A 55,892-nucleotide genomic window follows, 5' to 3' on the forward strand; every position below is an offset into this window, starting at 1 on the left:
GCCAACTGGGCGGCGAACAGAAGATCAGCCACGTCGATAAACCGAAGTGGCAGGGCAAAGCGGCGTTTCGTGACACGGTGATCGACACCCTGCGCTACCAGGGTAACGTCGACATGCTGAAAACCGTGGATAACGATATTCGCTATAAAGCCGACAGCTTTGTGTTCAACGTCGCTGGCGCGCCGGAAGAGGTGAAAAGCTTCAGCGGCATTTCCCGTCCGGAATCCTGGGGACGCTGGTCCAACGCGCAGTTGGACAAAGAAGTGAAGATTGAATACCACCAGCCGCTGCCGGAAAAATTCGAGCTGGTGATCACCGCCAAAGCCTTTGGCCCGAATGCGAATCAGCCAATCCCGGTACGGGTGGGTGACAGCGAACAGACGTTAACGCTGGGCAATGACGTCTCAACCACCACGCTGCATTTCGACAACCCGTCGCGCAGCAATACCCTGGTGATTGTGCCCCCTGCCCCGCAGGAAACCAACGAAGGCAATATCCTCGGTCATTCGCCGCGCAAGCTGGGCATCGGGATGGTGGACATTAAAGTGGTGAAATCCGAAGGCTGACGGGTATCATGGGCTCAATCATCAGAAGGAGCCCGCATGCCTGCGCCAACTGTCCCGCAACTGCTCAGCCGCTTTCCGCTGCTGCACGACCTTATCGCCCTGCGCGAAACCCAGTGGTTTAACCCCGCCGTCACATCGCTGGCGGACGGGTTGCCCTGGGTCGGTTTAACGTCTCACGATGTGCAAGACGCCGAAGCGCGCCTGCAACGCTTTGCGCCATGGATTGCCCACCTGTTCCCGGAAACCGCCGCCAGCGGCGGGATTATCGAATCTCCCTGCGTGGCCATCCCCAGGATGCAATCCGCCCTGGAAGCGCACTATGCAGCGCCGCTGCCCGGCAAGCTGTGGCTGAAAAAAGACAGCCATCTGCCGGTCTCCGGTTCGATTAAGGCACGCGGCGGGATTTACGAAGTGCTGTTTCATGCTGAAAAACTGGCGCTTGAGGCGGGTCTTCTTCAGCTCAGCGATGACTACCGTAAACTGGCGGACGCGCCGTTGCGCCAGCTGTTTAGCCAGCATCACATCGCGGTGGGCTCTACCGGCAATCTGGGGCTCTCCATCGGCATCGCCTCCGCCAGGCTGGGCTTTCAGGTGAGCGTCCATATGTCGGCGGACGCGCGGGAGTGGAAGAAAGCGCTGCTACGTAACCATGGCGTCACGGTGGTGGAGTATGCGGATGACTACAGCGTCGCCGTGGAACAGGGCCGCCGCGAGGCGGAACAGGACCCACGCTGTTTCTTTATCGACGATGAAAACTCCCGCAACCTGTTCCTGGGCTATGCGGTGGCGGGCGGCAGGCTTAAGCGCCAGTTCACCGAGATGGGCGTCACGGTGGATGCCGATCATCCGCTGTTTGTCTATCTGCCCTGCGGCGTCGGCGGCGGCCCCGGCGGCGTGGCGTTCGGCCTGAAGCTGGCGTTTGGCGATGCGGTGCACTGTATTTTCGCCGAACCGACCCATTCGCCTTGCATGCTGCTGGGGGTTCACACCGGGCTGCATGACGCGATATCGGTGCAGGAGTTAGGCATTGATAACCAAACCGCCGCCGACGGCCTGGCGGTAGGCCGCGCCTCTGGTTTTGTGGGACGGGCGATGGAGCGGTTAATCGACGGCTATTACACCCTGAGCGACGACACGCTGTTCACCCTGCTGGGTATGCTGGATCAGCAGGAAAGTATCGCCCTGGAGCCCTCTGCGCTGGCGGGTATGCCCGGCCCGTGGCGCTGGGATGACGCGTATCGCCGCCGCTATAGCGAGCAGGCGCTGAGCAACGCGACACATCTGGTATGGGCGACCGGCGGCGGCATGGTGCCTGGCGAAGAGATGGCGAAATACCTCGCCCGCAGCCGTTAATCGTTTAAGCGGCAGGCCCGCCTGCCGTTATTCACCGCGTTCTTTGAATCCCATCACAATCGCTGATTGCGCTTTTTCCATTCCTTCTCAGGCCAGCTAAATTAGACACTCATCCGACCACATAACAATAATTTTACATTGGAAGAGACTATGAGCTATCCGTCGCTGTTCGCCCCGCTGGATTTAGGGTTCACCACGCTAAAAAATCGAGTCCTGATGGGTTCGATGCATACCGGCCTTGAAGAACGCCCGGACGGCCCGGAACGGCTGGCGGCGTTTTATGCCGAGCGCGCGCGCCACGGCGTGGCGCTGATTGTCACCGGCGGGATAGCGCCCGCGCCTTCTGGTGTGGCGATGGCGGGCGGCGCGATGCTTAACGACCGCAGCCATCTCGATCACCATCGGCTGGTAACCGACGCCGTGCATCGCGAAGGCGGCAAAATCGCGCTGCAAATCCTCCATACCGGGCGCTACAGCTATCAACCCCATCCGGTTGCCCCCTCGGCCATTCAGGCGCCGATTAACCGCTTTGCGCCCCATGCCCTGACCCACGATGAGATCCTGGCGCTCATCGACGACTTCGCGACCTGCGCCCAACTGGCGCGGGAAGCGGGTTATGACGGCGTGGAAATCATGGGCTCGGAAGGCTATCTGATTAACCAGTTCCTGGCGGCGCGCACCAATACCCGCGAGGATGAATGGGGCGGCGATTACCCGCGCCGGATGCGCTTTGCCACGGAAGTGGTGCGCAAGGTACGCGAACGGGTGGGCAACGATTTTATTATTATCTATCGCCTGTCGATGCTCGATCTGGTGGAGGGCGGCGGCACCTTCGATGAAACCGTGACGCTGGCGCAGGCCATCGAAGCGGCGGGCGCGACAATCATCAACACCGGGATTGGCTGGCATGAAGCGCGTATTCCCACCATTGCCACCCCGGTGCCGCGCGGCGCGTTCAGTTGGGTGACGCGTAAGCTCAAAGGCCAGGTGGCGATCCCGCTGGTTACCACCAACCGGATTAACGATCCGGCGGTGGCCGATGCGATCCTCTCTGCGGGCGATGCCGATATGGTATCGATGGCGCGCCCGTTCCTGGCGGATGCCGAGTTGCTCAGTAAAGCGCAAAGCGGCCGCGAAGATGAAATCAACACCTGCATCGGCTGTAATCAGGCGTGTCTCGACCAGATCTTCGTGGGCAAAATCACGTCATGCCTGGTGAACCCGCGCGCCTGCCATGAAACGAAAATGCCGATCCTCCCGGCTGCGAGGGTGAAAAACCTCGCCGTGGTCGGCGCGGGCCCTGCCGGGCTGGCGTTTGCGGTTAACGCCGCGCAGCGCGGTCACCGGGTAACGCTGTTCGATGCGGCCCCGGAAATCGGCGGGCAGTTCAACATCGCCAAACAGATCCCTGGCAAAGAAGAATTTTATGAAACCCTGCGCTATTACCGCCGGATGCTGGAGATTACTGGCGTGGACGTTCGGCTAAATACGCCGGTTAACCCGGTGATGCTGGCAGAAGCGGACGAAGTTATCCTGGCCTGCGGCATTGAGCCGCGCGTTCCGCTGATTGACGGGATCGATCATCCCCGCGTGCTGAGCTATCTGGAGGTATTACGCGATAAAAAACCGGTGGGCGAGCGCGTCGCGATTATTGGCTGCGGCGGTATTGGCTTCGATACCGCGATGTATCTCAGCCAGCAGGGCGAATCCACCAGCCAGAATATCGCCGAGTTCTGCGCGGAATGGGGTATCGACACCAGCCTCGAGCAGGTGGGCGGCTTGCGGCCGCAAGGGCCGCAACTGCCGAAAAGCCCGCGCCAGATTGTGATGCTGCAACGTAAAGCCAGCAAACCGGGCGAAGGGCTGGGTAAAACCACCGGCTGGATCCACCGCGCCACCCTGCTGGCGCGCGGCGTGAAGATGGTCCCCGGCGTCAGCTATCAGCGCATCGACGATGACGGTTTACACGTCACGATTAACGGCGAACCGCAAACCCTGGCAGTGGATAACGTGATCCTGTGCGCCGGGCAGGAGCCGCGCCGCGAACTGGCGGAACCGCTGCGCGAAGCCGGCAAAACGGTGCATTTGATTGGCGGGTGCGATGTGGCGCTGGAGCTGGATGCCCGGCGCGCGATTGCCCAGGGCACCCGTCTGGCGCTGGAGATTTAGCGGCTGTTACGCAGCTTCACCGCCTTCAACACCACGAATTTGTTGTTGGTGGCGACGGTGGTGCAGTTGCCGAATATTTTCTTCAGCTTGCGGTAGTAATCGAGGTGGCGGTTGCCGACCACGCGCAGCTCGCCGCCGTATTTCAGGCAGCGCCGCGCGTCGTTAAACATCTGCCAGGCGATATGATCGGTAATGGCGTGCTGCTGGTGGAATGGCGGATTGCACAACACGGCGTGAAAACGATCCGGCTCAATGCCCGCCAGCGCGTTGTTCACCACAAATTCGCTGCGCGCCAGCGCGTCTGGCAGGTTATGTTCGACGTTTAACCGGCTCGAGGCCAGCGCCATAAACGACTCATCGACAAACACTACCCGGCCCTGCGGGTTTTGCGCCAGTAGCGTTAAGCCAATCACGCCGTTGCCGCAGCCCAGATCCGCCATCTCCCCTTCCACGTTTTCCGGCAGATGCTGCATAAAGAACCGCGCGCCAATATCCAGCCCGGTGCGAGAGAATACGTTGGCATGGTTGTGGATGGTCCAGGGCGTGCCGTCGAGTTTCCAGTTCAGGGTCGCGGAGGCATTATTCAGCGCAGGCAGCGCCACGCTGCCGTAAATCAGCCGCGCCTTTTTCCACGCCAGCGAGGTGGTGGTTGGGCCGAGGATTTTTTCAAACAGCGCCAGGGTGGAGTTATGAATATCTCGCGCTTTGGCCCCGGCGATAATCCGGGTCTCCGGCGTGACCACATCGCGCAGCGCGCGCAATTGCTGCTCAAGCAGGGCCAGCTGTTTCGGGATCTTGATCAGCACCAGCGCCGGGGCCGCAGGCAGCGGCGCGAGGGAATCCTGGAAGGTGATGCTGTCGGCATCAATCTGATTGAGGCGCAGGTTATGGCGCGCGGCCTGCTGAGCGATAAACGAATCGCTGATGTTCCACGGGCGACGGGCCGCCAGCGCGCAGGTTAACGCGCCGAAAGCATCGTTAAAAATCAGCGTCGGGCCCTCTGTTTGCGGCATATCCTGCAACAGATATTCATCGGCGGCGTCCCACGCCTGTAGCGGGGCCTGTTCCGGCATCGGCGGATAGCGCTCAAGCGTTAATTCGCATGCATTTAACTCAACCTGGCTCATCGGCCCTCCACGGTGCTAAAATTCGCGCGATTTATCCCTTAATTACGCATCTGAGTAAACCTTTTTTTCTCTCGCCGAGGCATCCATGAGCGCACTGCTGTATCTCCAGGGCTACCCTGAATCCTTGTTAAGCCAGGTCAATAGCCTGATCGAACAGGGGCGGCTGGGCGACGTGCTGAATAAGCGCTACCCGCAACTGCATGATATCGCGACCGATAAAGCGCTATGGAACTACGTGCAGGAGATTAAAAACCGTCATCTGCGCAACAGCTCGCCGTTAAGCAAAGTGGCCTGGGACAATAAGATCCACGTGCTGAAACACGCGCTGGGGTTGCATACCGCCGTATCCCGGGTGCAGGGCAATAAGCTGAAGGCGAAAGCGGAAATTCGCGTGGCGACGGTATTCCGTCAGGCCCCGGAGCCGTTTTTGCGCATGATCGTGGTTCACGAGCTGGCGCACCTGAAAGAGAAAGAGCACAACAAAGCGTTTTATCAGCTGTGCTGCCATATGGAGCCGGACTATCACCAACTGGAATTCGACACCCGCCTGTGGCTGACCCATCAGGCATTGCTCAGTTCTGCGTAACAGGCCACGTGATTTCCTGCCATCGCATGCTACTCTGACGGGTACATTCCACTGCGGAGTAAAGCCCCCGATATGATACGTTTCGCTGTTATTGGCACTAACTGGATCACCCGCCAGTTCGTCGATGCCGCCCATGAGACCGGTAAACTCAAACTCACGGCGGTTTATTCACGTACCCTTGAACAGGCCCAGATGTTCGCCAACGACTACCCTGTCGAACATCTGTTTACCTCGCTGGAAGCCCTGGCGCAGAGCGATGATATTGACGCCGTGTATATCGCCAGCCCCAACTCCCTGCACTTCTCCCAATCCCGTCTGTTCCTGAGCCATAAAAAACATGTGATTTGCGAGAAGCCGCTGGCTTCGAACCTGCGTGAGGTGGAAGCGGCCATTGCGATAGCGCGGGAAAATCAGGTGGTATTTTTTGAAGCCTTCAAAACCGCCAGCCTGCCCAATTTTATCGCCCTGAGCCAGGCGTTGCCGAAAGTCGGCAAACTGCGTAAAGCGCTGTTTAACTATTGCCAGTACTCCTCGCGCTACCAGCGCTATCTGGATGGCGAGAACCCGAATACCTTTAATCCGGCCTATTCCAACGGCTCGATTATGGACATCGGTTTTTACTGCCTGGCGAGCGCCGTAGCGCTGTGGGGCGAACCCGCGTCGGTCACCGCCTCCGCCAGCCTGCTGGACAGCGGCGTTGACGCCCACGGCACGGTGGTGATGCACTATGGCGACGCGGACGTTACCCTGCTGCATTCCAAAGTCAGCGACTCGGGCCTGCACAGCGAAATTCAGGGCGAGGCCGGCACGCTGGTGATCGAGAAGATCTCCGAATGCCAGCGCATCACCTTTATTCCGCGCGGCGGCAAAGCCCAGGACCTCTCCCTGCCGCAGCATATCAATACCATGCTGTATGAGGCGGAAACCTTCGCCCGGCTGGTAGAAACCCAGGAAGTGAACCACCCAGGCCTGGCGGTCAGCCGCACCACCGCGAAGCTGCTTACCGAGATCCGCGCCCAGACCGGCGTCAAGTTTCCGGCGGATGATGTCAACGAACCGCTTACCGCGTAAAGCTCAGTAAAACCCCCGGCAGCGTCGTTGACGAGATCATTGGCGCTGCATACTTTTTATCTGCAAAGGGGAGTCACTTCCTTGCCGGAAGGCGAGACAACATCGCGGCCTCAGCTAAGCGGCTAACGTCTTCCGACGTTGGCCGTTTTTCTTTTTTAAGGAATGATGCTTATGAATACCGTGGGTACTCCCCTGCTGTGGGGCGGCTTCGCTGTCATTGTGGTGATTATGCTCGCTATCGACCTGTTGCTTCAGGGACGGCGCGGCGCGCATACCATGACCATGAAGCAGGCGGCGGTCTGGTCGCTGATTTGGGTCGGGCTGTCGCTGCTGTTTAATTTAGGCTTCTGGTGGTATCTCACCGGCACCGAGGGCCGCGCGGTAGCGGACACCCAGGCGCTGGCCTTCCTCACCGGTTATCTCATCGAGAAAGCGCTGGCGGTGGATAACGTTTTCGTGTGGCTGATGCTGTTCAGCTATTTCGCCGTTCCCCCGGCGCTTCAGCGGCGCGTGCTGATTTACGGCGTACTTGGCGCGATCGTCCTGCGTACCATCATGATCTTCGCCGGCAGTTGGCTGATATCGCAGTTCGAATGGTTGCTGTATGTGTTCGGCGCGTTCCTGCTGTTTACCGGCGTGAAGATGGCGCTGGCCAAAGAGGACGAAGCGGGCATCGGCGAGAAACCGATCGTGCGCTGGCTGCGCGGCCATTTGCGCATGACCGATAAAATCGAAAACGAGCAGTTTTTCGTGCGGCATAACGGCCTGCTGTACGTCACGCCGCTGTTCCTGGTGCTGATTCTGGTGGAGATCAGCGATGTGATTTTCGCGGTGGACAGTATCCCGGCGATCTTCGCCGTCACCACCGATCCGTTTATCGTACTGACTTCTAACCTGTTCGCTATCCTCGGCCTGCGCGCCATGTACTTCCTGCTGGCGGGCGTCGCGGAACGTTTCACCATGCTGAAATACGGCCTGTCGGTGATTCTGGTGTTTATCGGCTTTAAGATGCTGATTGTCGATTTCTACCATATCCCGATCGCCATCTCGCTGGGCGTGGTGGGCGGCATTCTGGTCCTGACGCTGGTGATCAACGCCTGGGTGAATCACCGTAACGACAGGCGTAAAACGCTGCCATAAATCCTGGGCGTCTTAACGCGGCCGCGCTGCGTTAAGACGCCTCATTAAAATGTCTTATCCCCACCCGGTCATTCACGCTTTCGTATCACCCGGCCCGCTTTGGCACGTTTTATACTCACACCATAATGACCCTGACCGGCCATGCCTTTAATGGTGGGTAATAAAATGAGTACACTCTTTAAACCTGCACTGGGCCCGATTGTCGGGCATACTACCGATACTTCCTGCCGCCTGTGGATTGCCGCATACCCCGATCATGATCAAAACGACATCTCGAATAATATTCGAACCGTCGGTGTGATTGGCGTGACTGGCGCAAATGGGGAAGTGGCGGCGGAGAATATCTGGTATTTTCGATTGCGCCGCCAGTATCACCGTACTGGCGTATATACGCTTGGCAAAGATGTGAATTTATGGGCCGATGAGAATGAGCGGAAAAAATTAAAACCTTTTCTCTTAAAACCCGCAACGCGCTATCTGGTTCGCATGGCCTACCTGGAAATCAGCCTGCCCTCAGAAGAAATGGACGGCGATGCCAGCGAAGAGGTGGTAAAAACGCTTCCCCCGGCGCGGGTCTGGGTGGATCAATTAAATGATGAAGCCCTGAACGCACAATATGTGACCGCAGACTTTACCACCCAGCCCAAATCCACTGCTGGCGCACAGTCGATTAAATTTCTGTTTGGTTCCTGCCGGAATAACTGGTTCAACGGGGTGCCGTTTTACAAGAAAAAAGAATCCGACCTCATTTTCAAAACGATGTATGAAGAGCATTCCGACGCGAATTTTGTCCTGATGGTAGGCGACCAGATATACGCCGACTCGGCATCGGCCTATGTTCGTGCGTTTAAAGCGGATACTTATAAAGAATTTGAAGAGGCCTATCACGAAAACTATAAAAGCCTGAATTTCCGTCGGCTGACCTCGCATATTCCCACTTATATGATCCTTGACGATCATGAGATCGAAGATAACTGGACTCAGGATCGGGTAAACAACAAAAATTACTTACCCGGTTTTTTCAGCAATAGCTGCGATCTGTTTAACTGCGCTATCAGTGCCTATATGAGTTACCAGTGGATCCATGGACCGCGCTTTCCAGACAGTTACATTCATCAGCGTAAAGATAAGCTTATCGGCAGTGAAAAATATCTGGCCGACATGGATATTCCACGTTTGTTCTACGATTTTAATTGCGGCGGTTACCCTTTCTTTGTGCTGGATACACGCACCACACGTTACAAAAACGATGCCAATCAAAGCGACGACAGCAATATCCATAATAATCATCTGTTGGGATTACCCTCAAGACATCCAACGGAGCCCAGCCAACTGGACAGGCTATGCGCATGGTTAATTCATATGCAACAGGACCACGGCAATCGCCCTAAATTTATTGTCTCTTCCGGGGTATTTGTCCCCAACGAAATCGCTACCGCCGGGGATGGTTTCTGGGCGCGCAGGAATAAGGATAACAGCGATACCTGGACCGCCTTTCCGCAAACGCGCAATCAGGTGTTAAAGACTATTCTTAAGCACACCATTGAAAATGTTATTTTCCTGTCAGGCGACATTCATTGCACTAACATCTGCGAAATTGAAATTAACGGCATCGCTGGCGAAAAAATTCATGCCTGGTCGGTAACGTCTTCGCCGTTTTACTGGCCCTATACGTTTATTAACGGCGAAACGGCAAAATACATACGCGATTCGGTGGAGGAGAATGACAGCTTCGATATTTATGAGACGCTGTTAAGTAATCCTCAGCCGGGAACGGCATTGGGCACCATGAATTATCAATCCTGGGGCTATACCCAAAATAATAATTTTGCCCGGGTCGAAATCGATGCAGCGAAACAGCATCTCAAAGTGCAGTTTTTTGATGTTGACGGAAACCCAATCCCTGTCGCGAAACGGGATGGCGATAAAAACAGTCGTCCTGAAATTATTACCTTAACCCCCTGGTCATAAGAGACTTTCATGCGCGGCCTGTGGCTGGTTCTGGCGCTAACGCTGTGCGGGTGTTTATCCAAACCGCAGGTGGGGGCGCATCAGTTATGGGCGGGTCAAGAGGCCTCCGGTCCGGCGCTGCATTATCTCGGTGTTGGCGGTTGGCTGCTCCCCTGGCACGGCGAAGGCGTGCTTTTCGCGCCGTCATTCACCAATCCGGCGCTGGCGGGAATCACCGGTATTCCGCCGATTAAGGTGAAAAGCGATCCGGTGAAAATTCAGCAGATGATGCCGGATGCCCGTTTTGTTTCGATGCTGCTGGTGGGCCACGCCCATTACGATCACCTGCTGGATGTCTCTGACATCATGAAGAAGCAGGCACCCAATGCGCAGGTTTATGGTTCGGAAACGGTGGTAAATATTCTGCATTATCAATTCCGTGACGATCCACAACAACTGCGCCGCTTGCATAATGTCTTGCCACAGATTGCCTCAGTGCCTGATATTTCGCGCCCAGGGGATAGCGGTAAATGGATTTACTCCGACCAAGGCTTTATTCGGGCCAAACCGATCCGCAGCATGCATGCCGGACATATTTTCGGCGTGGATTTGCTGCCCGGTATTTATACCTCGCCGCCTGACGAACCGCTGGATACAGTATGGGACTGGCGGCTTGGCACGCCGGTGGCCTGGTTGGTGGATTTGCTGGATGAGCAGAAAAATCCGGTCTATCGCATTCACTACCAGGACTCCGCCGCCACGCCGCCGTGGGGATTCCCGCCCTGGGAACCAGACGGCAAGCGCATTGATATTGAGATACTGTGCGCCGGTTCATGGCATCAGGTTTACCACTATCCCGCAGCGCTGTTGGATTTCACTAAACCTCGCATAGTGCTGATTGGTCACTGGGAGAATTTCTTCGGTAATAAACCCGATGACGTGCGGATCATTCCAGGCCTCGATCTCAAAGGGATGGTGGAGATCGTACGCCGCCACGTCACACCGAAAACCTCCGTGTTTACGCCATTACCCTTTACGAAAATCCCGCTTCCTGCGCCGCAAGCACGTCACCTGTAACGCAACGCCGCCAAATGCCAGAACGTCGCGCTATAGCCAGCCCTTTTCGCTTTGCAATATCCGCTGAATCAGAAATGCTATTAATGTCACAAGAATGTTAATTTTAAGTTGGAAAGCTGGAGCGATTCGGAAAAAACAGCACTATCCCCTTCCTCTCGGACGGCAAATCCCTATACTCATCCGTGCAAACGTCTGTTACATCCGGTCACAAAGCTTTTAATAATATTGACGCGGGATGGAACCACATCACATCTGAAGGAATATTTATGAGCACGCAATCTACACCAGGGTTGTTACGCCGTCTTGCGGGCGGCAGTCTGGTTAAACAAATTCTTGTCGGTTTAATTCTCGGCATTCTGCTGGCGTTAGTGTCAAAAGACGCGGCGATGGCAGCGGGCCTGCTGGGTACGCTCTTCGTCGGCGCGCTGAAGGCCGTTGCGCCGGTACTGGTTCTGGTTCTGGTGATGGCGTCTATCGCTAACCACCGCCAGGGGCAGAAAACCAATATTCGCCCGATCCTGTTTCTCTATCTGATCGGGACTTTCGCCGCTGCGCTGACGGCAGTGATTTTCAGCTTCGCTTTCCCGTCGACGCTGCAACTCACCACCGGCGCGACGGAAATTACCCCGCCGTCAGGCATTGTCGAAGTTATGCGCGGCCTGCTGATGAGCATGGTGTCTAACCCGATTGATGCGCTGATGAGCGCCAACTACATCGGTATCCTGGTGTGGGCTGTGGGTCTGGGCTTCGCGCTGCGTCACGGCAATGACACCACCAAAAATCTGCTTAACGACATGTCCAGCGCGGTGACCTTTATGGTCACATTGGTGATTCGTTTCGCGCCGATTGGTATTTTCGGTCTGGTGGCGTCCACGCTCGCGGAAACCGGTTTTGCCACCCTGTGGGGCTACGCGCATCTGCTGGTAGTGCTGATTGGCTGTATGTTCCTGGTGGCGTTTGTTATCAACCCGCTGATCGTCTGGTACAAAATTCGCCGCAACCCGTACCCGCTGGTGCTGGCTTGCCTGCGTGAAAGCGGTGTGACCGCCTTCTTCACCCGCAGCTCCGCTGCCAACATTCCGGTGAACATGGCGATGTGCGAGAAGATGAATCTGGATCGCGATACCTATTCCGTGTCAATTCCGCTGGGTGCCACCATCAACATGGCGGGCGCGGCCATCACCATTACCGTACTGACGCTGGCGGCGGTGAATACGCTGGGGATTGCCATGGATATCCCGACTGCGCTGCTGTTGAGCGTGGTGGCCTCGCTGTGCGCCTGCGGCGCATCCGGCGTGGCGGGCGGTTCGCTGCTGCTGATCCCGCTGGCCTGTAATATGTTTGGTATCCCGAACGAAATCGCCATGCAGGTCGTGGCGGTGGGCTTTATCATCGGGGTATTGCAGGATTCCTGCGAAACCGCGCTGAACTCCTCTACCGACGTGATCTTCACCGCTGCCGTTTGCCAGGCGGAAGACCAGCGTTTAGCGGACAACGCGCTGCGCAGTTAATCTCTGATGGCGGGCCTTGCGCCCGCCTTTTTTACGTTTAGGCTTCGTCAACCCAAATCCGCATCTCCCCTTCCCCGCGATTCGCCCAACTAAACCAGGGAATAAACGTCAGCGTCTGCGGCTGCGCGCACACCGGCGCGGAATCATAATGATAGAGCGCCTGCTGTTCCGGCTGTTGGCTCGCCATTCGCAGCCCGTCTGCCTGAATCAGTACTTTATGCGCAAAAATCCCTTTACCCTGAATCAGGTTAAACGAGCTCTCTTCAGGCAACCGCAAGTTATGCAACTGCGCGCCGTTATCCGCCTCTTCCAGGCAATACACCAGCGGCCCGCGTTGGAGCGCGACCTTCCCGGCGACATGCCGCAGCAGCGGGTTACCGTACACGCGCCGTACCGGCATGGGCAGGGTCATGGTAATGCGATCGCCCTCGCACCATTCGCGATGAATATGCAAATACCCTTTGCGGACATCGCCCGCGCCATTTTCACCATTCACGCTTATTCGCGGGTTGGCGCACCAGTCCGGTAGACGCAGCGCAAGCGTATGCGTCACGGGCTGCGGCGCGCGAATGGCGATCTCGACCTGCTCGTGCCAGGGGTAGTCGCCGCTGATTTTCAGGCCGAGGATGTTATCGCCTACCTGGGTTTCCAGTTCATTGCCGACATACAGATGCACATACAGCGCATCCGGCTGCGGGGTATAGAGATAATGGCCGAGAGAGGCCAGCAAGCGGGCGATATTCGGCGGGCAGCAGGCGCAACCGAACCAGCGCTGGCGCACCGGTTTCACATGGTCATAAATATGGTTAAACGCCAGCGATTTGGGATGCACTTCCAGCGGGTTAACGTAAAAGAAGTGTTTACCGTCCAGCGCCATGCCAGCCAGCACCGTGTTATACAGCGCACGCTCCATCACATCGGCGAAGCGGCTGTCGGCTTCCATTTGCAGCATCCGTCGGGCGAACATCATCAGCCCGATGGAGGCACAGCTTTCAGCGTATACGGTATCGTTTGGCAGATCGTAATCGGAACTGAAGGCTTCGCCACTACTTTGCGCGCCGATCCCGCCGGTAATATATAACTGGCGCTGGACCATGTTGTCCCATAAGCGCAGGCAGATTTGGCGTTTCTCTTCATCCTTGTGCAACCGCGCCAGATGCGCCACGCCCGCCATCAGATACACAAAGCGCACCGCATGGCCGATAGCCGTTTGCTGCAACGCCAGCGGTTGATGCGCCTGGCTATAGGCTTTGTCTTTGACCATCCACGCCGGGCCATGAATATGCCAGTGCGATGTCCGGCCACGTTTTTCATATTCACTATCGTAGAAATGCGGCTGCGCACCGCGCTCCTCGACGAAGTAATTGACCAGCCGCAAATAGCGCGGGTTTTCAGTGACTTCATACAGGCGCATTAAAGCCAGTTCAATTTCCGGATGGCCCGGATAGCCGTGCAGTTGGTTTTCGCCTGGTCCAAATACGCTATCGATATGGTCGGCAAAACGGCATACCACGTCCAGCAAGCGGCGTTTACCGGTAGCCTGAAAGAATGCCACGCCCGCTTCAATCATATGGCCGGCGCAGTACAGCTCATGGCATTCGGCAACATTGGTCCAGCGCTTGCCGGGTTCTTTGACGGTAAAATAGGTATTCAGGTAACCGTCTGCGCACTGGGCGGCTTCCACCAGCTCAATCACCTCGTCGGCGGTTTTTTCCAGTTCCGGGTCCGGCTTCTGGCACAGCGACCAGGCGACGGCCTCCAGCCATTTCGCCACGTCGCTATCCTGGAACACCATCCCGTAGAATTCGCCGTCTTTGCGGCCTGCGGCGATTTCAAAGTTCGCTATGGCGTGGCTGGGATCGGCTTCGGCAATGCGATCGTTAAGCGCATCCCACTGGTATGGAATCACCACATCCCGAACCAGCCGCTGATACTGGCCCAGAAAGGCGTCGGTCACATGTAATTTATGCAGGTCAACGTCCTGTAAAATTTCAGATTGATTCATAACAATTCCTCACGCGTTCTGGACATGACGCTGGCGCAAATCGCTGGCAATACGCGCCATCATCGGGTTATTCAGGCGGCACCAACGGATTGCCAGCGCCAACAACAGGTGAAAGGCAGCGGGTAATAAGCTTTCAAAGGCGGTAATCCCCGCAAGCGACGACGCCGTCTGGTTTTCCGGGCCGGGCTGATAGGCCACGAGAATAAACACCAGACTGATAATTCCGGCGCTGGCGGCCCAGGCGAGCTTGATAAAGAACAAGTTAAAGGCGAAGTTCATGCCCGATGAACGCACGCCGGTTTTCCACTCGCCGTAATCATCGGCAAAGGCCATGATGGAAAAGTGCAGCGGCAGCGTGAAGCCCAGAATAATCCCGTTACCCAGGATCGCCGCCAGCCACAGAGTTTGGTGCGCGGGCCCGGCAGGGAGCATCCACATCCCCACCGCCAGCGCGGCTAGTACCAGGTTGGTGTAGTAATAGAGTTTGACGGTATCGACGCGCCGCGCCAGCGGATTGACGATCACCGCGCCTAAAATCGAGGCGAAGGTCACCATGGTGAAAAACAGCGAGGCGAATGCCGCGCTGCCCTGCAACACGTAGGTGATGAAATACATATAGCCGCCGCCGCGCAGGTTAAACACGTTGATCAGCAGGAAGGACATCACCAGGCACAACAGAAGCTGGTCGTTTTTACGCAGCCCGGCGAGATGCTCGCGCAGAGTAAATTTGCCCATCAGCGCCAGCGGCACTCGCTCGCGAACCCAAAAAAAACAGCATAAAAACATCGCCACCGCGACGGCGCACAGCACACCCACGCCCAACTGGTAACCTTTGGCGGCATCGCCCTTGCCGATGATTTCCACCAGCCACGGCAGACCGACGGAGACTAAAAATCCCGCCACGCCGCACAAAATAAAGCGCCAGGACTGGCAAGAAAGCACCTCGTCATGGCGGGTGGTCATGGTATTGATCAGCGCGCAATAGGGTACGTTGATGGCGGTATACCCCATGGAAAGTAAAAGATAAGTACCGAACGCCCAGAGGATTTTCATCTCGCCCCCGAGATCCGGCACGGTGAAGGTCAACACGCCGATCACCCCGATGGGTACTGCCACCCAGAGCTGCCAGGGGCGAAACCGACCATAACGGCTTTGGGTACGGTCAGCGATAATGCCCATTAGCGGATCGGAAATTGCGTCAAATATGCGTAGGGCGATAAATATCGTGCCAACAACTCCCGGCGTTAATCCAAATACGTCGGTATAGAAGAAAGTCAGAAAGTTCATGATCAGGCAGGTAATTACCGTACCGCCCGCGTCGCCCAGGCCATAGCCTATTTTCTCGCGCAGTGAAAGTTTGTCGTTTATCGCCAGGCTGGCGACGTCACTATTATTCAGTGAGGTAGAGGTCATGATTAACGCCTCGCGTAATCGGATTATTAAACGGGATTCGTTATTGTTGTTAATGACGGCGTACCCGATTAATTCTGCATGCTATTAAAACATCGACAAGGCGATAGAAAAGTATAAAAAGATGACGATTCCGACCTGATGGAAAAACTGTGAACAAGATCGAGTAACCGCGCCCGCGCCGCCCATTTGAGGGAATTTTTCACTACACTGCGCTAAACGCCCAAACCGAGAAACAAAATAAATGTTTGATTTAAATATTTATTTACCCATTAAGGTGCAAAACGGTGGCTTATTTATTTCCCGCGGCGTCGGGACGCACCCGCAGCGCAGACTGGATTCGTGGGAACTGATCGTGGTGGAGAAAGGGACGCTTACGATCAAAGAGGACGGCGTGGTGTTTACGGTCAATCCGGGAGAAAGTTTATTACTCTGGCCCCACCGTACGCATGTCGGCGTGGGAATATTTCCTGATGATTTAAAATTCTACTGGCTGCACTTTGAATTAACGCCGCAATATCAGCTATCCTCTGAGCCACTATCTACATTATTATCGTTGCCCCAGCATGGAAAAGTACGCGATCCTCAGTACGTTATTTCTTTATTTCGTCAATTTTTAAATGAACAGGAGTCAATCACCCGCAGCGCGGCGCTGGAATTAATTCTGCTGTTGATTATGCAGCAATTATCCATGGCGGCGGGCGCTCCGCAAACCGAAAACGGCGGCGTCGCCCTGGCCTGGAAAGCTCAGCAACTGATCCGCACTCAATTCCATTTGCCGCTGTCCACTTCAATGCTCGCCCGGCAGTTGCACTGTAATGCGGATTATCTTGGCCGTGTCTATCGCCGCGCCTTTAATTTAACCATCACCGACGCGATTCATCGCCAGCGCATTATGAGCGCTGAGAAAATGCTATTAACGGATTCATGTTCATTAAGCGAAGTCGCCCAACGCTGCGGCTTTCAGGATGTGGGGTATTTCCGGCAAATCTTTCGCAAGGCCGTCGGGTTAACGCCCGCCGCCTGGAAACGTCGCTACTGCAAGGAGCATATCAATTCGGATTGACGGGTTTAGTTAATTGTCCGCGCTGGCCTGTTTTTCAATTTTAAACGGATCGATACCGCGTTTTTGCATCCGCCAGAAACGAATAATATTCAGGCCGTTCATCACCAGAAAACTCCCCTCAATCAGCGAGCCGCCAATGGAGCCCAGCCAGATATTGTGGCTCACCCAGCAGGCCGTGGAGCACCACATCACGCAGCGCACGGTTAACCCTTTGCAGCGAAACAGCGCCCAGGTGCTGGCGACGGTGCCGACAATCGGCAGCAGTTCCATGGGATGGTGGAGTTTCACCAGCCCGAGAAACAGGGTCAGGACGATAAAAATCGACATCACCCACAGGCTGCGGGTGCGCAGAGAAATCACGGTGCGAAATGCATTAAGTACCGCGCTCATCCCGGCGGGCGCCGCACCCATCAGAAAGAAATGGCAGCCGATAATGAAGCTGTACAACGAGAGTTGCAGTTTGAAGCGCTTTTCATCGCGGTTAATAAAGGTAGTAATACCTATTACAAACGCCAGTACGCCAACGCCCTGGGCAAGCCAATACGCGGTCATTCTCTGTCCTTCACCATCATAAAAAAACGGCGCTCGTTAACGGAGCGCCGGGATAAATGAACTCAGGAGTCCACAGATTATAATGTCACGCCACTCTTAAAGATTGCCAGTTCTCTGAAATCATTGCGTTCATTGCAGGTCTGTTTGCCGTTAGCAAACTCCACAATAGTGTCGATAAATTGGTTTAACAGCTGCGGCATCGTCTGGCCATGCAGCAGTTGCCCGGCGTCGAAATCGATCCAGTGCGGTTTTTTCCTGGCCAGTTCGCTGTTGGTGGCGATTTTCACCGTCGGCACAAAACCGCCGTACGGCGTACCGCGTCCGGTACTGAACAGCACCATATGGCATCCGGCTCCGGCCAGCGCGCTGGTGGCGACGGCGTCGTTGCCCGGCGCGCTCAGCAGGTTCAGGCCATGCCGGGTCAGGCGTTCGCCGTAGCGCAGCACGTCCACCACCTGGCTTTCTCCTGCTTTCTGCGTGCAGCCGAGGGATTTTTCTTCCAGGGTGGTGATCCCGCCCGCTTTGTTGCCTGGTGACGGGTTTTCATAAATCGGCTGATTGTGGGCGATAAAGTACTGTTTGAAGTCGTTCACCATGGTGACGGTTTTTTCAAACGTCGCTTCATCACGGCAGTGGCTCATCAGCAGTTGTTCAGCGCCGAACATTTCCGGTACTTCGGTCAGCACCGTGGTGCCGCCGTTGGCGATCAGATAATCGGAGAAGCGGCCCAGCATCGGGTTGGCGGTAATGCCGGACAGGCCATCAGACCCGCCGCACTCCAGCCCAAACTTCAGCTCACTCAGTTTGCCCGGTTGACGCTGATCATGGCGCATCACCTCATACAGCGCGTGCAGATGCTCCAGACCGGCTTCCACTTCGTCATCCTGATGCTGGCAAATCATAAAATGCACCCGCTCAGGATCGAAGTCGCCCAGGGTTTCGCGGAATGCGTCGACCTGGTTGTTTTCGCAGCCCAGGCCAATCACCAGCACCGCGCCCGCGTTGGGGTGACGCACCATGTTCTGCAACATGGTGCGGGTGTTGACGTGATCGTCACCCAGCTGCGAGCAGCCGTAGGTGTGGCTGAACAGAAAGACGCCGTCGGTGCCTTCGGCATCATTGGTTTCTTTCAGGAAGCGGTTTTGGATCTGACGGGCAATCCCGTTGACGCAGCCAACGGTCGGCAGGATCCACAACTCGTTGCGGACCCCGACGTCGCCGTTGGCGCGACGGTAGATATTGACGTCGCGATCCGCGGCCTGCTGCTCCAGCATTTGCAGATCCGGTTGATAGCGATAGGTATCCAGATCGCTCAGATTGGTGCGCGCGTTATGGGAATGGATGTGCTCGCCTGGCGCAACATCGCTCAGAGCATGGCCAATCGGCAATCCATATTTAATAACGTTCTCACCTTTCGCAATCGGGCTGATGGCGAACTTATGCCCGCGCGCCACCGCCTGCACAAGCGTCAGGGTAATACCGTCAATGGTGACGACGCTGCCTTCTGCCAGATCGGCCAGCGCAACCGCGACGTTATCCTGCGAATGGATCCTGATGTATTGCATATCAACCTCAAACGGCCTTAATTAGTTCAGTTCAATGGCGAAGTAATCACGCGCATTGTTAAAGCAGATGTTTTTCACCATCCCACCCAGCAGCTCGATATCCGCCGGCGCTTCGCCAGCCTGCACCCAGCGGCCAATCATCTGGCACAGAATGCGGCGGAAATACTCGTGACGGGTGTAGGACAGGAAGCTGCGGCTGTCGGTCAGCATACCCACAAAGCGGCTCAGCAGACCGAGCTGCGCCAGTTGGGTCATCTGGCGTTCCATACCGTCTTTCTGATCGTTAAACCACCAGCCGGAACCGAACTGCATCTTGCCCGGCATCCCTTCGCCCTGGAAGTTGCCGATCATGGTGCCCAGCACTTCGTTATCGCGCGGGTTCAGGCAGTACAGAATGGTTTTCGGCAGCAGGTTTTCTTCGTTCTGTTTGCTGAGCAGTTTGGACAGCTCTTCCGCCATCGGGCGGTCATTGATGGAGTCGAAGCCCACATCCGGCCCTAACAGTTTGAACTGGCGCAGATTGTTGTTACGCAGCGCGCCGATGTGGTACTGCTGCACCCAGCCGCGACGGGCGTATTCCGCGCCCAGCCAGACCAGCACGGCAGTTTTAAACTGCGCCACTTCGTGTTCAGACAGGCTTTCACCCGCCAGGCGGCGCGCCAGGATGCTGTCGAGTTCGCTTTCGTTAGATTCTGCGAACAGCACCACATCCAGCGCGTGGTCGGAAACTTTACAGCCGTGCGCGGCGAAGTGGTCCAGACGTTTAGCCAGCGCGGTTTGCAGATCGGCAAAGCGGCGGATATCGGTGTCGGACACTTCGGCCAGTTTGGCCATGTAATCGTTAAAGGTGGCTTGTTCGATGTTGAAGGCTTTATCCGGACGCCAGCTCGGCAGCACTTTAACGCTGAAGCTGCTGTCTTTCGCCACGTTCGCATGATGTTCCAGCGAATCTACCGGATCGTCAGTGGTGCCGACCATTTTCACGTTCATCTGCTGCATGATGCCGCGCGCGGAAAAGTGATCCTGCGCCAGCAGTTCATTGCACTGGTTCCAGATTTCATCGGCAGTTTTCGGCGACAGCAGTTTACCTGTCACACCAAACGGGCGGCGCAGCTCCAGATGAGTCCAGTGGTACAGCGGGTTGCCGATGGTGTGCGGCACCGTGGCCGCCCAGGCGTCAAATTTCTCGCGATCGCTGGCATCGCCGGTACACAAGCGCTCAGCCACGCCGTTGGTGCGCATCGCGCGCCACTTGTAGTGGTCGCCTTTCAACCAGATGTCATACAGGTTTTTGAAGCGGTAGTTCTCGGCGATTTGTTGCGGCGGGAGGTGGCAGTGATAGTCGAAAATCGGCTCGTCTTTCGCATAATCATGGTACAGACGGCGGGCAAATTCAGTATCTAACAAGAAATCTTCGGTCATGAACGGGGTCATTGTGAGCTTCCTCTGAGCGAGTGAACCAGATGCGTCCAACTATGCTGACAAAGTTATCACACCAATTTCCAGTCACAGAGAATTATTTAGTGAGCAAGATCAATAAACGCTAACAAATTCTCTCCCACTTTAGGAGTAAAACCCAGGCCAGGCCGCGCCAGTACTGGCCTGAAAGGCAATTGTTAATAACCTTATTAAGAAAAGCGCTTTTGTGATGGCTCTCAACTTTTAAAGCTGTATGACAAGTTATCTTTGCAGCCGTCGCAAAAACAGCCTCAAGGTGAAAGCGACTTTACCGGTACGGATACCGAATTGCCCCACAAAACTTTCTATGGCAAGGAACGGACGTTTCAGCAAAACCTGTGAACGCTGCCGTTTCAGTTTTCGACACCTGCTGTAATTGGTCTGGCAGGTGACCGTGTTAGTACGGTAGATTTCAAAACAATGAGGTTTTCACATGCGTAAAATCAAAGGGCTACGTTGGTACATGATCGCCCTGGTCACCTTAGGCACCATACTGGGTTATCTGACTCGTAACACCGTGGCGGCGGCTGCGCCGACGCTGATGGAAGAGTTACACATCTCCACCCAGCAGTACTCTTATATTATCGCTGCGTACTCTGCGGCTTACACCATCATGCAGCCGGTTGCAGGCTACGTCCTTGACGTGCTGGGCACCAAGATCGGCTACGCGATGTTTGCGGTTCTGTGGGCTGTGTTCTGTGGCGCAACCGCGCTGGCAGGCAGCTGGGGCGGCCTGGCGCTGGCCCGTGGCGCAGTGGGCGCAGCAGAAGCCGCAATGATCCCGGCAGGCCTGAAAGCCGCGTCTGAGTGGTTCCCGGCGAAAGAGCGTTCCATCGCGGTGGGTTACTTTAACGTAGGCTCGTCGATTGGTGCGATGATTGCGCCGCCGCTGGTCGTGTGGGCAATCGTGATGCACAGCTGGCAGATGGCGTTCATTATCTCCGGCGTACTGAGCTTCGTCTGGGCGATGGCCTGGCTGATTTTCTACAAACACCCGCGCGATCAGAAAAAATTATCTGAGGAAGAACGCGAGTACATCATTGGTGGTCAGGAAGCCCATCACCAGAAAGACAACGCCAAAAAAATGACGCCGTGGCAGATCGTTCGTAACCGGCAGTTCTGGGGGATCGCCCTGCCGCGCTTCCTGGCAGAACCTGCATGGGGGACGTTCAACGCCTGGATCCCGCTGTTCATGTTTAAGGTTTATGGCTTTAACCTGAAAGAAATCGCCATGTTCGCCTGGATGCCGATGCTGTTCGCCGACCTGGGTTGCATCGTGGGTGGCTACCTGCCGCCGCTGTTCCAGCGCTGGTTTGGCGTGAACCTGATCGTCTCCCGTAAAATGGTCGTGACCATGGGCGCGGTACTGATGATTGGCCCGGGCATGATCGGCCTGTTTACCAGCCCGTATGTGGCAATCGCGCTGCTGTGTATCGGTGGTTTCGCTCACCAGTCTCTGTCTGGCGCGCTGATTACGCTCTCTTCTGATGTGTTTGGCCGTAACGAAGTGGCGACGGCCAACGGCATGACCGGTATGGCGGCCTGGACTGCGAGCACCATGTTTGCTCTGGTTGTGGGCGCCCTGGCTGACACCATCGGCTTTAGCCCGCTGTTCGCTGTGCTGGCGGTGTTCGACCTGTTAGGTGCTGTCGCTATCTGGACGCTGTTGCAAAACAAACCGATGGCGGAATTGCAGAAACAGGTCCCCGACCCCAAACCTGCCACCCAACATTAACATGCGTCACTAAATCAACTCGCAGCCGCCCTCTGGGGCGGCTTTTTTGATCCCGCAAGTGGAGCGTTTCCCGTAAAAGTGGTATAACAAATCAATGTTGTCCCGCAGTTCATTCCGGAGTTGCATATGGAAATCACAGAATCTCGCCGACTTTATCAGCAGCTCGCGGCTGAGCTGAAAAGCCGTATCGAGCAAGGCGTTTACCTGGTGGGTGATAAACTCCCTGCCGAGCGCTTTATTGCTGATGAAAAAAACGTGAGCCGCACTGTGGTTCGTGAAGCCATTATCATGCTTGAAGTAGAAGGCTACGTTGAAGTCCGCAAAGGGTCGGGCATCCATGTCATTTCTAATCAGGCTAAATACCATTCATTGCCGGATGAGCAGCAGTTTGAGTTCGCCAGCTATGGTCCTTTTGAACTGTTGCAGGCGCGCCAGCTGATTGAAAGTAATATCGCTGAATTCGCCGCCACTCAGGTGACCAAGCAGGACATCATGAAGCTGATGGAAATCCAGGATAAAGCGCGCAACGAGAAATGCTTCCGCGATTCCGAGTGGGATTTGCAGTTTCACGTTCAGGTAGCGCTGGCGACCCAGAACAGCGCTCTGGCGGCGATCGTTGAAAAAATGTGGACCCAGCGCGTTTATAACCCGTACTGGAAAAAACTGCATGAGCACATTGATTCACGCACCGTGGATAACTGGTGCGATGATCATGACAAAATTCTTAAAGCGCTCATTCGCAAGGACTCCCATGCGGCGAAACTGGCCATGTGGCAGCACCTCGAAAACACCAAGCAAATGTTGTTTAATGAAACCAGCGATGACTTTGAATTTAATGCCGATCGCTATCTATTTGCCGAAAATCCCGTGGTTCATCTGGATACGGCTGCCAATAGCGTAAAATAATCTCTATTCCCCCGGCGAGGGTAAGCAAACCATGTATAGTGTCAGCGTTTGTAAATACCCTCGCCAGCGCCTCCCCCGGTAAGCAAAATCAATCGTCAACAACGCGCAAATTTTATGACGCAATGCGCTGTGCTTTGTTACAATTAGACGCAATTCTTGGCTACAGTGTAAGTACCCACTCACTTTGCCAACCTGACAGGGAATAGTACAGGTGCGATGTAATGCATAGCTTGAAGTGGTCACCTCATTAATAATCACAATGTCCACGATGCTGTTTCCTTTATAAAACCTTTGGCTTTAACCGATGTGCCAGGAAAATTGAATGGAACTGTTTACCCAACTGTTAAACGCGCTGTGGAGCCAGGACTTCGAGACGCTGTCCAACCCCTCCATGGTGGGTATGCTGTACTTTGTGCTGTTTATGATTCTGTTTCTGGAAAATGGCCTGTTACCTGCGGCTTTCCTGCCGGGAGACAGTTTATTAGTGCTGGTGGGCGTGCTGATTGCCAAAGGGACCATGGGCTTTCCGCAAACCATTTTGTTGCTTACCGCGGCGGCCAGCCTCGGATGCTGGCTCAGCTATATTCAGGGGCGATGGCTCGGCAATACGCGGATTGTGCAAAACTGGCTATCCCATTTGCCCGCGCATTACCATCAGCGCGCCCATCACCTGTTCCATAAGCACGGGTTATCCGCGCTGCTGATTGGTCGTTTTATCGCGTTTGTGCGCACGCTGCTGCCCACCATTGCCGGTCTGTCCGGGCTGAACAACGCGCGCTTCCAGTTCTTTAACTGGATGAGCGGGCTGCTGTGGGTCTTGATCCTCACCACCCTGGGCTATCTGCTGGGCAAAACGCCGGTGTTTTTGAAGTATGAAGACGCATTGATGAGCTGTCTGATGCTGCTGCCGGTGGTACTGCTGGTGTTTGGCCTGGTGGGATCGTTAGTGGTGTTATGGAAGAAAAAATACGGAAATCGAGGTTAAAAGGATGCGACAAAAACGGTGGACCGGGCTCACCATTGCTACAGGTGGAGTCCTGGTGCTGATCTCACTCTGCGTGGCGCTTTCGGCGCTGCGCAATACCGAATCGACGCTGGAAATACGCGCCACGGCGCAGGGCGCCGCTATTCCGGACGGTTTTTCCGTCTGGCACCATCTTGATGCCAATGGCATCCGCTTCAAAAGCATTACTCCGCAGAACGATACCCTGCTGATTAAGTTCGATTCCAGCGCGCAGAGCGAAGCCGCCAAAGAGGTGCTTTATCGCTCTCTGCCACAAGGCTTTATCATCGCGCAACAGGAAGAAGATAACCTGACATCCAGTTGGTTATCCCGTATTCGTAGCGAATCTCGCCACTTAGGTTAAGCCTTCCAGGATTCTGAATCTTTTCAGTTTCTTTGGGGTTTGCCTCATTCCTTACTATGCTTACTAAGCGCAATCCACTCCACCCGCGCCGTTAATAATCTGGAACATGCAGCGTTTCGCTGCATCACAATGGAAGGTTTATCAATGAAATACCGCATTATCCTGGCATGTATCCTTTTCTCAACGACTGTCGCTGCGCAAGCCGCCTCGTTATGCCAGGAGAAGGAACAGGAAATCCTTCGAGAAATTAGCTATGCCGAAAAGCATAACAACCAAAATCGCATTAACGGTCTGAACAAAGCGTTAAGTGAAGTCCGCGCTAACTGTTCCGACAGCGATTTACGCGCTAAGCATCAGCAGAAAATTTCCGAACAACAAGCTGAGATTTCTGAACGCCGCGCCGAATTACATGAAGCGCAGCAAAGCGGCGATCGAGAAAAGATTTCTAAACGCGAGCATAAACTGAAAGAAGCTGAAGAGGATTTAAAAGCTTTGAAGGCTCGCGATTACTGAGTTAACACCTCACTCACTGGAGAGAACTATGTCAAAAGATAATTCCGAGCATTTGCGCGCAGAGTTGAAATCCCTGGCTGATACGCTTGAAGAAGTGTTGAGCTCATCCAGCGATAAATCGAAAGAAGAGTTAAGCAAACTGCGTGGCAAAGCTGAACGCGCGTTGAAAGAGAGCCGTTATCGCCTGGGCGAAACCGGCGACGCCATCGCAGAACAAACCCGCGTAGCGGCGGCACGTGCCGACGATTACGTTCGTGAAAATCCATGGACTGGCGTAGGTATCGGTGCGGCGGTAGGTGTCGTACTGGGCGTACTTCTGTCGCGTCGTTGATATGGCAGAGTATCGTCAACCTCAAGGGCCGGGTAAAGGCGTTCTCGGCATCGGACAACGCATTATCACCATTATTGTCGAAATGGTGGAAACGCGTGTGCGCCTGGCGGTCGTCGAGCTGGAAGAAGAAAAAGCGAACCTGATTCAAATTCTTCTGATGCTCGGCATGACCATGCTGTTCGCGGCATTTGGGTTGATGAGCCTTATGGTACTGATTATCTGGGCTATCGATCCGCAATACCGTCTGAACGCCATGATTGCGACTACTGCCGTGTTACTGGTGCTGGCGCTGGTCGGGGGATTATTGACGTTGCGAAAAGCGCGTAAATCCACCCTGCTGCGCCACACCCGTAAAGAACTGGCAAACGATCGTGATTTACTGGAGGAGGATAAGTCATGAACAAGGCTGAACGCGAATTGCGCAAGGCCATGTTGATAACCCAGGTCCACCAGCAGCGGCTCGACCTTGCGTCGAGCCGACGCGACTGGCTTGAGGCGACCGGCTCTTACGATCGCGGCTGGCATACGCTATTGGGTCTGCGTTCGTGGTTATTGGTCGGCAGCAGCATCGGCGCAATCTGGACCATCAAAAACCCGAACTTCCTGCTGCGCTGGGGGAAACGCGGGTTTGCCGCCTGGAGCGCATGGAAGCTGTTAAAAAACACCATGAAAGATCAATCACGCTAATCGCCCTCCTCTTCCCTCTTAGCCTATAAGAGGGAAACACCCTCCCTCAATATATTTGAAAAAGTTCGACAGTTTTCCTTGCTTACAATCGCTCTCCCATCTGTCTATTATCCATTCCAACGACCGATATGGCCGAAATAACTGAATAAATTAACGCTGGATACACACAGCAAAAAGACAGATCCCCGGAGAGAAGAATGAAAAAATTTGAAGATGTAGGCATCCTGATTGCGCGTATTCTGATGCCAATCCTGTTTATCAGCGCTGGCTGGGGCAAAATCTCCGGTTACGCAGGCACGCAGCAGTATATGGAAGCGATGGGCGTACCGGGCTTTATGCTGCCGCTGGTGATCCTGCTTGAGTTTGGCGGCGGTCTGGCCATCCTGTTTGGTTTCCTGACCCGCACCACCGCGATTATCACCGCCGTGTTTACGCTGTTGACGGCGTTTCTGTTCCACAGCAACTTTGCCGAAGGCGTGAACTCGCTGATGTTTATGAAAAACTTGACCATTGCTGGCGGCTTCCTGTTGTTGACCATCACCGGTCCTGGCGCTATCAGTATCGACCGCGTGCTGAATAAAAATTGGTAAGCCATCTATAATGAATTAAAAAAAAGCGAGGGTTGTTCCTCGCTTTTTCCATTCTGAGGAGGAGCAAAATGGGACAACTGGTTGACGGCGTCTGGCACGATACCTGGTATGATACGGCCTCAACGGGCGGGCGCTTTAAGCGTTCGGAAGCGGCGTTTCGTAACTGGCTGACCGCCGATGGCGCGCCCGGCCCGAACGGTAAAGGCGGTTTTGCTGCTGAGAAAGATCGCTACCATCTCTATGTTTCCCTCGCCTGCCCCTGGGCGCACCGCACGCTGATTATGCGTAGCTTAAAAGGTCTGGAATCGTTTATCTCGGTTTCCGTGGTGCATCCGCTGATGCTGGAAAATGGCTGGACTTTCGGCAAGGATTTCCCGGACGCGACGGGCGACGCGCTCTACGATCATCAGTTCTTATATCAGCTCTATCTCCATGCCGATCCGCACTACTCGGGCCGCGTGACGGTGCCGGTGCTGTGGGATAAAAAGAATGAAACTATCGTCAGCAATGAGTCGGCGGAAATTATCCGTATGCTCAATAGCGCGTTTGACGCCCACGGCGCGCGGGCTGGCGATTATTATCCACCCGCGCTGCGTGAAAAAATCGATGAGCTGAACGGCTGGATCTACGACAACGTCAATAACGGTGTTTATAAAGCCGGGTTCGCCACCAGCCAGCAAGCCTACGATGAGGCGGTAGAGAATGTGTTTAGTCACCTGGAACGGCTGGAGCAGATTTTAGGCCGCCACCGTTATCTGACCGGAAACCAGCTCACCGAAGCCGATATTCGCCTGTGGACCACGCTGGTGCGTTTCGATCCGGTGTATGTCACCCACTTTAAATGTGACAAACACCGTATCAGCGATTATCTGAACCTGTACGGATTCCTGCGCGATATTTACCAGCTGCCGGGTATTGCCGAAACGGTGAATCTGGCCCATATCCGCAATCACTATTACCGCAGCCACAAAACGATTAACCCTACCGGGATTATTTCCATTGGGCCGGAGCAAGATTTGAGCGAACCGCACGGGCGCGATGAGCGCTTCCGCTAATCATTTCAGGCATCCTTCGGGATGCCTTTGTATTCAGACAAAGTATATTTACCGCTTATTCATTCACGTCTATTCTTGAATTGATCGCTTACAAAACAAGTGATTATTGCTGAAGAGGCGAAGAACAGATGGATTGGTATTTTAAAGTCATTCGTAACTATATTGGATTTGGTGGCCGGGCGCGTCGCAAGGAATACTGGATGTTCGTGCTGGTCAACGTGATTTTAACCACCGTTTTAAGCATCGTGGACAGTATTCTCGGTTGGCAAACGGAAAGCGGTCAGGGATACCTTGCGGGTATTTACGGGCTGTTAGTGTTCCTGCCCTGGTGGGCGGTGCAATTCCGTCGCTTGCACGACACCGATCGCTCCGCATGGTGGCTGTTGCTGCTGTTGATCCCGGTTATCGGCTGGATTGTGATTTTCATCTTCAACTGCCAGCGCGGTACGCCGGGTGAGAACCGTTTCGGGCCCGACCCGATTCGCGAAATCTAATGGCCGCCATGCGGCCATCTTCATTCATTAACTGCCATTAACTGCGCATATGGGCGAACAGCTTAGGGATCTCGCGCAGACACCAGGCTTTCGCCTCGCCCATGCTATCGCGCCGCCAGGCCATAATGATGTCGATCTCATGCGTCGACTCCGGGCTTACCACGCGCAGCCGTCCTTCCGCGATATCTTTTTCAACCAGCGGATACGGCATGGTTGCTACCCCCATGCCCGCCAGCAGCGCGTTTCGTTTGTCTTCGATAGAACTGACCGTTAAACGCGGCTGCTTATCCAGCAATTGCACCGTTAAAACCGGGCGCTCGCGGGCGGTATCCGCTACCGCTACGCCGCGGTATTTCACGCGTGTGATTTCAGAAAGCGGCTCCGGCTCCTGATGGATTGGGTGATCCGGCGCGGCGACGTATACGTTCATCAGGCTGTAAAGCTTGCGGGAGTTGATTTCCGACGACGAGCGGAAGTGCATATCCGGCGCGATAACAATATCGGCGCGCCCCTGCTCCAGCCGCTCCCAGGCCCCCGCCAGCACTTCGGTAATAATGGAAAGCTGAGTGTTGGCCTTATCCGCCAGCTTATCGACCAGCGGAAACAGCGCGGAGGTTGGCACCAGCGCCTCGGTGACGAGGGTGAGATGGGTTTCCCAACCGCGCGCCAGCGCTTCGGCGTCGGTGGTGAGCTTATCGGCGGCTTCCAGCAGCACGCGCCCGCGCTCCAGCAGCATACGCCCGACGTTAGTAAATTTGGTGCGGTGCCCGGAGCGGTCAAAAAGTACCACATCCAGCTCTTCCTCCAGCTTCTGCATGGTGTAGCTGAGCGCTGACGGAACTCGCCCCAGTTCATCAGCGGCAGCGGCGAAACTGCCGCGCCGGTCGATTGCGTCCATCACGCGTAACGCTTCCAGTGTCAGTGCTCTTTCTTTAGCCATCGGGTGCTCATTCAGGAAATTTGAACATACCCAGCAGATTAACTGGCTAACAATGCAGCGTCCAGAGCCTTAACATAAAAGCCGGTAAAGAGAGGTCAAGTATTATGATTACGACGAGAACAGCCAAACAGTGCGGGCAAGCTGACTATGGTTGGCTGCAAGCTCGCTACACCTTTTCCTTTGGGCACTACTTCGATCCAAAATTACTGGGTTACGCTTCCCTGCGCGTGCTTAACCAGGAGGTTCTGGCGCCAGGCGCGTCCTTCCAGCCACGTACGTTCCCGAAGGTCGATATTCTCAATATCATCCTGGAGGGCGAAGCGGAATACCGCGACAGCGAGGGTAACCACGTTCGCGCCTCCACCGGCGAAGCGCTGTTGCTGTCCACCCAGCCAGGCGTGAGCTATAGCGAGCACAACCCCAGCAAAGACCAGCCGCTGACGCGCATGCAGCTGTGGCTGGACGCCTGCCCGGAACGGGAAAATCCGCTGATTCAAAAGGTGGAAATTCTGCCCCAGGCGACCCAACTTCTGGCGACGCCGGACGGCAGCAGTAACAGTTTGCAGTTGCGCCAGCAGGTTTGGCTGCACCATATCGATCTCTGTGCGGGCGAGCGTCTGTCGTTCCAGCTCCACGGGCCGCGTGCCTATCTGCAATCGATTCATGGTACCGTCCACGCGATATCTCATCGCGATGAGAAGCAGATTTTAACCTGCGGCGATGGCGCATTTATTCGTGACGAAGCTAACGTAACGCTGGTCGCAGATTCACCGCTGCGAGCATTACTGATAGATTTGCCGGTGTGAGAACGGTCCGGGAAGGATGATATGAAAAAACACAAAGGAAAAGCGAAGCAACCCGCTGCGCCAAAAGAGCAAGAGGCTGCACAACGCCAGGAATGGGGTTATGAAGAGATGCTGACCGAGCTTGAAGCCATTGTCAGCGACGCCGAACAGCGGCTTGAGCAAGAAGAATTGTAGAATGCACTTACCCGCGTATGGATTAATCAAACCACGCGGGTTTGTCGCTGACGGCGATGTCGATACTGGTCAGGATCTCTTCCTTCACAATCCGCGTCAGCGAAAGCGCTGGCAGATTATCGATATCAAAAAAGCCGATATCCAGCGACTCGTGGCTGATCTGCAATTCGCCGCCCAGCTCTTCGCACAAGAAAAGCGTTTTATAAACGTGCCACGGGTACGGGGGGTGACCGTGCAGGTTACGATCCCATATTCCTAACAGTTTAGTGACTTTAACGTCCAGCCCGGTTTCTTCGAGGACTTCGCGGCGAATCGCCGTTGAAGGGCTATCACCGACGTCCACCCATCCCCCCGGCAGGCTCCAGAGACCATCGTCCGATTCCTGCACCATCAATAATTTGCCTTCACGCAGTACAATGGCGCGTACATCGGTTTTTGGCGTCGCATAGCCATCATCAGAAAGATGCATATGAGCAAACGCATCCGCACTCAGGTTAAAACCTGCCGCCAACATGTCATACGCAATTTTTCTCAAGGCTTCATAGCGTTCTCTGTCAAACACGCCAGGTGAGTATGTGAGCCCGGATTGTGCAATGGCCTGGATGCGCTGGGCGATAAGATTGATATCTTCGTTGTTGAGTTTGTTAGACACGTTCACCACCTTCCTGAAAAAACCAGCACTTACCTTACCCCGGTTAAGGACGGATCAACATAAAAAAGCCGCAGTACGATGCACTGCGGCCAGTTTGATGATCGACGCTGCCCCGTATGTTACTCGTCGAAATACCAGTAGCCCTGGTTTATCAGCCCGGTTAATTCCGCTACAAAGGCCGGGTTATCCAGCGCCGCGCCCAACTGCGCTTTACCAAGCGTAGTGTAACGGCACAGCGCGTCCGCAGCCTGGGGATCGACCGTTTCCAGCTTCTCGCTGTTAATGAAGAAGCTGTCGCCAACGTGCAATACCCGCAGCCCGCTGAGGCGCGTCAGCAATTCGCCATCCATCAGCGCGTCAACCACTTCGCCCGCCTCGTACGGCGGCTCTGCCGGGGCGATATCCAGCTCGTGGCGCGGCGTTGTCGCGAAGCGGCCAAACCACTGTTTGAAATCTTCCGGTTGGTTAATCATGGCAATCATCATGTCGCGCAGGCGATCCAGTTCGTACTCTTCAACGCGCCCAGGATGCTCCCGGCAGGTTAAATCCGGATCGCTGTAATGCTCGCCGCCGAGATCGTTTTCCAGCGCATAGTCCGCAAAGCTGCTAATCAGGTCGCGGCCATTCGGCCCCCGGAAACCAACAGAGTAGTTAAGCGCGGTTTGGTGGGTAAAACCGTCGTGCGGAAATCCTGGCGGGATATAGAGAATATCGCCCGGCTCCAGATCTTCATCAATGATTGGCGGGAAAGGATCGACATGCAACAACGCCGGATGCGGGCAGAACTGGCGCATCGGCAGTTTATCGCCCACGCGCCAGCGACGGCTGCCCATTCCCTGAATGATAAACACATCATACTGATCGATATGCGGGCCCACACCGCCGCCCGGCACGGAAAACGAAATCATCAGATCGTCCAGACGCCAGTCCGGCAACACGCGAAACGGCTTAACCAGCTCGGCGGAGGGCATATGCCAGTGGTTCACCGCCTGGGCCAGCAGCGACCAGCCGGTTTCACCTAAGTTATCGAAATCCTCGAACGGCCCGTTGGCGGCCTGCCATTGACCATTTTTATGGCTGACCAGGCGGCTATCGACTTCGGGTTCCATCGCCAGCCCTGCCAGTTCGTCCGGGGTAATCGGATCAACAAAATTGGGAAAGGCATTCTTCAACACTACAGGTTGTTTCTGCCAGTATTTTTCTAAAAACTCGGGCCAGTTAAGATTCAGTTGATAAGCCATGATGGTGACCATTGTGAAGACAAACGGGCCTGATTATAAAGAGGCGACGATTCAAACCGCTTTGTCATTGGTCAAGGTCGGATGCGCCGTCCTGTAAAAATGGACAGTGTAGTGGGGGGCTGAAAAAGCAAAACCCCGCCGAAGCGGGGTTTCTTAATGTGTGAAGCTGACCGATAAGGCGGGTTCTGTCGTGGACAGTCATTCATCTTTCCACCTCTCTGAAAAAGCAAAACCCCGCCGAAGCGGGGTTTCTAATGAGTGAAGCTGACCGATAAGCCGGGTTCTGTCGTGGACAGTCATTCATCTAGGCCAGCAATCGCTCACTGGCTCAAGCAGCCTACCCGGGTTCAGTACGGGCCGTACCTTGTGAACCCCTATTTGGCCTTGCTCCGGGTGGAGTTTACCGTGCCGCGAACTGTTACCAGTCGCGCGGTGCGCTCTTACCGCACCCTTTCACCCTTACCTGATCCCGCTTGCGCGGGCCATCGGCGGTTTGCTCTCTGTTGCACTGGTCGTGGGTTTCCCCCCCAGGCGTTACCTGGCACCCTGCCCTATGGAGCCCGGACTTTCCTCCCCTCCGCCCGTCTCCCCCGAAAGAGGACGACGACGAAGCGGCGACTGTCTGGTCAGCTTCGGCGCGGAGTATAGAGGGTTTGCGCCTGTCTGTCACGCCTTAAGGCGCGGTATGCATCCCAACATTCAGCGTCGCGGCGATGTTGCGCGAGGCGTGGTAGATATTGTCAAATGCGTTCTTTAACGCCTCTTCCAGCGAACCAATGCTGGTCAGCACGCTGAATACCGCATCAATGCCGTACTGATGTACCACGCCAACGTCCGGCGTCAGGCTGCCTGCGATGCCGATAACCGGCTTATGATACTTCAGGGCCACATTCGCCACGCCTACCGGCACTTTGCCGTGAATGCTCTGGCTGTCGATGCGCCCTTCGCCCGTCACCACCAGCGTGCAGTCGTGAATATGTTCTTCCAGGTTGAGCGCCTCGGTGACGATCTCGATCCCGCTGCGCAGCTCCGCGTTGAGGAACGCCATCAGCGCCGCCCCCATACCGCCCGCCGCGCCGGCGCCCGGCACCTCTTTTACGTCCACGCGTAGCGATTTTTTAATCACATCGGCAAAATGGCCGAGATTGCGATCGAGCTCGACGATCATCGCTTCCGTCGCGCCCTTTTGCGGGCCAAAAATCCGCGATGCGCCCGTGTCGCCCACCAGCGGATTGGTTACATCACAGGCAACACGAATCGAACATTCCGCGAGGCGCGGATCGAGCCCGGAAATATCAATGCTGTTCAGCGCGATCAAACTGCCGCCGCCGTGGCCGATCTCTTTACCGGTTGCGTCCGTCAGCTTTGCGCCCAGCGCCTGCACCATGCCTGCGCCGCCATCATTGGTGGCGCTGCCGCCAATGCCGATAATAATATTGCGCGCCCCGTTATCCAGCGCGTGGAGGATAAGCTCCCCGGTACCGCGCGAAGTGGTGATCAGCGGATTGCGTAAATTCAGTGCAACCAGCGACAGCCCGCTGGCTTCCGCCATTTCAATAAATGCAGTCTTTTTATCGCCCGAAATACCCCAACTGGCATTCACGCGTTCACCCATGGGACCGGTCACCTGCGTGGTAATTTTGCTGCCGTCAGTCGCCGAAATCATGGCATCCACGGTACCTTCGCCGCCATCGGCAACCGGTACGCGAACATACTGAGCGTCAGGGAAAATTTCCCGAAATCCTTTTTCGATGGCCTGGGCTACCTCAGCAGCAGGAAGGCTTTCTTTATAAGAGTCTGGTGCAATTACAATTTTCATCATTATTAAGCCCTTCTTGCCGTGCGGGGCGTGAAACCAAGGGCGCGTCCCCGCGCCCTGTTTTATTACCGGGTGATCTCGATCTTCGCCAGTTTCTCGTAGTAGCACGCCAGCGCGCTGTGGTCGTCGTTGCCATGACCATCGGCACGCAGCGCCTGCATCATCTCCATGACCGCCGCAGTCAGCGGCAGTTGCGCGCCCACGCCGTGGGAAGTATCCAGCGCGTTGGCCAGATCTTTAATGTGCAGATCGATACGGAAGCCCGGTTTGAAATTGCGATCCATCACCATCGGCGCTTTCGCGTCCAGTACGGTACTACCTGCCAGGCCGCCGCGGATAGCCTGGTAAACCAGATCCGGATTTACACCCGCTTTGGTCGCCAGAGTCAGCGCTTCAGACATCGCCGCGATGTTCAGCGCCACAATCACCTGGTTCGCCAGCTTGGTAACGTTGCCCGCGCCGATCTCACCGGTATGCACCACGGAACCCGCCATGGCTTTCAGCAGATCGTAATATTTGTCGAAAATCGCTTTATCGCCGCCAACCATCACCGACAGGGTGCCGTCGATGGCTTTGGGTTCGCCGCCGCTCACCGGCGCGTCCAGCATGTCGATGCCTTTGGCTTTCAGCGCATCGCTGATTTCACGGCTCGCCAGCGGCGCGATGGAGCTCATATCGATAACGACAGTGCCCGGCTTCGCGCCTTCGATAATGCCGTTTTCGCCCAACGCCACCTCTTTAACGTGCGGGGAGTTCGGCAGCATGGTGATAATGACATCACACTGCTGGGCGATCTCTTTCGGGTTGGACGCGGTGCTGGCGCCAGCCTCAACGACTTCAGCAATCACCTCGGCATTGCGGTCGGCAACCACCAGGGAATAACCGGCTTTAATGAGGTTTTTACTCATTGGTTTACCCATGATGCCCAGGCCAATAAAACCAACTTTCAGTGTCATAGCGTTAATCTCTCTCGTTAATTACGGGGTGGTTATTTTTTAAAAGCGTCACACAGTTTCTGCGTGGCGGAGCGGAACACGCCTAAATCGCTGCCCACGGCAACAAAGGTCGCGCCCCATTCCAGATAGCGACGGGCATCGGCTTCAACCGGCGCCAGGATGCCTGCCGGTTTGCCGTGCGTTTTGGCGCGTTCGAAAATGTATTGAATGGCGCGCTGCACATCCGGGTGGTTGGCGTTACCCAGATGGCCCAGCGCGGCGGCCAAATCGCTCGGGCCGACGAAAATGCCGTCAACGCCGTGGGTCGCGGCAATGGCGTCAACGTTATCCACGCCCTGCTGGCTTTCGATCTGCACCAGAATGGTGATGTTTTTGTTCGATTCGGTCAGATAATCCGGCACGGTGCCAAACATATTGGCGCGATGAGAAACCGACACGCCGCGAATACCTTCCGGCGGATAGCGGGTGGAGGCCACCGCGTGCGCCGCTTCTTCCGCGGTTTCCACGAACGGGATCAGGAAGTTATAGAAACCGATATCCAGCAGCCGTTTGATGATGATCGGCTCATTGGTCGGCGCGCGAACCACCGGCGCACTGTGACTGCCTTTTAACGCCATCAACTGCGGGATAAAGGTGGTAATGTCGTTTGGCGCGTGTTCGCCATCCAGCACAATCCAGTCAAAACCTGCCAGGCCCAGCACCTCGGCGCTGATCGGGTTCGCCAGTGCGGACCAGCAGCCGATTTGGGTCTGTTTGGCCGCCAGCGCGGCCTTGAATTTGTTAGGGAAAATAGCGCTCATTCTCTTTACCTTAATGTCATCGATGCTTATTTCTGCAATTCCATACGCTTGATGTCGCCAACCACAAACAGGTAGCAAACCATCGCCATCAGGGCGGAACAGCCCACGAACAGCAGCGCAGCGTTAAAGGAGTGCAACTCACTCACCAGATAGCCAATCACCAGCGGGGTGACGATAGAGGCAACGTTACCAAACACATTGAATACCCCGCCGCACAGGCCGACAATTTCTTTCGGCGCGGTATCAGAGATAACCGGCCAGCCCAGCGCGCCAAAGCCTTTACCGAAGAACGCCAGCGCCATCAGGGCAATCACCAGCACGGTGTTATCGGTGTAGTTACACAGAATGATGGTCGATGCCAGCAGCATGCCCAGCACAATCGGCAGTTTACGAGCCAGCGTCAGCGAATGGCCGCGTTTAATCAGCGAATCCGAGAACACGCCGCCCAGCACGCCGCCGGCGAATCCGCACAGCGCCGGGATAGACGCCACCATTCCCACTTTCAGAATCGACATGCCCTTTTCCTGCACCAGATAAATCGGGAACCAGGTGAGGAAGAACCAGGTGATGGTGTTGATAAAGTATTGCCCGAAAAATACGCCCAACATCATGCGGTTGGTCAGCATCTGCTTGATGTAATGCAGTTTAGGACCGCTGTCGGTACTGGTTTTTTTGTGGTCCATATCCACCACTGCGCCGCCTTTTCTGATGAACTCCAGTTCATTAGCCGACATGTTCGGATGGTCGGTCGGGTTATGGATAAATTTGACCCACATAAACGTCAGCACGAAGCCAATCGCGCCCATCACCGTGAAGACGTGCTCCCAACCCCATGCGAAGGTCAGCCAACCCAGCAATGGCGAGAAGATCGCCAGCGAGAAGTACTGCGCCGAGTTGAAGATCGCCGAAGCGGTGCCGCGCTCTTTCGTCGGGAACCAGGCCGCCACGATACGGGCGTTGGCCGGGAAGGACGGCGCTTCAGAGAAGCCGAGCATAAAGCGCATCAGGAACATCGATACGCCCGCCCAGGCCAGCGGCACCATATCCACAAACCCTTGCAGGAAGGTAAACAGCGACCAGAAGAACAGGCTGTAAGTATAAACTTTCTTCGAACCGTAGCGGTCAAGCAGCCAACCGCCCGGAATTTGCATCAACAGATAGGCCCATCCAAACGCAGAGAAGATGTAACCCATGGAAATCGCGCTGAGTTGAAGCTCTTTCGCCACTTCGGTTCCGGCGATAGACAGAGTAGCGCGGTCGGCGTAGTTAATTGCGGTAACAATAAAAATAATCAGCAATATATAATATCGGGTATGCATACCCTTTTTTGTTTCACTGGCGGCATCAAGCATCATATTATTTACCTCTGGCTCAGGCACTCTGTTCGGAATTAAATTCAACCGGTGTGGGAGTGGTATTTATATTTTTAATGTTATTCAGGGATATTAATTTCACACCATTACGTTATGGGTCAGTATAAACAGCGCTCCCTAACCACGCATCATGCATCTGCACAACAAAACAGTCTCAGATATCATTTTTGTTTTGCCTAAGCCCAACTTCATGGGCGCTAATCCACAGATTTAATCATTGCCGCCCTTGTCAGCACTGGCTTCGCGGCGTCTGGTGATCTGCGTCACATTTTTATTTTTGCACACCTGACATTCTTACTGCCATTACCGCTTGATACCGATAAAAATAATATTCCTTAATTTATTAACCATGCCTTGAGCACGCGGAGAATACTGGACAATGGCTAATATTGAAATTAAACAACAACCGCCCGGCGCTTTTTATATTAAAGTGCACGACACTGATAACGTCGCCATCATTGTCAATGATTACGGCTTAAAAGCGGGCACCCGTTTCCCGGATGGTCTTGAGTTGATTGAACATATTCCTCAGGGCCATAAAGTCGCACTGAATGATATTCCCGCGCAGGGCGAAATTGTCCGTTACGGCGAAGTGATCGGTTATGCCGTAAAAGATATTCCGCGCGGCAGCTGGATTGAAGAATCCCTGGTGGAGCTGCCGAAGGCGCCGCCGTTGAATACCTTACCGCTGGCGACCAAAGTCCCGGAGCCGCTGCCGCCGCTGGAAGGCTATACCTTTGAAGGCTACCGCAACGCGGATGGCAGCGTGGGCACCAAAAATCTGCTCGGCATCACCACCAGCGTGCATTGCGTGGCGGGCGTGGTGGATTACGTGATTAAAATCATCGAGCGCGATCTGCTGCCGCGTTACCCGAACGTGGACGGCGTGGTCGGCCTGAACCATCTGTATGGCTGCGGCGTGGCGATTAACGCGCCGGCGGCGGTGATCCCCATTCGCACCATTCACAATATCGCTTTGAATCCGAACTTTGGCGGCGAAGTGATGGTCATCGGCCTGGGTTGCGAAAAACTCCAGCCGGAACGCCTGTTGCAGGGCACCGAAGACGTCCAGGCCGTCGCGGTCGATGACGCCAGCATTGTGCGTTTGCAGGATGAGCAGCACGTGGGCTTCCGCTCCATGGTGGACGATATTCTGCGTGTCGCCGAACGCCATCTGGAAAAACTTAACCAGCGTAAACGCGAAACCTGCCCGGCTTCGGAGCTGGTCGTCGGGATGCAGTGCGGCGGCAGCGACGCTTTCTCCGGCGTGACCGCCAACCCGGCGGTGGGCTACGCTTCCGACCTACTGGTTCGCTGCGGCGGCACGGTGATGTTCTCGGAAGTCACTGAAGTACGCGATGCCATCCATCTTTTAACGCCGCGCACCGTAAACGAGCAGGTCGGCAAACGCCTGCTGGAAGAGATGGCCTGGTACGATGATTATCTCGACATGGGCAAAACCGACCGCAGCGCCAACCCCTCTCCGGGCAATAAGAAAGGCGGCCTGGCGAACGTGGTGGAAAAAGCGCTGGGTTCTATCGCCAAATCCGGCCAGAGCGCGATCGTGGAAGTGCTGTCGCCGGGCCAGCGCCCGACCAAACGCGGCCTGATTTATGCCGCCACCCCGGCCAGCGACTTTGTGTGCGGCACCCAGCAGGTGGCCTCCGGGATCACCGTGCAGGTGTTCACTACCGGTCGCGGTACGCCGTATGGCCTGATGGCGGTGCCGGTGATTAAAATGGCGACCCGCACCGAACTGGCGAACCGCTGGTATGACTTAATGGACATCAACGCAGGCACTATCGCGACCGGTGAAGAGACCATTGAGCAGGTGGGCTGGAAGCTGTTCCACTTCATTCTGGATGTCGCGAGCGGGCGTAAGAAAACCTTCTCCGATCAGTGGGGCTTACATAATCAGCTGGCGGTCTTCAACCCGGCCCCCGTGACCTGATAACTCTTTTTCTTTCCTTTGCCATTATGCCAGCCATCGTGCTGGCATTTTTTTATTCCCACCGTCCTCCCGCCACAGTGTTTTCAGTATTTTCCCGCACATTCCCGGTACATATTCCGAATATATTCGATACCTTTCTTTTGTGGATAACGATCACACAAATAAAAAAATGAAATGATTAAATTTCTTTCAAAAGAAATAAAACGAAAGAAAATAATCTCTTTCAGCATGCCACCGAGGAGAAAGACATGACCCAACTGTTTGTTCGTACCGGTATCCACTTTGCCGATTGCAATGCGGCGCTTGAGCATATTGGTGAGGAATTGCTGGCAAAAGGCGTCGTGAAAACCAGTTATCCGCAGGCACTGAAACAGCGGGAAGCGCTGTTCCCGACAGGCATTGTCCTGGAACAACATGCGGTCGCCATACCGCACTGCGAAGCCATACACGCTATCTCGCCGGCGATTTACCTGATCCGTCCGGATAATCCCGTTAATTTTCAACGCGCTGATGAAGACGGTGAAATTGCCGTACCGCTGATTATTGCGCTGGTCGTTGAAAACCCCGACGCGCAACTCAAGCTGCTGCGTCAGCTATTCGGCGGGCTGCAAAACCCGCAACGCGTAGAGGCGCTGTTGAATGCCCCTCAGGCAGAGCTCGGTAAAGCATTTTGGGAAACCCTGGCCGAACCGCAGCCCGACGCGGCTTCGTCATTCTAAAAAAGGAAAATGTAATGAAACGAAAAGTGATCGTCGCCTGTGGCGGCGCGGTAGCGACATCAACGCTTGCTGCCGAAGAGATTAAAGAGTTGTGCGCGGCGCACGGCATCCAGCTCGATCTGGTGCAGTGCCGCGTGACGGAAATCGAGACCTATATGGAAGGCGCTGACCTTATCTGCACCACCGCACGGGTTGATCGAACCTTTGGTGATATTCCCGTGGTGCACGGTATGCCGTTTGTCTCGGGCGTGGGTATAGAAGCCTTACAGCAAAAAATCCTGGCTATCCTGGGGGAGTAAAACCATGTTTAACGACATCATGCGTTATATCCTCGATCTCGGTCCGACGGTCATGCTGCCGGTGGTGATCATTATCTTTTCGCTGCTGCTGGGCATGAAGCTCGGCGACAGTTTTAAATCTGGTCTGCATATCGGTATTGGGTTCGTCGGCATCGGGCTGGTTATTGGTTTAATGCTTGACTCTATCGGGCCCGCCGCAAAAGCAATGGCGGAGAACTTCGACATTAACCTGAGCGTGGTGGATGTCGGCTGGCCCGGTTCATCGCCCATGACCTGGGCTTCACAAATCGCGCTGGTGGCTATTCCCATCTCCATTGCGGTTAATATCGTGATGCTGGTAATGCGTATGACCCGCGTGGTTAACGTGGACATCTGGAATATCTGGCATATGACCTTTACCGGCGCGCTGCTGCATCTGGCGACGGGCTCATACTGGATGGGTATTCTCGGCGTTGTGGTCCATGCCGCCTTTGTTTATAAGCTCGGAGACTGGTTTGCCAAAGACGTGCGCGACTACTTTGGTCTGGAAGGCATCGCGATCCCGCACGGTACGTCCGCTTATCTGGGGCCAATCGCCGTATTGGTAGATGCGCTAATTGAAAAAGTGCCGGGCCTGAATCGGATCCACTTTAGCGCTGATGATGTCCAGAAACGGTTTGGTCCCTTTGGCGAGCCGGTTACCGTGGGTTTTGTGATGGGCATCCTGATTGGTCTGCTGGCCGGGTATGACGCCAGGGGCGTACTGCAACTGGCTGTGAAAACCGCCGCCGTGATGCTACTCATGCCACGCGTGATTAAACCGATCATGGATGGCTTAACCCCCATCGCGAAGCACGCGCGTAAACGCCTGCAGGCTAAATTTGGCGGCCAGGAATTTTTGATTGGCCTCGACCCGGCATTGCTGCTCGGCCAGACCTCGGTGGTATCTGCCAGCCTGATATTTATCCCGCTGACCATTTTGATCGCCATTGCGGTTCCCGGAAACCAGGTGCTGCCTTTTGGCGACCTCGCCACTATTGGCTTCTTTGTGGCAATGGCCGTGGCGGTGCATCAGGGAAATCTGTTCCGCACCCTGATTTCTGGCATCATTATTATGAGCATCACCCTCTGGATTGCCACGCAAACCATTGGCTTACATACCCAGCTCGCCGCCAATGCGGGCGCGCTTAAAGCGGGCGGCATGGTAGCGTCGATGGATCAAGGCGGATCGCCGATCACCTGGCTGCTGATCCAGCTCTTCACCTGGCAAAACCTGGTTGGCTTCTGCGTCATCGCCGTGATTTATGCCGCTGGCGTATTTTTGACCTGGCGCAGGGCCAAAGCCTTCGCCAGAGCAGAAAAACAGGCAGCGCTGACGGCCTCGCAATCACTCTCTTGATTCGCCAGGGGGGCGCTGGAACTATTCCCGGATAAACAGCAAATCGTCCCCCTGATACCACTACAGCTAAAAATCAGATTCTAACCACGTGTTAGTTATCGGGCGGCACTGGCAAGGGTAACTGCCCGGCAATGGCGCTGAACGCCGCCCTGCATCTATCTCCTTTCGAAATGCAACGCTAACCTTTCATAACGCTTTCGATTACACTAGAGGGTAATTATTTTTAAGGATTGAAAGCATGAACTCTTTTGAACGACGCAATAAGATAGTCGAACTGGTGAATACCCACGGCAGCGTTCTGGTACTGGACCTGTCGAATACTTTTGGCATTTCCGAAGTCACGATCCGCGCCGATCTGCGCCTGCTGGAAGAAAAGGGTCTGGTGACCCGTTTTCACGGCGGCGCAGCGAAGCCGGGCAACAATGCCGCTGAAAGCGATAACCATGAAGTGCTGCTCGAAGCGCGTTATCAGCTGGCGAAAGATCCGAAGAAACGCATCGCGCAAACCGCAGCAGCCATGATCGAAGAAGGCATGACCGTGATCCTCGACAGCGGCAGCACCACGCTGCTGATTGCCGAAGCGCTGGTAAAACGCGCCAATATCACGGTGATCACCAATAACCTGCCCGCTGCATATCTTCTCTCTGACAATAAAGACATCACGCTGGTGGTGTGCGGCGGCACGGTACGCCATAAAACGCATTCGATGCATGGCACCATTGCCGAGCGTTCCTTGCAAGGGATCAGCGCCGACCTCATGTTTGTCGGGGCTGATGGCTTTGATACCACTAACGGCATCACCACCTTTAATGAAGGCTATTCCATCAGCGCGGTGATGGCGGCGACGGCGCACCGCGTGATTGCCGTGCTCGACGCCTCGAAGTTCAACCGCCGCGGCTTTAACCAGGTTATCCCGATGGAGAAAATCGACGTCATCATTACCGATGAAGGGATTAGTGAAGAAGATAAGATGCTGCTGAATAACAGCGGCGCAAAGATGATGGTCGTGTGAGCAATCACGGGTGGCAGGTTTATAAAACCTGCCAGTAGCCCCCTTTTCTGGGCCCGACTCGCTGAAGCGCTGATTTATCCTGAAGCAGTTTGAGGTAACGTTCAATGGTCCGCGACGTCACGCCAATGCGTTCGGCCAGTTGAGCCGCCGTCATTGTTGGCTGGCCGTTTAATAACCGCAGAATATCGCGCTCTGTCGTTGTCAGATAAACAGCATTTTCTTCCGACATTTTTCCCGACATTTTTTCCGACATCGCGGAAACTGATGCCATCCCTTCTTTCAATGCCTGAGCAATGTTTTGCAGCATAAATTCTATAAATGCCGTACAGTCGCTTTCCCTGTCGCATTGTCGCAGGATCTGATAATACGCTTCCTGTTGATGATGAATTAACGTTTCAACCGGCAACCACGCCAGTTCCCCACGCCACTGGCTCAATATCAGCGTCTGCCACAAGCGCCCCATACGGCCGTTACCGTCGGCAAAGGGATGGATAAATTCAAATTCATAGTGAAACACCGAGCTGGCAATCAGCGGATGAATTTCCGTAGTGTGTAGCCAGGCAAGAAGATCCTCAATCAGGCGCGGAACTTGTGAGGCGGAAGGAGCCATATGAATTAGGGTATTCTCCCGGTAAATACCGACATCCCCGCGCCGCAATTTGCCGGGATTATCCACCAGCCCCATCATCAAAATGCGATGGGCACTCAGCAAATCCTGTAATCGGCCAGCCTTCCAGCCGGGCATCTTTTCATAAGCCTGTATGGCGTTGCGCACTTCCTGAATATCTTTTTCAGGCGCCAGAACGCGCTTTCCCTCCATAACTGCCGTAACCTGACCGGTGGTTAGCGAGTTATGCTCAATCGCCAGAGAGGCCTGAATGGTGCGAATACGGTTTTCTTTGCGCAACAGGGGCGACGCTCTGCCGGATTGTGCCGCCCAGTGCCCCATCAGTTCGCCAATTTCCACCACCCGGTTAAGCATGGCTGGAGTAAGAGTAAATGGCGGCTGATAGCGGTTCACAGGCTATTCCCCCTGCTGTTCCAGCGCATATTTATACAGCGCGTTTTTCTTCACACCGTGGATTTCCGCCGCCAGCGCCGCCGCTTTCTTTAACGGCAGCTCGGCCTGCAACAGTGCCAGGGTTCGCAACGCATCGGCAGGCAACGCCTCTTCCTGAACATCGAAGCCTTCGACGATCAGCACCATTTCACCCTTGCGGCGGTTTTCATCTTCCTTAACCCATGCCAGCAGCTCGCCGATGGGCGCGCCGTGAATCGACTCCCAGGTTTTGGTGATCTCCCTGGCCAGCACCACATACCGCGACTCACCCAGTACGGTGCAAATGTCTTCCAGGCTTTCCAGCAAACGGTGGGTGGATTCGTAAAAAATCAGGGTGCGCGGCTCTTGCTCGATGGCTTTGAGCGCATCGCGGCGCGCTTTGGATTTGGCAGGCAAAAAACCTTCGTAGCAGAAACGATCGGAGGGTAGCCCCGCCGCGCTTAACGCGGCAATGGCGGCGCACGGCCCCGGCAGCGGCACAACGCGAATGCCCGCTTCGCGGCAGGTGCGAACAAGGTGATAACCCGGATCGTTAATCAGCGGCGTGCCGGCATCGGAAACCAGCGCGATATTTTGCCCTTCCTGCAATTTTGCCAGCAGCGTTTGTGCTTTTTGTTGCTCATTATGGTCGTGTAATGCGAACAACCGCGCGGAAATAGCAAAGTGTTGCAGCAATAAACCAGTATGGCGCGTATCCTCGGCAGCAATCAGGTCAACCGACTGCAACACCGAGAGCGCGCGCTGGGTTATGTCCCCGAGATTGCCGATTGGCGTCGGGACAATATAAAGCTGGCCCTGAGAATTCTCGGTGGAATCGTGTTGTTTCATTGTTTAGTCCGTATTGCCGATTTAATATTGAATATTGATTAAAAAAAAACTCACTGGATACAGTATGGTACCGTCAACCTTATTACGTTCTAAAGCCGCGCGCTGCCTGCCTGTTGTGCTCGCCGCGCTGCTTTTCGCCGGCTGCGGCACCCAGGCGCCGGATCAAAGCGCGGCGCATATGCAGGGTGAAGCACAGGCGAATTCCGCTTACTACTTACAGCAAATGCAGCAAAGCTCGGATGATACCAAGACCAACTGGCAATTACTCGCGATACGTGCCCTGATCAAGGAAGGTAAGCGCGAACAGGCCACCGAGCTGTATCGACAGTTACCCGAGGATCTCACCGCTGAACAGCACCGGGAACAACGCCTGCTGGATATCGAATTAATCCTGGCAAATAAAAACTATCAGGGTGCCGCCGCCGAGCTGGCGACGCTGGATATTTCCGGTTTTAGCGATGCGCAAAAAGCCCGTTACTATCAGGCGCAGATTGACGCCAGCCAGGGCCGTCCGTCGCTGGAATTGCTACGTGCGTTAATCGCGCAGGAGCCGCTGCTGCAACCGGCCGAAAAGCAGAAAAATATCGACGCCACCTGGCAGACGCTGTCGTCCATGACGCCCGATCAGGCTAATTTGCTGGTGATTAGCGCTGACGAGAACGTGTTGCGCGGCTGGCTGGATCTGCAACGCATGTGGTTCGATAACCGCAGCGATCCCGCCATGCTGAAAGCGGGGATCCATGACTGGCAGACCCGTTATCCGCAAAACCCGGGCGCGAAGCTGCTGCCGACCCAACTGGTCAATGTTCAGAATTTCAAACCCGCCTCGGCGGAGCGAATCGCCCTGTTACTGCCGTTGAATGGCCAGGCCGCCGTATTTGGCCGCGCGATCCAACAGGGTTTTGAAGCGGCGAAAAACAGCAGCGTCAGCCCGGTCAACGCGCCGGCGAGTGCGCCGCAAACCGATGCGGCCCAACCCGCAGCGGAACAGCCCGCGCTGGAACACACTACCGGGCCTGATGGCATCGTCAGCCCGTCAGCGGCAAACGTCAACGATCTCACCCAGGACCACGCCACGCCAGCCGTTGAGCCCGCAGCAACCGCGCCGGCCACGCAAACCGCCGCCAGCGCCGCTAATCCTGGCGCGGAAATTAAAATCTACGATACCAGCAGCCAACCGCTCAATCAGGTGCTCAACCAGGTGCAGCAGGACGGCGCAAGTATCGTCGTCGGGCCATTGCTCAAACCTAACGTTGATGAGCTGGTGCGCAGCAACACGCCATTAAATGTGCTGGCGATGAATGAGCCAGAGAACGTGCAAAACCGCGCCAATATCTGCTATTTCGCCCTCTCCCCGGAAGACGAAGCGCGTGACGCCGCAGATCATATCTGGCAGCAAGGGCAACGTAATCCGCTACTGCTGGTGCCGCGCACCTCGCTGGGCGACCGCGTGACGCGCGCGTTTGCTGAACAGTGGCAACAACTGGGCGGCGGTACAGTGTTACAGCAAAAATTCGGCTCTGTGTCGGAACTGAAGATGGGCATCAATAGCGGTTCCGGGATTGCGTTAACCGGCTCGCCGGTAGCGTCCAGCCTGCCGTCTCAGCAGGCGACCACCATCGGCGGCCTCACTATCCCTGCTCCGCCCACGGATGCGCAAATCACTGCCGGCAGCAGCGGCAATGTGGATGCGGTTTACATTGTGGCAAGCCCGGATGAAATCGCCTTAATCAAGCCCATGATCGCGATGCGCACCGGCAGCCATAACGGCGCAACGCTGTATGCCTCTTCACGCAGCGCGCAGGGCAATACCGGGCCGGACTTCCGTCTGGAAATGGAAGGGCTACAGTTTAGCGAAATCCCGATGCTGGCCGGGGATAATCCGGGCTTGCAGCAGCAGGCACTGGCCGCAGTGAATAACGACTATTCGCTGGCGCGGCTGTATGCCATGGGCGTCGACGCCTGGTCGCTGGCGAATCACTTCTCGCAAATGCGTCAGGTGCAGGGCTTCCAGCTCAACGGCAATACCGGCACGCTGACCGCCGATCAGGATTGTGTGATCAACAGGAAGTTAACATGGCTCAAATACCAGCAGGGACAAGTGGTGCGGGCAAATTAACTACACAGCAGGGCGCTGCCTGGGAACACCGGGCGCGTCTGTGGCTGGAACGCAAGGGATTGCAGTTTGTCGCGGCAAATGTGCGTGAACGTTGGGGTGAGATTGATTTGATCATGAAACACCGCCACGTCATCGTGTTTGTCGAGGTGCGTTATCGCCGCTCCGGCTATTTTGGCGGGGCCGCCGCCAGCGTGACGCAGGCCAAGCAACACAAATTATTACAAACCGCGCGCGGCTGGCTCGCCCGTCATTCCGAGAGTTTTGATACTGTGGATTGCCGGTTCGATGTGTTAGCCTTCACCGGCGATGAAGTCGAGTGGATTGAGAACGCGTTTTCCGCCCATTAATCAATTGACGTATTTTTCAAAGGATCACCGTGTTAGAACGAATCAAAGTCTGCTTTACGGAAAGCATTCAAACTCAAATTGCTGCTGCTGAAGCCCTTCCGGATGCTATCTCTCGTGCGGCAATGACGCTGGTTCAGTCCTTACTCAATGGCAACAAAATTCTGTGCTGCGGCAACGGCACCTCCGCCGCGAACGCCCAGCACTTTGCCGCCAGCATGATCAACCGGTTTGAAACTGAGCGCCCCAGTTTACCCGCCATTGCACTAAATACCGATAATGTGGTCTTAACAGCCATCGCCAACGATCGTTTGCATGAAGAGATTTATGCCAAACAGGTTCGCGCATTAGGCCATGCGGGCGATGTATTACTGGCAATCTCCACCCGCGGCAACAGCCGGGATATCGTCAAAGCGGTAGAAGCTGCGGTTACCCGCGATATGACCATCGTCGCCCTTACCGGTTACGACGGCGGCGAGCTGGCGGGTTTGCTGGGACCGCAGGATGTGGAGATTCGTATCCCCTCTCACCGTAGCGCGCGTATTCAGGAGATGCATATGCTGACGGTGAACTGTCTGTGCGATTTGATAGATAACACGCTTTTTCCTCACCAGGATGATTAAGGAGTACACATGAAGGCATTTTCGCCCCTCGCCGTCCTTATTGCCGCGTTGCTATTACAAGGTTGCGTTGCCGCAGCGGTTGTCGGAACTGCGGCGGTAGGTACTAAAGCCGCGACCGATCCGCGCTCGGTCGGCACTCAGGTAGACGATGGAACGCTGGAGCTACGGGTCAATAGCGCGTTATCCAAAGATGAGCAGATCAAGAAAGAGGCGCGCATTAATGTCACCGCTTATCAGGGCAAAGTTCTGTTAACCGGCCAGGCACCGAATACCGAACTGGCGTCGCGCGCCAAACAGATCGCCATGGGTGTGGAAGGCACCACCGAAGTGTATAACGAAGTGCGTCAGGGCCAGCCGATTGGCCTGGGAACCGCCTCGACCGATACCTGGATCACCACCAAAGTACGCTCCCAACTGCTGGCGAGCGATCTGGTGAAATCCTCTAACGTGAAAGTCACCACTGAGAACGCCGAAGTGTTCCTGCTGGGCCTGGTGACCGACCGCGAAGGCAAAGCGGCTGCCGATATCGCCAGCCATGTGAGCGGCGTGAAACACGTCACCACTGCCTTTACCTATATTAAATAACGCTTTGCGCCCGCTGATCCCCGGCGGGCGTTTTTACTGACGCGCCGCCAGCTGCGCTTTTTCCCGCAGTTCAGCGGAGTCCAGAATCGTTACGCCAGGTTTCCCTTCCGTCATCGCCTCCTGAAACAGCGCCAGCGCCACATCCCGCGCATGAATCGATTTCCATTTTCCTGGCAGCAGGCCGAACAGCGGCGCAAACAGCGATTCGTTAAAGCGTTTTTTATTGCGATGCCCCAGCAGCATCGATGGCCGGGCGATAGTCAAACGCGGCCAGCCCTGCGCGCGTAGCGTCTCTTCCATCTCGCCTTTTACCCGATTGTAAAAGAACGGCGAGTGAGCATTTGCGCCCATTGCGCTGACCACCAGCATATGCGTTGCGCCAAGGCGTAACCCCGTCAGGCCGGTATCTATCACGAGTGTGAAATCGGCATGGACAAACGCCTCTTTACTGCCCGCCTCGCGCCGGGTAGTGCCGAGACAGCAGAACACGGTATCCACCGGCTCGGTGGCCTGGGCTAACGCATCCGTAAGCTGTGGATCGTGGGGGTTGAACATCTTTTTCATGGGCGCAAGCGGCCTGCGGCTGGGCGCGACAATCGTCTCAACACGCGGATCATCGTTCAGTAGTCTAAGTAAGTGCCCGCCAACTAAACCGCTGGCCCCCGTAATCAATACCCGGCTCATCATTTCCCCCTTGCAGATAAATCCGTGTTGCAAAGCCATGCCCTTCAACCAGGCTTAATAGTCAGTATTCACTATTTTCAGTGATTAGGTGTGTCTAAAACGAACTGAGGAGTAAACATGAGCAAGAAGATTGCAGTCCTGATTACCGACGAGTTCGAAGATTCCGAGTTCACTTCCCCGGCGGAAGAATTTAAAAAAGCGGGCCACGAAGTCATCACTATTGAGAAACAAGCCGGCAATACCGTCAAAGGCAAAAAAGGCGATGCCCAGGTGACTATCGATAAAGGCATTGATGACGTAAAACCTGACGAATTCGATGCGCTATTACTGCCGGGCGGCCATTCGCCGGATCATCTGCGCGGCGACAGCCGTTTTGTCGATTTTACCCGTGAGTTTGTTGAAAGCGGCAAACCGGTATTTGCGATTTGTCACGGCCCACAGCTGCTGATCAGCGCCGACGTGATCCGGGGCCGTAAACTGACGGCGGTAACGCCTATCGTGGTTGATGTGAAAAACGCAGGCGCAGAGTTTTTCGACCAGGAAGTGGTCGTCGATAAAGACCAACTGGTTACCAGCCGTACCCCGGATGATTTACCGGCCTTTAATCGCGAGGCGCTACGCCTGCTTGGCAACTAACGGTTAGCGTTGCCAGATAAATTTTTTGCCAAAACCCAGGGTGTTGTCAGTAAATTTAAGCTCATCCAGCCGGATCGACCAGACCGGCGCTGACATCGCTCTGGCTATCGGGAAGCGTCGGTTATAGCGCTCACGCAGGCTTTCTGACGCTTCGCCCGCCAACAGTTCTATCTCGCCTTTAAACTGCACCCCGCGGATTAATGCCACGTTTTTTGTCTGCCCGCTTACCGTGCCCGCCACGGTGCGCTTTGCCCCGCTGATTTGCCCGTGGCGCGTCTGTGGGTCGCTTAACAGATAAAACGCGACCGCCTGCGGGCAATACAGGTAAAACGCGTTCGCGCACCACATATCCTGGTCATTCGCTACGCAGTAGCTCACCACATGCTGTTTAGCGAGCCAGCGGCTGATGGCTTCCAGTGCTTCCATAATGCCTCCGAAAAGAGTTTGCCGACACACTACCACAGTGTCGTTGCCGGTAAAGCGTGATAAGGTGCGGCAAAATCCTCGTCCAGATACGCTTTATGAACTGCTGGTTTCTCTATTTGATTCGCACCGCCGACAATCGGCTCTATACCGGCGTCACTACTGATACCGCACGCCGGCTGCTACAGCATCAGACCGGTAAAGGCGCACGTGCGTTGCGGGGCAAAGGTGCGTTAACCCTGGTGTTCGCTCAACAAGTTGGTGAGCGCTCACAAGCGCTGCGCATTGAGTATCGTATTAAGCAGTTGCCGAAGCGGGAAAAAGAGCGGCTGGTGGCGGGTGAAATCGCGCTGGCGGATCTGTTTCCAGATTTACCAGCGCCTGCGATTAGAAACGATTGAAGTGCTCGTGATATTCCACCAGGCCGCTTACGCCCTTCAATGCATCGGGGGCCAGCGGGTGGATCTGGAATGCCGCTTCCGTCCCCGGCCAGCGGCAGTGTAAATCGTAGTGCGCGGCCAGTTCAAAACCGAAACGGCCATACAGCGCCGGATCGCCCAAGGTTACCACGGCGGCGTAACCAAATTCATTCAGGGAGTCGAGCCCTTCGTAAACCAGCTGGCGCGCCAGGCCCTGGCCACGTAGTGCTTCATCCACTGCCAGCGGCGCAAGGCCCACCCACTGGAGATCTTCACCCTGCACGCTCACCGGGCTGAACGCGACGTAGCCGACCACCTGCCCTTCATCATCGGTAGCCACCAGCCCTAACGTCAGCATGCCGTCTTCACGCAGATCGTGGATCAGATCCGCCTCGCCGCCGTCTTTAAATGTACGGCGCAACAGCGCGTCAATACCGGGGGCATCTATGGGTATTTCTACACGAATTAGCATGGTTCACCTACTGAGGTTGCTTTTGTCGACGGCTCGTCTTTCAGACCCGCTTCGACGAAGTCAGCCAGTTGCAGAAGCATGATGCGCAGCGGTTTTGGCATCGACTCCAGCTCAATGGCGTCCATCAGGTTTTTAACATACAAACCGAGTTCAGTATCGCCTTCAATAATCAACCGGCGCTGGAAGAATAGCGTATCCGGGTCCTGTTTGCGTGCGGCAATCATTAAAAGATCGCTGGCATCGGCGCTAAAGCTGACGTCTGCCGGGGCATCTTCTTTAACCACCAGCCGGTCGTTTTCCACCGAGGTAAACCATCTCAGGCCAATATCCCGTACTTCAATACATAACCAGCGCCCGTCAAGGAACTCAAGCTCTCCTTCTTCAAGCGCCTGACGGAACTGCCAGGCCAGCACCTGTTCAAGAACCTGTCGTTTCAGAGCAAAGGGCGCCAGCTTAACGGGCGTCCTCATCAGTGAGGGGCCAAGACGAACCAGGCGCGAACGCAGTTGATCTAACACGAGCTCTACTCCTTGATAACTATCGACCCATTATTGTGCCATATCGGTCCTGCGACATAGCGGCGTAAATCAAGATTTTAAACGTTTTGATTACCCCTTTATTGGTTTCATCAATACGCGTTTAACTGCCTCAAATCAAATCTTGTCGCCGCCAGGTTAACTAAAATCGCCGTTCATTAACAATATGGCGACTTTTTATGTCCGCCCCCTCACCTTCAGGAAATTCTATGGAGTTGCTGTGTCCTGCCGGAAACTTGCCGGCACTGAAAGCGGCTATCGAAAACGGGGCTGATGCGGTTTATATCGGCCTGAAAGACGATACCAACGCCCGCCATTTTGCAGGCCTCAACTTTACTGATAAGAAACTTCAGGAAGCGGTGAATGTGGTCCATCAACACCGCCGTAAGCTGCATATTGCGATTAATACTTTTGCCCATCCCGATGGTTATCAGCGCTGGGAGCGCGCGGTGGATATGGCGGCGCAATCCGGGGCCGACGCGTTGATTCTGGCGGATATCGCGATGCTGGAGTACGCCGCCGAGCGCTATCCGCACGTGGAGCGCCACGTCTCGGTGCAGGCATCCGCCACCAATGAAGAGGCGATTCGTTTTTACCAGCGCAACTTTGAGGTGGCGCGAGTCGTGCTGCCGCGCGTGCTGTCTATCCATCAGGTTAAGCAACTGGCGCGCGTGACGCCGGTGCCGCTGGAGGTGTTTGCCTTCGGTAGCCTGTGCATAATGGCGGAAGGCCGCTGCTATCTCTCTTCCTACCTGACCGGCGAATCGCCCAACACTGTCGGCGCGTGCTCACCGGCGCGCTTTGTTCGCTGGCAGCAGACGCCCCAGGGGCTGGAATCGCGCCTTAACAACGTGCTGATCGACCGCTATCAGGACGGGGAAAACGCCGGTTATCCGACGCTGTGTAAAGGGCGCTATCTGGTTGACGAGCAGCGCTATCACGCCCTTGAAGAGCCCACCAGCCTCAATACCCTGGAACTGCTACCGGAACTGCTGGCCGCTAATATCGCCTCGGTAAAAATCGAAGGCCGCCAGCGTAGCCCGGCCTACGTCAGCCAGGTGGCGAAAGTATGGCGGCAGGCCATCGACCGCTGTATGGCAAATCCGCAACAGTTCCAGCCGCAGCAGGCCTGGATGGATACTCTCGGCGCCATGTCCGAAGGCACACAAACCACGCTCGGCGCGTATCACCGCAAATGGCAGTAAAGGAACCGCAATGAAATATTCATTAGGGCCAGTGCTCTATTACTGGCCGAAAGCGACGCTGGAACAGTTCTACCAGGCGGCGGCCAACAGCCGTGCCGATATTGTTTATCTTGGCGAGTCAGTGTGCAGCAAGCGCCGCGATACCAAAGTCGGCGACTGGCTGGAGATGGCGAAAACCGTGGCGGCCAGCGGCAAACAGGTTGTCATCTCCACTTTAGCGCTGGTACAGGCTCCGTCCGAGCTTAACGAGCTGAAGCGCTATGTGGAGAACGGCGAGTTTCTGATTGAGGCCAGCGATTTCGGCACTGTGAATATGGCCTGCGAGCGCGGGCTGCCGTTTGTCGCCAGCCATGCGCTCAACTGCTATAACGCCGTCACGCTGCGCCGCCTGGCGAAACAGGGCATGATGCGCTGGTGTATGCCCGTGGAACTCTCCCGCGACTGGCTGGCGAATTTACTGACCCAGTGCGAAGAGCTGGGCATTCGCCAGCAGTTCGAGGTGGAAGTGCTGAGCTACGGCCACCTGCCGCTGGCCTACTCGGCCCGCTGCTTTACCGCGCGGTCAGAAGACAGGCCTAAAGATGAATGCGAAACCTGCTGTATCAAATACCCACATGGGCGGGTGATCCATTCTCAGGAAGGCCAACAGGTGTTTGTACTGAACGGCATCCAGACCATGAGCGGCTACGTCTACAATCTCGGCAACGAATTAACCTCTATGCAGGGGCTGGTGGATGTGGTGCGGCTTTCGCCGATGGGCACGGACACGATCGATATGCTTAACGCCTTTCGCGCCAATGAGGCGGGCGCTGCGCCGCTGGCGCTGGAAGCCAACAGCGACTGTAACGGTTACTGGCGTCGCCTGGCCGGCCTTGAGTTGCAGGCATAAAAAAGCTCACTTTGTTAACAGCAATCAGCGGATTTTAATGCAGTATTAAAAGGTACAGCTTTCTGGCGCATGCGCGCCGGAGGCAGACCTTTAATCTGAAACAGTGCTGTGACAAAGTGAGCTGCTATGACCACGCAATCAACTGTACCTTTTTCTCTTCTTGACCTGGCCCCGATCCCGCAAGGGCTCAGCGCCCGGGACGCTTTCCACCACTCTCTGGATTTAGCCAAACTTGCCGAAGCGCGCGGTTATCACCGCTACTGGCTGGCTGAACACCACAATATGACCGGCATCGCCAGCGCGGCGACGTCGGTGTTAATCGGTTATCTTGCCGCGAATACCTCCACGCTGCGCCTGGGATCCGGCGGCGTGATGCTGCCCAACCACTCTCCGCTGGTGATTGCCGAACAGTTCGGTACCCTGGACGCGCTCTACCCTGGCCGCATTGAGCTGGGGCTTGGCCGCGCGCCGGGCAGCGATCAGCGCACCATGATGGCGCTGCGCCGCCATATGAGCGGGGATATCGATAATTTCCCGCGTGATGTAAACGAACTGGTGGACTGGTTTGACGCGCGCGATCCGCACCCTGCCGTGCGTCCGGTACCGGGCTACGGCGCAAAAATCCCGCTGTGGTTGTTAGGCTCCAGCCTGTACAGCGCGCAGTTGGCTGCCCAGATGGGGCTGCCTTTTGCGTTTGCCTCGCATTTTGCGCCGGATATGCTGTTCCAGGCACTGCACTTGTACCGTACCCAGTTCAAACCCTCCGGGCGGCTGGAAAAACCGTACGCGCTGGTGTGCATCAATATTGTGGCTGCCGACAGCAATCGCGACGCGGAGTTCTTGTTTACCTCGATGCAGCAGGCGTTTGTGAAGCTGCGCCGCGGCGAGGCCGGGCAACTGCCGCCGCCGGTAGAAAGCATGGAGAGTATCTGGAGCCCGGCGGAGCAGTACGGCGTCCAGCAGGCGCTGGGCATGTCGCTGGTGGGTGATAAAGCCAAAGTGCGTCATGGTTTGCTGTCGATCCTGCGGGAAACCGAGGCCGATGAAATCATGGTTAACGGGCAGATTTTCGATCATCAGGCCCGTCTCCACTCTTTCGATTTAGCAATGCAGGTTCGCGAATCGCTGTAACAGAGCGCCCTCCACATCGGAGGGCGTTTTTTATTGATAAACCGGCAGTAGATTCGCCGTCGATAACAGATGCACCAGCGCATTGCCGATGCCGAAGATCAGGATCAGCACGATCATCGGCGTCCCGCCCCAGACGCGAAACAGCGGGCTGCCGAAGCGCTTACGCGACGCTCTGGCCAGCAGCGCAGGCACAATCGCGGCCCAGATAGTCGCGGCCAGCCCGGCATAGCCAATGGCGTACAAAAATCCGTTCGGCCACAGCATGCCGCCCGCAATCGGCGGCGCGAAGGTTAACAGCACGGTTTTGAAACGCCCCAACGCGGAATCGTCGAAGCCGAATAAATCCGCCAGGTAATCAAACAAGCCCAGGGTAACGCCAAGAAACGAGCTGGCTACCGCAAAGTTAGAGAAGATGATTAACAGCAGGTCGAGCGTCTTACTGTTGAGCACGCCCGCCAGCGCCTGGACCAACACATCAATGTTGCCGCCCTTTTGGGCAATCTCAATAAACGCCGGACGCGGGATATTCCCCATGGTCGCCAGCAACCAGACGGTATACAGCGCCAGCGCAATCAGCGTTCCCCAGACGATGCACCGCACAATAGTGCGCGGATCTTTGCCGTAATACTTCATCAGGCTAGGCACGTTACCGTGATAACCAAATGATGCCAGGCAGAATGGCAGCGTCATCAACAAATACGGCAGGTAAGAAGGCTGTGGTTCTGCGACGTTAAACAGCGTGGCAGGCTCAACGTGGCCCAACAAGCTGCCAAAAGTCAGGAAGAAAGTGATCACCTTCGCACCCAGTACAATTGCCGTCATTCTGCTCACCGCACGGGTGCTGAGCCATACTACAAACGCCACGATCAACGCGAAAATCAGCCCCGCCAGCCGGGGAGAAAACGACAGCGACATTTCTGACAGCGTGTGATGCAGTATCGAGCCGCTCGCCGAGATATAGGCATAGGTCAGGATATACAGCACAAAGGCGATGGAGAGGCCGTTGATCCACGTCCAGTATTTGCCGAGCAGATCTTTGGTCATAGTATCGAAGCTGGCACCGGGCGCGTAGTTAAGGTTGGCTTCGAGGATCATTAAGCCGGAATGCAGCATGTAGAACCAGGTAACGCCTAACGCCGCCAGCGACCAGAAAAACCACGCGCCTGACATCACGACCGGCAGAGAGAACATCCCTGCGCCGATGATGGTGCCGGCAATAATAACAATGCCGCCCAGAATAGAGGGCGATACGCTGGTGGTGGAGAGGGTTGCCATGTTATGTCCTGTATTAACGATCGGATCCTGAAAGCGGATGCGTCATTGTACCAGTACATGAGTACGAACCAGATAAAAAAAGTCCCAATCATTTTGATCGGGACTGTTTATTAAACTTTACAGATTGTAAAGCGTAAGGCGTTCAGACCTTATGCGTCACCGAAACGACGACGGGACGGTGCAGCGCCGTCTTCACGACGCGGGCCACGGCCACCTTCACGACGTTCGCCGCTGAAGCTACGGCCTGCGCCGCCTTCAC

General features: G+C 55.4%; 58 protein-coding genes and 1 other RNA gene (2 of these 59 only partly in view). 37 read left to right on the forward strand and 22 right to left on the reverse strand.

Annotated elements, in window-relative coordinates; all coding sequences use genetic code 11:
- The 3 genes from opgB to FHW74_RS06395 form a co-directional block, all read left to right on the forward strand.
- A protein-coding gene (gene opgB, locus FHW74_RS06385; RefSeq protein ID WP_183169675.1) for a phosphatidylglycerol--membrane-oligosaccharide glycerophosphotransferase crosses the window boundary here: on the forward strand, window positions 1–566 show its final stretch. The gene continues 1,726 nt to the left of window position 1, outside the view; 566 of the gene's 2,292 nt are visible here — the last part of the coding sequence; its start codon lies beyond the left edge, outside the window; the stop codon is at window positions 564–566.
- Window positions 567–602: 36 nt separating this feature from the next.
- A complete protein-coding gene (gene dsdA / locus FHW74_RS06390) occupies window positions 603–1,919 on the forward strand; it encodes a D-serine ammonia-lyase (protein ID WP_183169676.1) in 1,317 nt (438 codons plus the stop codon).
- Between the two features lie 150 nt (window positions 1,920–2,069).
- The gene (locus FHW74_RS06395; protein ID WP_183169677.1) at window positions 2,070–4,088 is read left to right on the forward strand and encodes an FAD-dependent oxidoreductase; all 2,019 of its coding nucleotides are present in this window, start codon (window positions 2,070–2,072) and stop codon (window positions 4,086–4,088) included.
- Here FHW74_RS06395 and rlmG read toward each other — a convergent pair.
- Window positions 4,085–5,215, reverse strand: a complete 1,131-nt coding sequence (rlmG, locus tag FHW74_RS06400; RefSeq protein ID WP_183169678.1) for a 23S rRNA (guanine(1835)-N(2))-methyltransferase RlmG — start codon at window positions 5,213–5,215, stop codon at window positions 4,085–4,087. The two genes, FHW74_RS06395 and rlmG, sit on opposite strands and share 4 nt — an antisense overlap.
- A gap of 85 nt (window positions 5,216–5,300) precedes the next feature.
- Here rlmG and FHW74_RS06405 point away from each other — a divergent pair, with 85 nt between their 5' ends.
- The 6 genes from FHW74_RS06405 (at window position 5,301) to sstT (ending at window position 12,550) form a co-directional block, all read left to right on the forward strand.
- The gene (locus tag FHW74_RS06405) at window positions 5,301–5,801 is read left to right on the forward strand and encodes a M48 family metallopeptidase (protein ID WP_183169679.1); all 501 of its coding nucleotides are present in this window, start codon (window positions 5,301–5,303) and stop codon (window positions 5,799–5,801) included.
- Window positions 5,802–5,873: 72 nt separating this feature from the next.
- Window positions 5,874–6,872: a Gfo/Idh/MocA family protein gene (locus FHW74_RS06410; RefSeq protein ID WP_183169680.1), complete on the forward strand. Its 999-nt coding sequence runs from the start codon at window positions 5,874–5,876 to the stop codon at window positions 6,870–6,872.
- 171 nt (window positions 6,873–7,043) lie between these two features.
- The gene (locus tag FHW74_RS06415) at window positions 7,044–8,012 is read left to right on the forward strand and encodes a TerC family protein (RefSeq protein ID WP_183169681.1); all 969 of its coding nucleotides are present in this window, start codon (window positions 7,044–7,046) and stop codon (window positions 8,010–8,012) included.
- Between the two features lie 165 nt (window positions 8,013–8,177).
- Window positions 8,178–9,983 (forward strand): alkaline phosphatase D family protein, encoded by a 1,806-nt coding sequence (locus FHW74_RS06420; RefSeq protein WP_183169682.1) that lies wholly within the window; start codon window positions 8,178–8,180, stop codon window positions 9,981–9,983.
- A gap of 9 nt (window positions 9,984–9,992) precedes the next feature.
- Window positions 9,993–11,039 (forward strand): hypothetical protein, encoded by a 1,047-nt coding sequence (locus FHW74_RS06425; RefSeq protein WP_183169683.1) that lies wholly within the window; start codon window positions 9,993–9,995, stop codon window positions 11,037–11,039.
- A gap of 266 nt (window positions 11,040–11,305) precedes the next feature.
- Window positions 11,306–12,550: a serine/threonine transporter SstT gene (sstT, locus tag FHW74_RS06430; protein WP_183169684.1), complete on the forward strand. Its 1,245-nt coding sequence runs from the start codon at window positions 11,306–11,308 to the stop codon at window positions 12,548–12,550.
- Between the two features lie 37 nt (window positions 12,551–12,587).
- On the opposite strand, the gene FHW74_RS06435 is transcribed toward sstT, so the two are convergent.
- Both FHW74_RS06435 and FHW74_RS06440 read right to left on the reverse strand, forming a co-directional pair.
- Window positions 12,588–14,555 carry a glycoside hydrolase family 127 protein gene (locus tag FHW74_RS06435; RefSeq protein ID WP_183169685.1) on the reverse strand — a complete coding sequence of 656 codons (1,968 nt, stop codon included), beginning with the start codon at window positions 14,553–14,555 and terminating at the stop codon, window positions 12,588–12,590.
- Window positions 14,556–14,564: 9 nt separating this feature from the next.
- Entirely contained in the window at window positions 14,565–15,968 is a 1,404-nt protein-coding gene (locus FHW74_RS06440; protein WP_183169686.1) for an MFS transporter, read from the reverse strand.
- A 241-nt stretch (window positions 15,969–16,209) separates the two neighbouring features.
- Between FHW74_RS06440 and FHW74_RS06445 the strand changes: the two genes are divergently transcribed.
- A complete protein-coding gene (locus FHW74_RS06445) occupies window positions 16,210–17,031 on the forward strand; it encodes an AraC family transcriptional regulator (protein ID WP_183169687.1) in 822 nt (273 codons plus the stop codon).
- Window positions 17,032–17,040: 9 nt separating this feature from the next.
- Here FHW74_RS06445 and FHW74_RS06450 read toward each other — a convergent pair whose 3' ends face one another.
- The 3 genes from FHW74_RS06450 to uxaC all read right to left on the reverse strand — a co-directional run bounded on the left by FHW74_RS06450 (window position 17,041) and on the right by uxaC (window position 20,582).
- Window positions 17,041–17,583, reverse strand: a complete 543-nt coding sequence (locus tag FHW74_RS06450; RefSeq protein WP_183169688.1) for a YgjV family protein — start codon at window positions 17,581–17,583, stop codon at window positions 17,041–17,043.
- Window positions 17,584–17,660: 77 nt separating this feature from the next.
- The gene (locus FHW74_RS06455; RefSeq protein WP_183169689.1) at window positions 17,661–19,148 is read right to left on the reverse strand and encodes a UxaA family hydrolase; all 1,488 of its coding nucleotides are present in this window, start codon (window positions 19,146–19,148) and stop codon (window positions 17,661–17,663) included.
- A 21-nt stretch (window positions 19,149–19,169) separates the two neighbouring features.
- The gene (uxaC, locus tag FHW74_RS06460; RefSeq protein ID WP_183169690.1) at window positions 19,170–20,582 is read right to left on the reverse strand and encodes a glucuronate isomerase; all 1,413 of its coding nucleotides are present in this window, start codon (window positions 20,580–20,582) and stop codon (window positions 19,170–19,172) included.
- Between the two features lie 457 nt (window positions 20,583–21,039).
- Between uxaC and FHW74_RS06465 the strand changes: the two genes are divergently transcribed.
- The 11 genes from FHW74_RS06465 (at window position 21,040) to FHW74_RS06515 (ending at window position 28,284) form a co-directional block, all read left to right on the forward strand.
- Entirely contained in the window at window positions 21,040–22,341 is a 1,302-nt protein-coding gene (locus FHW74_RS06465) for an MFS transporter (protein WP_183169691.1), read from the forward strand.
- Window positions 22,342–22,467: 126 nt separating this feature from the next.
- Window positions 22,468–23,247: a transcriptional regulator ExuR gene (exuR, locus tag FHW74_RS06470; RefSeq protein ID WP_183169692.1), complete on the forward strand. Its 780-nt coding sequence runs from the start codon at window positions 22,468–22,470 to the stop codon at window positions 23,245–23,247.
- Between the two features lie 322 nt (window positions 23,248–23,569).
- Window positions 23,570–24,232, forward strand: a complete 663-nt coding sequence (gene yqjA / locus FHW74_RS06475) for a DedA family general envelope maintenance protein YqjA (protein ID WP_183169693.1) — start codon at window positions 23,570–23,572, stop codon at window positions 24,230–24,232.
- Between the two features lie 4 nt (window positions 24,233–24,236).
- On the forward strand, window positions 24,237–24,614 hold the full coding sequence (gene mzrA / locus FHW74_RS06480) for an EnvZ/OmpR regulon moderator MzrA (RefSeq protein WP_183169694.1): 378 nt from the start codon (window positions 24,237–24,239) through the stop codon (window positions 24,612–24,614).
- 144 nt (window positions 24,615–24,758) lie between these two features.
- Entirely contained in the window at window positions 24,759–25,127 is a 369-nt protein-coding gene (locus FHW74_RS06485; RefSeq protein ID WP_183169695.1) for a DUF1090 domain-containing protein, read from the forward strand.
- Between the two features lie 28 nt (window positions 25,128–25,155).
- The gene (locus FHW74_RS06490) at window positions 25,156–25,458 is read left to right on the forward strand and encodes a YqjD family protein (RefSeq protein WP_161660731.1); all 303 of its coding nucleotides are present in this window, start codon (window positions 25,156–25,158) and stop codon (window positions 25,456–25,458) included.
- A 1-nt stretch (window position 25,459) separates the two neighbouring features.
- Window positions 25,460–25,858, forward strand: a complete 399-nt coding sequence (locus tag FHW74_RS06495) for a phage holin family protein (protein ID WP_183169696.1) — start codon at window positions 25,460–25,462, stop codon at window positions 25,856–25,858.
- Window positions 25,855–26,145, forward strand: a complete 291-nt coding sequence (locus tag FHW74_RS06500; protein ID WP_183169697.1) for a YqjK-like family protein — start codon at window positions 25,855–25,857, stop codon at window positions 26,143–26,145. Before FHW74_RS06495 ends, FHW74_RS06500 begins: the two co-directional genes overlap by 4 nt.
- Window positions 26,146–26,342: 197 nt before the next feature.
- A complete protein-coding gene (locus FHW74_RS06505; protein ID WP_183169698.1) occupies window positions 26,343–26,735 on the forward strand; it encodes a DoxX family protein in 393 nt (130 codons plus the stop codon).
- A gap of 68 nt (window positions 26,736–26,803) precedes the next feature.
- Window positions 26,804–27,790 carry a glutathione S-transferase family protein gene (locus FHW74_RS06510; RefSeq protein WP_183169699.1) on the forward strand — a complete coding sequence of 329 codons (987 nt, stop codon included), beginning with the start codon at window positions 26,804–26,806 and terminating at the stop codon, window positions 27,788–27,790.
- Window positions 27,791–27,918: 128 nt separating this feature from the next.
- On the forward strand, window positions 27,919–28,284 hold the full coding sequence (locus FHW74_RS06515; protein WP_183169700.1) for a DUF805 domain-containing protein: 366 nt from the start codon (window positions 27,919–27,921) through the stop codon (window positions 28,282–28,284).
- Between the two features lie 37 nt (window positions 28,285–28,321).
- Here FHW74_RS06515 and yhaJ read toward each other — a convergent pair whose 3' ends face one another.
- Window positions 28,322–29,224, reverse strand: coding sequence for a DNA-binding transcriptional regulator YhaJ (yhaJ, locus tag FHW74_RS06520; RefSeq protein ID WP_183169701.1), 903 nt, complete (start codon window positions 29,222–29,224; stop codon window positions 28,322–28,324).
- 104 nt (window positions 29,225–29,328) lie between these two features.
- On the opposite strand from yhaJ, the gene FHW74_RS06525 reads away from it, so the two are divergent.
- Together FHW74_RS06525 and FHW74_RS06530 are read left to right on the forward strand one after the other, a co-directional pair.
- On the forward strand, window positions 29,329–30,030 hold the full coding sequence (locus FHW74_RS06525) for a pirin family protein (protein WP_183169702.1): 702 nt from the start codon (window positions 29,329–29,331) through the stop codon (window positions 30,028–30,030).
- 21 nt (window positions 30,031–30,051) lie between these two features.
- Window positions 30,052–30,204, forward strand: a complete 153-nt coding sequence (locus tag FHW74_RS06530; RefSeq protein WP_183169703.1) for a hypothetical protein — start codon at window positions 30,052–30,054, stop codon at window positions 30,202–30,204.
- A gap of 22 nt (window positions 30,205–30,226) precedes the next feature.
- Here the strand turns inward: FHW74_RS06530 and FHW74_RS06535 are convergent, their stop codons facing one another.
- From FHW74_RS06535 to FHW74_RS06565, 7 genes are all read right to left on the reverse strand, one after another.
- Window positions 30,227–30,856 carry an NUDIX hydrolase gene (locus FHW74_RS06535; RefSeq protein WP_183169704.1) on the reverse strand — a complete coding sequence of 210 codons (630 nt, stop codon included), beginning with the start codon at window positions 30,854–30,856 and terminating at the stop codon, window positions 30,227–30,229.
- Between the two features lie 119 nt (window positions 30,857–30,975).
- Window positions 30,976–32,097, reverse strand: coding sequence for a cupin domain-containing protein (locus FHW74_RS06540; RefSeq protein ID WP_183169705.1), 1,122 nt, complete (start codon window positions 32,095–32,097; stop codon window positions 30,976–30,978).
- 256 nt (window positions 32,098–32,353) lie between these two features.
- Window positions 32,354–32,731, reverse strand: an RNA gene (rnpB, locus tag FHW74_RS06545) — RNase P RNA component class A.
- 39 nt (window positions 32,732–32,770) lie between these two features.
- Window positions 32,771–33,916, reverse strand: a complete 1,146-nt coding sequence (gene garK, locus FHW74_RS06550) for a glycerate 2-kinase (RefSeq protein ID WP_183169952.1) — start codon at window positions 33,914–33,916, stop codon at window positions 32,771–32,773.
- A 65-nt stretch (window positions 33,917–33,981) separates the two neighbouring features.
- Window positions 33,982–34,872 (reverse strand): 2-hydroxy-3-oxopropionate reductase, encoded by an 891-nt coding sequence (garR, locus tag FHW74_RS06555; RefSeq protein WP_183169706.1) that lies wholly within the window; start codon window positions 34,870–34,872, stop codon window positions 33,982–33,984.
- A gap of 32 nt (window positions 34,873–34,904) precedes the next feature.
- The gene (garL, locus tag FHW74_RS06560; protein WP_183169707.1) at window positions 34,905–35,672 is read right to left on the reverse strand and encodes a 2-dehydro-3-deoxyglucarate aldolase; all 768 of its coding nucleotides are present in this window, start codon (window positions 35,670–35,672) and stop codon (window positions 34,905–34,907) included.
- Window positions 35,673–35,698: 26 nt separating this feature from the next.
- Window positions 35,699–37,027 (reverse strand): MFS transporter, encoded by a 1,329-nt coding sequence (locus FHW74_RS06565; protein WP_183169708.1) that lies wholly within the window; start codon window positions 37,025–37,027, stop codon window positions 35,699–35,701.
- A gap of 397 nt (window positions 37,028–37,424) precedes the next feature.
- On the opposite strand from FHW74_RS06565, the gene garD reads away from it, so the two are divergent.
- The 5 genes from garD (at window position 37,425) to FHW74_RS06590 (ending at window position 42,404) form a co-directional block, all read left to right on the forward strand.
- Window positions 37,425–38,996: a galactarate dehydratase gene (garD, locus tag FHW74_RS06570; RefSeq protein WP_183169709.1), complete on the forward strand. Its 1,572-nt coding sequence runs from the start codon at window positions 37,425–37,427 to the stop codon at window positions 38,994–38,996.
- A gap of 248 nt (window positions 38,997–39,244) precedes the next feature.
- On the forward strand, window positions 39,245–39,715 hold the full coding sequence (gene gatA, locus FHW74_RS06575; protein WP_183169710.1) for a PTS galactitol transporter subunit IIA: 471 nt from the start codon (window positions 39,245–39,247) through the stop codon (window positions 39,713–39,715).
- 14 nt (window positions 39,716–39,729) lie between these two features.
- The gene (gene gatB, locus FHW74_RS06580; protein WP_183169711.1) at window positions 39,730–40,014 is read left to right on the forward strand and encodes a PTS galactitol transporter subunit IIB; all 285 of its coding nucleotides are present in this window, start codon (window positions 39,730–39,732) and stop codon (window positions 40,012–40,014) included.
- A 4-nt stretch (window positions 40,015–40,018) separates the two neighbouring features.
- Window positions 40,019–41,392, forward strand: coding sequence for a galactitol-specific PTS transporter subunit IIC (locus FHW74_RS06585; RefSeq protein ID WP_183169712.1), 1,374 nt, complete (start codon window positions 40,019–40,021; stop codon window positions 41,390–41,392).
- Window positions 41,393–41,630: 238 nt separating this feature from the next.
- Window positions 41,631–42,404 (forward strand): DeoR/GlpR family DNA-binding transcription regulator, encoded by a 774-nt coding sequence (locus tag FHW74_RS06590; RefSeq protein ID WP_183169713.1) that lies wholly within the window; start codon window positions 41,631–41,633, stop codon window positions 42,402–42,404.
- Between the two features lie 19 nt (window positions 42,405–42,423).
- Here FHW74_RS06590 and FHW74_RS06595 read toward each other — a convergent pair whose 3' ends face one another.
- A complete protein-coding gene (locus FHW74_RS06595) occupies window positions 42,424–43,425 on the reverse strand; it encodes a Fic family protein (protein WP_183169714.1) in 1,002 nt (333 codons plus the stop codon).
- 3 nt (window positions 43,426–43,428) lie between these two features.
- Entirely contained in the window at window positions 43,429–44,292 is an 864-nt protein-coding gene (gene rsmI, locus FHW74_RS06600; protein ID WP_183169715.1) for a 16S rRNA (cytidine(1402)-2'-O)-methyltransferase, read from the reverse strand.
- 64 nt (window positions 44,293–44,356) lie between these two features.
- Between rsmI and FHW74_RS06605 the strand changes: the two genes are divergently transcribed.
- From FHW74_RS06605 to dolP, 4 genes are read left to right on the forward strand one after another with little or no spacing between them, the layout of a single operon-like run.
- Window positions 44,357–46,411: a penicillin-binding protein activator gene (locus tag FHW74_RS06605; protein WP_183169716.1), complete on the forward strand. Its 2,055-nt coding sequence runs from the start codon at window positions 44,357–44,359 to the stop codon at window positions 46,409–46,411.
- The gene (locus tag FHW74_RS06610) at window positions 46,369–46,758 is read left to right on the forward strand and encodes a YraN family protein (protein WP_183169717.1); all 390 of its coding nucleotides are present in this window, start codon (window positions 46,369–46,371) and stop codon (window positions 46,756–46,758) included. Before FHW74_RS06605 ends, FHW74_RS06610 begins: the two co-directional genes overlap by 43 nt.
- Before the next feature lie 29 nt (window positions 46,759–46,787).
- Window positions 46,788–47,378: a DnaA initiator-associating protein DiaA gene (gene diaA, locus FHW74_RS06615; protein WP_125294272.1), complete on the forward strand. Its 591-nt coding sequence runs from the start codon at window positions 46,788–46,790 to the stop codon at window positions 47,376–47,378.
- Between the two features lie 9 nt (window positions 47,379–47,387).
- A complete protein-coding gene (gene dolP / locus FHW74_RS06620) occupies window positions 47,388–47,963 on the forward strand; it encodes a division/outer membrane stress-associated lipid-binding lipoprotein (protein ID WP_183169718.1) in 576 nt (191 codons plus the stop codon).
- 33 nt (window positions 47,964–47,996) lie between these two features.
- On the opposite strand, the gene FHW74_RS06625 is transcribed toward dolP, so the two are convergent.
- On the reverse strand, window positions 47,997–48,647 hold the full coding sequence (locus tag FHW74_RS06625; RefSeq protein ID WP_183169953.1) for an NAD(P)H-binding protein: 651 nt from the start codon (window positions 48,645–48,647) through the stop codon (window positions 47,997–47,999).
- A gap of 117 nt (window positions 48,648–48,764) precedes the next feature.
- Between FHW74_RS06625 and FHW74_RS06630 the strand changes: the two genes are divergently transcribed.
- Window positions 48,765–49,283: a type 1 glutamine amidotransferase domain-containing protein gene (locus FHW74_RS06630; RefSeq protein ID WP_183169719.1), complete on the forward strand. Its 519-nt coding sequence runs from the start codon at window positions 48,765–48,767 to the stop codon at window positions 49,281–49,283.
- A 3-nt stretch (window positions 49,284–49,286) separates the two neighbouring features.
- On the opposite strand, the gene FHW74_RS06635 is transcribed toward FHW74_RS06630, so the two are convergent.
- Entirely contained in the window at window positions 49,287–49,709 is a 423-nt protein-coding gene (locus FHW74_RS06635) for a YhbP family protein (protein ID WP_183169720.1), read from the reverse strand.
- Window positions 49,710–49,804: 95 nt separating this feature from the next.
- On the opposite strand from FHW74_RS06635, the gene FHW74_RS06640 reads away from it, so the two are divergent.
- Window positions 49,805–50,107: a GIY-YIG nuclease family protein gene (locus FHW74_RS06640; protein ID WP_183169721.1), complete on the forward strand. Its 303-nt coding sequence runs from the start codon at window positions 49,805–49,807 to the stop codon at window positions 50,105–50,107.
- On the opposite strand, the gene FHW74_RS06645 is transcribed toward FHW74_RS06640, so the two are convergent.
- Both FHW74_RS06645 and FHW74_RS06650 read right to left on the reverse strand, forming a co-directional pair.
- Window positions 50,094–50,597 (reverse strand): GNAT family N-acetyltransferase, encoded by a 504-nt coding sequence (locus FHW74_RS06645; RefSeq protein WP_183169722.1) that lies wholly within the window; start codon window positions 50,595–50,597, stop codon window positions 50,094–50,096. The genes FHW74_RS06640 and FHW74_RS06645 overlap by 14 nt on opposite strands.
- Complete coding sequence (locus FHW74_RS06650) at window positions 50,591–51,115, reverse strand: SCP2 domain-containing protein (protein WP_183169723.1); 525 nt, start codon at window positions 51,113–51,115, stop codon at window positions 50,591–50,593. Before FHW74_RS06650 ends, FHW74_RS06645 begins: the two co-directional genes overlap by 7 nt.
- A gap of 227 nt (window positions 51,116–51,342) precedes the next feature.
- Here FHW74_RS06650 and FHW74_RS06655 point away from each other — a divergent pair, with 227 nt between their 5' ends.
- The 3 genes from FHW74_RS06655 (at window position 51,343) to FHW74_RS06665 (ending at window position 54,358) form a co-directional block, all read left to right on the forward strand.
- Window positions 51,343–52,338: a peptidase U32 family protein gene (locus FHW74_RS06655; protein ID WP_183169724.1), complete on the forward strand. Its 996-nt coding sequence runs from the start codon at window positions 51,343–51,345 to the stop codon at window positions 52,336–52,338.
- Between the two features lie 10 nt (window positions 52,339–52,348).
- Entirely contained in the window at window positions 52,349–53,227 is an 879-nt protein-coding gene (locus FHW74_RS06660; RefSeq protein WP_183169725.1) for a U32 family peptidase, read from the forward strand.
- Window positions 53,228–53,353: 126 nt separating this feature from the next.
- Window positions 53,354–54,358 carry a luciferase-like monooxygenase gene (locus FHW74_RS06665; RefSeq protein WP_183169726.1) on the forward strand — a complete coding sequence of 335 codons (1,005 nt, stop codon included), beginning with the start codon at window positions 53,354–53,356 and terminating at the stop codon, window positions 54,356–54,358.
- Window positions 54,359–54,388: 30 nt separating this feature from the next.
- Here the strand turns inward: FHW74_RS06665 and mtr are convergent, their stop codons facing one another.
- Together mtr and FHW74_RS06675 are read right to left on the reverse strand one after the other, a co-directional pair.
- Complete coding sequence (gene mtr / locus FHW74_RS06670; protein WP_183169727.1) at window positions 54,389–55,633, reverse strand: tryptophan permease; 1,245 nt, start codon at window positions 55,631–55,633, stop codon at window positions 54,389–54,391.
- Window positions 55,634–55,782: 149 nt separating this feature from the next.
- A protein-coding gene (locus FHW74_RS06675; protein ID WP_183169728.1) for a DEAD/DEAH family ATP-dependent RNA helicase crosses the window boundary here: on the reverse strand, window positions 55,783–55,892 show its final stretch. Its footprint extends 1,828 nt past the window's final position; only the last 110 of its 1,938 coding nucleotides appear in the window; its start codon lies off the right edge, out of view — the gene reads right to left on this strand; it ends in the stop codon at window positions 55,783–55,785.

This window comes from Atlantibacter sp. RC6, from assembly GCF_014193285.1.
GTDB lineage: Bacteria > Pseudomonadota > Gammaproteobacteria > Enterobacterales > Enterobacteriaceae > Atlantibacter.

What these genes read in the sequence shown, in the direction of transcription:
- FHW74_RS06500 (WP_183169697.1), top strand. Translation starts at nt 25,855, where the DNA reads ATGAACAAGGCTGAACGCGAATTGCGCAAGGCCATGTTGATAACCCAG.
- FHW74_RS06635 (WP_183169720.1), bottom strand. Translation starts at nt 49,709, where the DNA reads ATGGAAGCACTGGAAGCCATCAGCCGCTGGCTCGCTAAACAGCATGTG.
- garK (WP_183169952.1), bottom strand. Translation starts at nt 33,916, where the DNA reads ATGAAAATTGTAATTGCACCAGACTCTTATAAAGAAAGCCTTCCTGCT.
- FHW74_RS06420 (WP_183169682.1), top strand. Translation starts at nt 8,178, where the DNA reads ATGAGTACACTCTTTAAACCTGCACTGGGCCCGATTGTCGGGCATACT.
- FHW74_RS06495 (WP_183169696.1), top strand. Translation starts at nt 25,460, where the DNA reads ATGGCAGAGTATCGTCAACCTCAAGGGCCGGGTAAAGGCGTTCTCGGC.
- mtr (WP_183169727.1), bottom strand. Translation starts at nt 55,633, where the DNA reads ATGGCAACCCTCTCCACCACCAGCGTATCGCCCTCTATTCTGGGCGGC.
- gatA (WP_183169710.1), top strand. Translation starts at nt 39,245, where the DNA reads ATGACCCAACTGTTTGTTCGTACCGGTATCCACTTTGCCGATTGCAAT.
- FHW74_RS06590 (WP_183169713.1), top strand. Translation starts at nt 41,631, where the DNA reads ATGAACTCTTTTGAACGACGCAATAAGATAGTCGAACTGGTGAATACC.
- sstT (WP_183169684.1), top strand. Translation starts at nt 11,306, where the DNA reads ATGAGCACGCAATCTACACCAGGGTTGTTACGCCGTCTTGCGGGCGGC.
- rsmI (WP_183169715.1), bottom strand. Translation starts at nt 44,292, where the DNA reads ATGAAACAACACGATTCCACCGAGAATTCTCAGGGCCAGCTTTATATT.
- FHW74_RS06645 (WP_183169722.1), bottom strand. Translation starts at nt 50,597, where the DNA reads ATGCTAATTCGTGTAGAAATACCCATAGATGCCCCCGGTATTGACGCG.
- FHW74_RS06445 (WP_183169687.1), top strand. Translation starts at nt 16,210, where the DNA reads ATGTTTGATTTAAATATTTATTTACCCATTAAGGTGCAAAACGGTGGC.
- FHW74_RS06605 (WP_183169716.1), top strand. Translation starts at nt 44,357, where the DNA reads ATGGTACCGTCAACCTTATTACGTTCTAAAGCCGCGCGCTGCCTGCCT.
- garL (WP_183169707.1), bottom strand. Translation starts at nt 35,672, where the DNA reads ATGAGCGCTATTTTCCCTAACAAATTCAAGGCCGCGCTGGCGGCCAAA.
- FHW74_RS06515 (WP_183169700.1), top strand. Translation starts at nt 27,919, where the DNA reads ATGGATTGGTATTTTAAAGTCATTCGTAACTATATTGGATTTGGTGGC.
- FHW74_RS06465 (WP_183169691.1), top strand. Translation starts at nt 21,040, where the DNA reads ATGCGTAAAATCAAAGGGCTACGTTGGTACATGATCGCCCTGGTCACC.
- FHW74_RS06490 (WP_161660731.1), top strand. Translation starts at nt 25,156, where the DNA reads ATGTCAAAAGATAATTCCGAGCATTTGCGCGCAGAGTTGAAATCCCTG.
- dolP (WP_183169718.1), top strand. Translation starts at nt 47,388, where the DNA reads ATGAAGGCATTTTCGCCCCTCGCCGTCCTTATTGCCGCGTTGCTATTA.
- FHW74_RS06395 (WP_183169677.1), top strand. Translation starts at nt 2,070, where the DNA reads ATGAGCTATCCGTCGCTGTTCGCCCCGCTGGATTTAGGGTTCACCACG.
- FHW74_RS06525 (WP_183169702.1), top strand. Translation starts at nt 29,329, where the DNA reads ATGATTACGACGAGAACAGCCAAACAGTGCGGGCAAGCTGACTATGGT.
- FHW74_RS06410 (WP_183169680.1), top strand. Translation starts at nt 5,874, where the DNA reads ATGATACGTTTCGCTGTTATTGGCACTAACTGGATCACCCGCCAGTTC.
- FHW74_RS06540 (WP_183169705.1), bottom strand. Translation starts at nt 32,097, where the DNA reads ATGGCTTATCAACTGAATCTTAACTGGCCCGAGTTTTTAGAAAAATAC.
- gatB (WP_183169711.1), top strand. Translation starts at nt 39,730, where the DNA reads ATGAAACGAAAAGTGATCGTCGCCTGTGGCGGCGCGGTAGCGACATCA.
- FHW74_RS06630 (WP_183169719.1), top strand. Translation starts at nt 48,765, where the DNA reads ATGAGCAAGAAGATTGCAGTCCTGATTACCGACGAGTTCGAAGATTCC.
- FHW74_RS06530 (WP_183169703.1), top strand. Translation starts at nt 30,052, where the DNA reads ATGAAAAAACACAAAGGAAAAGCGAAGCAACCCGCTGCGCCAAAAGAG.
- dsdA (WP_183169676.1), top strand. Translation starts at nt 603, where the DNA reads ATGCCTGCGCCAACTGTCCCGCAACTGCTCAGCCGCTTTCCGCTGCTG.
- FHW74_RS06440 (WP_183169686.1), bottom strand. Translation starts at nt 15,968, where the DNA reads ATGACCTCTACCTCACTGAATAATAGTGACGTCGCCAGCCTGGCGATA.
- yqjA (WP_183169693.1), top strand. Translation starts at nt 23,570, where the DNA reads ATGGAACTGTTTACCCAACTGTTAAACGCGCTGTGGAGCCAGGACTTC.
- garD (WP_183169709.1), top strand. Translation starts at nt 37,425, where the DNA reads ATGGCTAATATTGAAATTAAACAACAACCGCCCGGCGCTTTTTATATT.
- rlmG (WP_183169678.1), bottom strand. Translation starts at nt 5,215, where the DNA reads ATGAGCCAGGTTGAGTTAAATGCATGCGAATTAACGCTTGAGCGCTAT.
- FHW74_RS06435 (WP_183169685.1), bottom strand. Translation starts at nt 14,555, where the DNA reads ATGAATCAATCTGAAATTTTACAGGACGTTGACCTGCATAAATTACAT.
- uxaC (WP_183169690.1), bottom strand. Translation starts at nt 20,582, where the DNA reads ATGACCCCGTTCATGACCGAAGATTTCTTGTTAGATACTGAATTTGCC.
- FHW74_RS06665 (WP_183169726.1), top strand. Translation starts at nt 53,354, where the DNA reads ATGACCACGCAATCAACTGTACCTTTTTCTCTTCTTGACCTGGCCCCG.
- FHW74_RS06510 (WP_183169699.1), top strand. Translation starts at nt 26,804, where the DNA reads ATGGGACAACTGGTTGACGGCGTCTGGCACGATACCTGGTATGATACG.
- FHW74_RS06505 (WP_183169698.1), top strand. Translation starts at nt 26,343, where the DNA reads ATGAAAAAATTTGAAGATGTAGGCATCCTGATTGCGCGTATTCTGATG.
- FHW74_RS06655 (WP_183169724.1), top strand. Translation starts at nt 51,343, where the DNA reads ATGGAGTTGCTGTGTCCTGCCGGAAACTTGCCGGCACTGAAAGCGGCT.
- FHW74_RS06640 (WP_183169721.1), top strand. Translation starts at nt 49,805, where the DNA reads ATGAACTGCTGGTTTCTCTATTTGATTCGCACCGCCGACAATCGGCTC.
- FHW74_RS06660 (WP_183169725.1), top strand. Translation starts at nt 52,349, where the DNA reads ATGAAATATTCATTAGGGCCAGTGCTCTATTACTGGCCGAAAGCGACG.
- garR (WP_183169706.1), bottom strand. Translation starts at nt 34,872, where the DNA reads ATGACACTGAAAGTTGGTTTTATTGGCCTGGGCATCATGGGTAAACCA.
- FHW74_RS06610 (WP_183169717.1), top strand. Translation starts at nt 46,369, where the DNA reads ATGGCTCAAATACCAGCAGGGACAAGTGGTGCGGGCAAATTAACTACA.
- FHW74_RS06450 (WP_183169688.1), bottom strand. Translation starts at nt 17,583, where the DNA reads ATGACCGCGTATTGGCTTGCCCAGGGCGTTGGCGTACTGGCGTTTGTA.
- FHW74_RS06425 (WP_183169683.1), top strand. Translation starts at nt 9,993, where the DNA reads ATGCGCGGCCTGTGGCTGGTTCTGGCGCTAACGCTGTGCGGGTGTTTA.
- FHW74_RS06415 (WP_183169681.1), top strand. Translation starts at nt 7,044, where the DNA reads ATGAATACCGTGGGTACTCCCCTGCTGTGGGGCGGCTTCGCTGTCATT.
- exuR (WP_183169692.1), top strand. Translation starts at nt 22,468, where the DNA reads ATGGAAATCACAGAATCTCGCCGACTTTATCAGCAGCTCGCGGCTGAG.
- FHW74_RS06565 (WP_183169708.1), bottom strand. Translation starts at nt 37,027, where the DNA reads ATGATGCTTGATGCCGCCAGTGAAACAAAAAAGGGTATGCATACCCGA.
- FHW74_RS06455 (WP_183169689.1), bottom strand. Translation starts at nt 19,148, where the DNA reads ATGCAATACATCAGGATCCATTCGCAGGATAACGTCGCGGTTGCGCTG.
- mzrA (WP_183169694.1), top strand. Translation starts at nt 24,237, where the DNA reads ATGCGACAAAAACGGTGGACCGGGCTCACCATTGCTACAGGTGGAGTC.
- FHW74_RS06405 (WP_183169679.1), top strand. Translation starts at nt 5,301, where the DNA reads ATGAGCGCACTGCTGTATCTCCAGGGCTACCCTGAATCCTTGTTAAGC.
- FHW74_RS06625 (WP_183169953.1), bottom strand. Translation starts at nt 48,647, where the DNA reads ATGAGCCGGGTATTGATTACGGGGGCCAGCGGTTTAGTTGGCGGGCAC.
- FHW74_RS06585 (WP_183169712.1), top strand. Translation starts at nt 40,019, where the DNA reads ATGTTTAACGACATCATGCGTTATATCCTCGATCTCGGTCCGACGGTC.
- FHW74_RS06485 (WP_183169695.1), top strand. Translation starts at nt 24,759, where the DNA reads ATGAAATACCGCATTATCCTGGCATGTATCCTTTTCTCAACGACTGTC.
- yhaJ (WP_183169701.1), bottom strand. Translation starts at nt 29,224, where the DNA reads ATGGCTAAAGAAAGAGCACTGACACTGGAAGCGTTACGCGTGATGGAC.